This window comes from Hahella sp. CCB-MM4 (genome assembly GCF_002260525.1).
Taxonomy (GTDB): domain Bacteria; phylum Pseudomonadota; class Gammaproteobacteria; order Pseudomonadales; family Oleiphilaceae; genus Hahella.
In genome coordinates this window covers 1-57,671 of the sequence record NZ_MRYI01000016.1, presented here as the reverse complement: position 1 = coordinate 57,671, position 57,671 = coordinate 1, and the positions used below count along the sequence as shown (strand labels likewise).

Below are 57,671 nucleotides of genomic sequence, written 5' to 3'. Positions count from 1 at the left end.
GTCCGCGAAAGATAATGGGTGCTCCTCATGTAGGTTTTCTGGAGATAGCTGGTAACGGCTTCCAGCCGCCCCCGATCATATTCATCCATCGCCAACGTTAATTGCTTATACCGCTCCATCGTCCGCGAGTCTGAGAAACCGCTATCCAAAGTGGTCAGATAATTATCCATGGTCTGTTGCTGCTGCAGCCAACGTTCCTGCACTCCGGCCAGATCTGCCCGAATCAGATTCACACCGAGGTATAGCAGAACCATGTCCAGCACTAAAACCAGACCGACCAGATAGACAATCAACCGGTGCAGCTGAACCGCCAACGTCAGCAGATAGAACGCCAGGCACAATAAAGCCAGTCCCCCGGCCACCCAGAGCAGACCACCTTTGCCGATATCACGAATCACTTCTGAGGGCGAGGCTCGGGAAACAATAGGACGATACTGTCCGGACTCCTGAAAGCTAAGCGTTCCCTGTCCTGCTTTCCGTTGCAGCCAGCCGATGACGGTAAGGCTCTGCTCGGGATAGACTGCCCATTCCGTATAGCGGTGATCTCCCTGGCTCCGGCGGGTCGCCACATCCACATCCCAGTCAATCATGTTGAGCCCGCTGCGGGCATTGACCGCGACGGTTTCGATGCCGTCAGTCAGATTAAAATCAACGGCTCTACGGGTGTCTTCTATTGTCACCCAATGCCGGTCGTCACCAGAGCCTCTTTCTTCCTCATGCAAGTATCGAAAGTACAGCGCTCCCTCCCTGCTGAGACGAGGCTTGAGAGTTTTTCCCGAGGATTGAGTCATCCCGGTCAGTATGGCCTCGCCACCCAATACCGCCATCATCGGGGCTTTAGCGATACGCTCCAATTGCCAGACGGCACGGATATCCGCCAATCCAGAGCGCAATACTACAACCGCGATAACTGCCGCAACCACGGCACCTAGCGCGAAAGCTAACCGTTTTACAATTCCATGCATGTAATTCTATCCACTGCTGAGCTTTTGCAGCATTGTAACGGGCTAAAACTATAACAGGCTAATTTTGTAACGGGCTAAAACTGAAACAGACGAGACAGCTTAGGGCAGACCATCACAACCATTTACAGAGAATTCAGAAAGAGAATAAGGAAAATTAAGAAGAATAAGGAGAATAAGGAGAATAAGGAGAATTAAAGCAAAGCAGCATCCTTGCCGCTATGGGGATGAGGATGGAGATGGGGTCACAGATGATCCAGGCCCTGACAGTCCTTACATTCCTGCAACATCACTTTTTTATAGAATGCCGGTTGGGCACCGCTGTTGAATGTATCGCTTTCACTGACCCGGTTGTACACGGGTACTGAGTACATCAGGGGGTACTGCTCCTGAGTCGCGGCATAGCGGCCGCAATCCCCATCAGTTCGGAAGGTACAGTATTCAAACGTGTAATCTGCCGGACGTACAAGTTCCACCGTTTCAGTGGCCAGACACCTACGGTCAGAGTCGCTCAGGCTGCCTGTCACAGTATATTGACGACACACCTTGGTGGTGCCGCCATACAAGTGGGTTTTACCGTCGGCCCCGGCAAAGAATTTCACCTCATTCACATTCACCATCATCAACCTGGAATCAGCGCCACTGCTGGATTTGGCATGAAAAGGTATCACCGGCATATTGGGCTGATAAAAACGGTTCTGGTAGATATCCCCCCAACTTGAGTCAGGGCCAATCTGGGCCTGGGCCAAGCCAGAGACCAGGAGCGGCACGATAAGACTGATCAACTTCAGATATTTCATGAGTTTCCTCCTTAGCCCTAGGATCCATTTAACATACGAATCCATTTGAGATACGAATCCGTTTGAGTTCCGCGCTAGCCATTTAAGCTCCGCACATTCCGACTATGCTTTACACATTCCATTAAAACTCAGCATTGTCCATACAACTCCACAACCCCTGAGACTCCATCAAGAACAGGACAATAACCAGGCGTTGCTCTCCCTGAAGGATCACAATTTCAGGTTTAACACTGGTTAGACGCAACAAAGTGCCGGATTGATCAACAGAGAGGACGTTAAATTCATTAATTTTTGTTCATAAAAGAGAGCATCAGAGAAAGCTGCGCCGAGAGAATCTAAAGGGCTTCCAGCAACTCAGGGTTAAGCTCAAACCCGTAACGGAGATAGATCGCCGCAAGGGAGCCATCCTTTTTCATGTCACTCAGGGCTCGGTCGTATTTCTCTGCCAGGGCCGGAATATCATCCCGGGGAGAGCGACGCACAAAAGTATTAAAGTAGTATCCGGATTTCAGAGGTTTGGGAAGGTAATCAATCTGATCTGCGTATCCCTCCGTTCTGGCCCGATACAACGTTCCCAAAGTGCCATTCGGCCACAAGTCGATCCTTCCCAGTAAAAGCTTATTGAGATTCAACTTATTCACCGTGACTTCATCAAGGCTATACCACCCTTCCCGTCCCCTCTTCCAAAACTCTGAGGTGTAGGAAAAACTTTTGGTGACGCCGATGCGCAATCCCTTCAAATCCTCCAGGGTGTCATACTGGAATCGTCCTTTATTCTCCTTGCGCATGAAAAAGTGCCACTCCAGAAACAGGTGTGACTGCTTCGGATACAGGAGGTACTTGGCCCGCTCCGGATTATAGGAATGACTGAACACCATATCATAGCGTCCATCCTGCCAGCTTCTCTCCAGACGGGCGGTCGATTTGAACAGGTGCACAGTAAAGTCGAAGTTCATCCTTCGCATTATTTCGCGAAAGATATCCACATCCATACCCTGGATTTCACCAGCAGAGTCGACATACCGAAGCAGCGAGTCTTCGGTACCGCCGATACTCAAGTATCCATCGTATGCTTCAGCTGTATGACTCCGTCCGAGGAATGAACAAAGGATCAAAATCCCTGTCAACAGACGGCACTGAACAGAGACCCCATAAATCCGCACAAACACTCCCCTATATCATTCGAGATGACTAAGTTTGGTACGGATTTATGGATACCACAACCGCAAATTATTCAGGATATCGACGATCAATCGTAATAACGGTGATAGCGATCCCGGGAATACTTCTTGGCCTCGTCCTGGTTTTCATAATTCTGATCATAACGGGAGTGGTAATCTCCCTCCAGACTGAGCTGTGATGTCAATTCTGCTTCAGCATTCTGCAAATGATCGGCCTTATTCCAACCGCCGCTACCTTCGGATGGCGGGGTGGCTTCACTCTTCGGAGGATTGACTCCCTCCAACGGATAATCGTTCCGTGGAGACTTCAGTGTCAGCACGGGACCAATATCCGGGGCAGCCGCATCACGCGTCGTCAGACTGGACAGGCCGAACCGCTTCTCCACTGTGGCAAGAATCGACGTATGATCAAACGGGGTAGTCGATGGGGAATTCCCAGTCAGATCCTTATCCGGCTCCGGAACCCGGAAAACCGTTCCGGCTTCGATCAGTGGAGACACCAGCACCGTTGGCACCCTGACACCGAAGCGCTGGAAGTTGAAACCCTCATTATCAGGACAGTCCGCCGGCTGGGCAGCATTTTCCGGCGGTGCCACATGATCATAGGTTCCGCCATGTTCATCATAGGTAATGATCAACAGCGTCTTGCTCCAAAGCGGCGAGTTTCTCAGTGCCTGGTATATGTCATAGAGGTACTGCTCGCCTTTTGCCACATCATAATTGGGGTGCTGACTGTTGCCTTTGGAGCCCCATTCAGGAGTCAGGAAAGAATAGCTCGCCAGCTTGCCACTACTGGCAGCTTGCTTGAAGGCATCAAAATTGCCAAAAGTACCGTACACCGGATTAGCCGGTAACGCCTGCAGTGATTCACGGGTCAATATCGGATCATCCTCATACCCATAGATACTCCAGGGCTGCTTCGCGTCCTCCAGCAAATTGAAAATGGTAGTGGCATTGTATTTCTTGTCATGATCATTCAGCCGTCCAAGGCTTGTGGCCATGTGCACAAAAGCCCGGTTTGGCAACGTCTCCGTGGGTACAGAGCAATACCAGTGATCACAAACGGCATAGGACTTGGCCAGTCCGGACAACACAGGAAGCAGTTCCGGGGTGTACATCCCCATAATATCGCCGGGTTCGGTTCCCTCCACAATGGGCCAACTGTTGGGCTTTTTCTCGTTATCTCGGCGCTGCCACCCCAGGGTATAGGCAAAATCAGTGATAAAGCCCTGATTAGTCGCCTCAGTTCCGGCTTTAGGTGTCTTGTAATAGCCGAACAGCTGACTATTGGTGTTGTAGTAACCTTCCCCCGGATCAGTACCCGGCCAATAGTACGGATGTTGGTCGGAAGGGATCTTGAATACTTTCACATTGTATCCCTTGCCATCCGGGTTGGATTCCTCCCCAGTCAGTCCTTCATAGGGATGTCCCAGCGGAGAAACGTTGTTTTGATCCGCATATAAAAATCCCAACATATGATCGAAGGAGCGATTTTCCAGCATCACTACGACGATATGATCCACTTGATCCAGCATATTGTTTTCAGAAGTCATCCTCTTACTCCTTGTTTTTCAGGTAAGCGCCGGGGCATGCCCAGATACGCTCGTTTGTCAGGGGTTGATATAGAAGCCAGAGCGTGCCGTTCAGATTCGCCGCAGCCAGCGGCGTGTCGGAATTGCGGAAAACGCCACTGACAGCACCGGTCAAACTCCAGCCGGCTTCTGCCAGAGTTCCATATCCGTTGCTGGTCGTATCATTTTCCGCAGGGTTATAAGAGACAGGATTAGCAGGCGTTAATGTGCCGCTGATAGAGAACGTTTCATAGAGAAGTTGACCATTACCGGCTCCATCCGAAAACCGGTTATGCATAAGATATATGACCCCGTCGAGTGTCACCGAGGCCAGTTCACCGGATGCCCTGATTCCCTCGCTGACAGGTTCATCTTCCAGGGGAGTAATGGGATTCGGCGCTTCACTATAGTGATTCAGGGAAAATGCACTGGCGGACCATTGATTGACTGTTGTGTCGTCATAAGGACCGGCATACTGACTGTTCTCCACCGTGACTTTATTGAATTCACCGGTGTTATAACTCAAACAGGACAGCTGCCCGGTCTTGATGACCCGATAAATCAACAGGATCGAAGCCCCGAGAGCCGCCAGCGTGAACGATCCGTCACTATGGGTACAGATGGCGTCGGACGGACCTTGCCATTGGCTGCCCGTGTAGATGAGACTACGCAGTTGATTTCCGCAGTCTCTGTACACCAGCATAAAGGCGGGTTGATGGGGTATTGCCACCAGAGAGATCTCTTCCACCTCTCCAACATCCGGAATTTCGGCTAAACGCCATCCCTGCTCCAGATCATAGAGCTTCACGGCCAGATGCTTCTGCGAATCACGATAGGCCAGCACCAGCTTCTCACCATTGGCGGCCAGATGCAGGTATCCATCACCGTCCTCCGCTACCGTGACCTCAGGAGACCATTCATGTCCATCAAAAATACAGTACCTCAGTGTTCCTTCAATATCGGCGCTGACGACATACAGCTCTCCGGCGTAGGACGCAGCACTCAGGTTCTGTTTGCACTTCATCGGCGTTTCCCTGGGCCGCTGCCACTGGAATGATTTTCCCCACAGAAACTGATACCAGTTGGCATCCCTGTCGTTCTTCTGCAGGTCTCCCAGATTGAAGTTTTTCTCGATGGTTCTCAGCAGGCTGTAATGGTTATAACCTTCACCTTGCTGTCCCGGTGCAATCATGTCTCCGAGCAGAACGGTATAAATCTGGTTGGGACCATCATAAGTGTACTTTTTACCCTTATCGTAAAAAGCTTCGAAGTCGGCCTCATCATAGGTCACCACCACCAGGGTTCTCGGCGGTAATTTGCTGCGGGGCCCGGGGAAATTAAGGCCTTCGAAAAATGACTGCAGCCACTTCGCCTGCTGGTCAACCAGCACAGGTGCCCGTTCGCCGTGTAAACTGTCATTCAGAGTGCCGACAAGATAATGCCCGTCATTCCACATATTAGGTGTAAACCAGGCATACTCCGGCAAGTCATGGTTGAGCAGGTCACGCCAGAAACCAGCCTCATTATCAATTTTTTCCCATCTCTCATGATCTTCAAGAATATTCTTGAAGGAAGAAAACGGATTGTGCTTGATAACATAGGGATAGTGGTCCCGGGGCGTAAATCCCTGCGGAACCCAGGGGGTGTCATCAGGGACGTAGCTGTCCATGTACGCCTTCCAGCGAAGGTTTTGCGGCGAAGCCTCGATCAGGTCGACAATGGTTTTCTGAGGCAGGGGTTGAGGTCTGTCATCATCACTCACATTACAGAGTTCACCGGCAATGGAAGTAATGTAGTTGGTCTGCGAGGGGTGCATGACCCCAAAGCAGTTGGTCAGTTCAATACCCTGGGCAGCGAGGTTACGCATGTATTCATTTTCCATGACGTAACCACGATATTCATTTTCAAACATAATGATCAGCACATGATCAAATACCCGACCTTCCATAGGACCTCCCTTTTCACGTATGGCCTACGTGTTCAGATGAAACCTCAACAGATCCTGATGGGGTAGTGCCGGATCACCACCCCGAAGCAGAAATGTATTCCCAGGTCGGCCCGGCGTAAAACTCCTGAGGCGAATCAGGAATAGGATTACGCATCAGTTCCTGGGCAGCGTATTTCAACCGGAACATCGTGCCCACTGCCGGTTCAAGTGTTTCCGGTTTACCGTTAAATGCCTGATGCAACTGATTCAGCAGTTCGGTAAATATCCGATTGAATTCATGATTCAATTCGCGCAGTTCGGAGAAGTTTTCATAATCCTTGCTGCAGGGATTCGTAATCATGTTATACACAGCACTGTAATCAATGGGGATTTCAGGGCCGGTGGGGCCGGAGTTATGAGTATCACCACAGATATATCGACGCCCTTTGGCCAGTTCATCAAACCGATAGTAATGAGCCAGCTCCCGGGGTTGCATGAAGAGTGGATGATCACCGCTCCAGATTCCGGTCATCTCCTCCAGAGGCAAAGGTTTGTCAGGGTCCCAATCAGATGTCGGCATCCCTTCGCCTTGTACCACAATGGCATTCAAAGCAAACGTGGCGGAATCCAGGTCGGTCACCTTCGAGATGATACCGCCACCGCCATAGTAATATTTATGCTCTATCTGAGGGCAAGTACCGGAAGGGAACAAATCCACACAAGAATCACTGTTCAGGTGTACCAGTCCGTGAATGATATTTTCATAAAACTCGCCGATGGTAATCAGGCCATGAGCCAGTTCGGCCGGCTCCTCAATATATTTGAAGGTAGCCAGCGCTTCAGGTGAAAACTTTCTCAGGTTCACCGTAAACCATTCTTCTTTGTCCGGCAGTTTGGTGGGAAATGAAGGAATAAACTCGGGATTGTTCAAGGCCGGCTTTCCACCGGTGGCGATCAGGACATTGGCCGCATTGGTCAGGTGAAACATTTCCTCCATCACCACACTGCGGATAACGTTATAGGCACAAACGTTGGTATTTTCCTTGATCGTGTACAACGCACTCAGATAAGTCGGCAAAGTGGCAAATTCAAGTTCGATGGCCAATTGCAGGTTATGGTGCAGCTCCTGAACCGTGGTGATTGGGGTCAACTTGTTGTTGGCGACTTTGATAGGCTTGCATTCTTCATTGATATACATAATCCGTCTCCTTGGTCACATATCCGCAAGTGCTTTGTACACATTGTCTGCCGCCCAATATGTCAAAGCCGCCATGGTCAGGGTTGGATTGGAGGTGGAGATCGTTGGCATGTTGCCACACCCGACCAGATACAGATTGGGATGGTCCCAGCTACGCTGCTCTCTGTTAACCACCGACGTTTTGCTGTCAGCCCCCATAATGTGAGTCCCCACCAGATGGCCGGCCCCGTTATAGGTGTACCCCTGGCCCTGATATGTGACATAGCCGGGATCAGACGGATTGTATTCGGTATAACCTTCTACCCCCAGGCGTTGGAAGATCATGTCTGACACATGCTTGGCCGCAGCCATGCCTGCCCGCGAGTAATCGCTGACATCATAGTCAATGACCGGACGGTAATTCCCCAACTGATCACGATAGTTGGGATCAATGGTGACCCGATTATTCGGATCCGGTAACTGTTCCACCAGAAAGCCAAAACGGAACATTCTGGGATACACGGAAGCAATCGTGTCCTTCAATTGCTTACCGAACAGATTTTTCTGGTCGATCAGGTCCGGCACCGTGCCGATGGGCGCTCCCTCCGGCCAGGACCATCCCCAGTTACCTATTTCAATGCGAAATGCCGCCCGGTTCTTACGGAAATCTCCCCCTCGCAATGAGGGAATTCCCGAGGTCGAACCCGGCCCTCTGAAGGCACCGATGGGAGACGGCATTAATCCCCAGGTCAGCATGGTCGGGTGATCCATCAGATTACGTCCGACTTGATCACTGGAGTTGCCGACACCGGAAGCCAGCATCAGTTTCGCGTTTTCCACCGCGTGGGCAGCAAGTACAACCACTTTGCCTCTCACAGCTTTGCATACATGATCAGAAGAATTGGGGTCGGAATACTGCTTGTAGTGAACTTTGGAAATATGGTTGGTAACCGGGTCGACTTCCAGATCATAGGCCACACATTGGGTGCGTATTTCCACATGATGCGTTTTCTGTGCCTGCATCAGAGTCTTCAGAGCATTGTACTTGGCTTGAATCGGACAAATGGGAACGCAGTTGGAATTGCCCGCACAACGTTGTCCCAAATCAGGATCACCCACAGCGCCCACAGGACGATAAGACCCCCTCGGCATCCCATTACGTCCCTGTGGCGTACTGACCACATCAATCGGATAGGTTTTACCGTCAAAGTTTACGGTCATCCCCTGGAGACCTTTGGCCATGTGCCTGTCCAGATAGCTTTGGGGGATCTTTTCCATCGGATAGTCGTAACCATCCTGATAAGGAATCTGGACGGATGGATTGTCAATCTGATGATAATTTTGTTCGTCCGCGTTGGCGGAAACACCGATATTTTTCTCAGCAACCTGATACCATTTTTCCAGGTCGTGATAGTTGATGGGCCAATCCAGGCCCCGGCCGAATTCCGTTTTGATATGGAAGTCCTCCGGAAGCATCCTCAGACAGGTACCAAGCCAATGCAGGGTTGTTCCCCCCTCTGCGCGGGTGTAGGTGCTGGCAAACGGCAAGGGACCTTTCTGGACAAAATATCCATTGGTTAAAGGCTGGTTGGGGGTAATGGGTTCCAGATCCGTCACCAGCGGCTGAGGGGCATTGGGATTATCGGGATAGGGAGCATTGGGTATTTTGGCGAGGGCCGTGAAAAAAGTGTCCATATAGGATTCGTAACCGTCCCGCTTGCTGTTCGCCCCTCCACTACTCCAGAAACGGTCGCCGGTTCCACTGCCGGCTTCCAGCACCAGCACTCGTTTACCTTTAGCGCCAAGCTGCTCAGCCATGATAGCGCCGCTGATTCCCGCTCCCACTATGACAACATCAAACTCATCAACAGTATTCATGTCCACCTCCATATGTGTATGTATTCTTATCGTGGGGTGTTGCTTGCTTGTATTTTTTAGTACTTCTGATCCGGTGTTTCTTTAATTCGTACCTTCAGTTCGTGCCATCAGGATACAGTTCGAGCCATCAGGATGCGGTACTGATCACGGAGCCCTTGTCTGTCGGTTTATCCGACCAGGTACCATAACCAGGTTGCTTGGCTCCCATTGGATGTGAACCAAGAGCCTCCCAAACCAATCCCTGAATATAGGCATTGCGGGATACCACAAACTGGACATCCTGATATTTGGGCGATCCCTGGTTGGGTTTACCGAATTGTTGACGCCAGTCATCGGGCATCTGATACCAGATAGACAGGTACCACATTTTGATGATGTTTCTCGCCACCGGGCCCAGTTTCGCGTCACATAGAATGGCGTCCCGAATCAGTTGTTCTTTTGGTTTGGAGGAGTTTTGAACCTTCAGGCTTCGATAACAATCGAAGAGTTCGGATAAGATGTCTTGGGGGATGATTGTGCTTAATACGTCGAGGTATTCTTCACCAACTCCTGTTCCCTTGAGTTGTACAACCTTGTAGTCAGTCAGGGCAGAACTTAGGTGATAGAATTCGTCTAACCAGTCCATGAAATGTCTCCCTACGCTTTGTTTTCCACTCGCCACGTGCCTGTGGAAATTGCTAAACGAACGAAACTACGTCGCTTACTGAGGCCTAGTATAGACCATTTTTTAACCATTCAAGAAAATCATCCCAAAAAGTGTCATCCCGTTTCATCTAAAGAAAAATTCTTATTATTCAAACAATAATGTAATTATTTTACTTCTTGTCACTCAGCTTAAACTTTAAAAAGGTTAATTTTTAACCACACCCTCTGATTTCGACTATATTCATTTTGGGACTCTATCAGATAGCTGAAAGGGAGCTGATAGAGCACGGGATCAACAGCACATAAAGGGACTCATTATGACGACGACAGCCCCCAATCTAAGCGAACCCCTTCTTCAGGAACCAGCCCAGGCGGAACCACCAGAACCGACCACCGCACTAGGCCCACTGGAGTTTCTTGTCGGCACCTGGACCAACCAGAACATCCAAAATGGCAACCAGGGTGGACCAACGTCTCCGTTTTCCTATAATTTGATGCCACTGCCCCAGGAAGATGGTTATATCCTCAAGAATTTCTCCTACTATGAGGAAATCACCTTCTCGGCCATTCACGGAACAGCTCCCAACCGGGGAGGATACGGCACCCAGGTTGCGAACACCCTGTTCTACGAACAAAGAATTTACTTTGCAGACGGCCCTGCCAAGGACCAACTGGTGCATGCGGAGAACGGCTCCTGGCTGTTCCTGACCGACACCAAACAATTACTGGGCCCCTATGGCAACGGCGAGCAGCCTGGAATTGGCAGCCAAACCGTTCCTAACAGCACACCTCCTTCCCAGAAATTCAACATCATCAAACAGATGTCAGTCCCTCACGGAAACTCTATTCTGGCTTCCGGCTCTTATGAGGAAAAACAGGGAACCCCTATTATCGAACCCCCTCCCCTGGTCCTTCCCATGGGGGTCAACACGGAACAGTACAAAATCAAGAATGTCGGCAATCTGAATCCGGCGTTTACGGAAAACCCCAACCTGCCATTGTCCCAGGCAATCCAACAGTATCCGGCCAGCAGCTACATCCAGTTTGATGTGGATTCAAACAACGGCAGTCATCCGGTCACCAATATCGGGTTTGAACAGCAACACGCCAAAGTTTCCAGATATTTCGCAAGATACTGGCTGGAATCTTTCGGTGGGGCTTCCAACTACACCCAATTGCAATACAGTCAGACCATTCTGATGGATATTCCAATCAAGGGAACCGTGATCACCTTCCCTCATGTGACTTCTAACACTTTGACCAAGAAGAACTAATGCATCTGTTTAGGGATTGAATGAACGTCCTGTTCATTGTCAGCTCACCGGGAGACCATTCCAACGGACTCCCGGTTTCTCTTTTCCATTCCGATTGTTTTGGACTAGTCTTTAAGGAGTAGAGGTATAACAACCTCTCGCGTGCTTACGCTCAGGCATGACGTAGATATACCGCATACAGCACACATGGAAGCACACGGATCGATATCGCTACCCTTAAGGATCAGGACATGGCGGAACTACATAGCAAGCTCTATTATCAGCACCCCAACCCAACGGTCCATTCACGTTTGAAGGCTTTTATTGAAGCCCTTGGCGAGGAGAACGAATCCATTCTCCTGGCAGCACAATCGCTGAATTTCGAGGTAGGAGAAATCCAGACCCAAAACTTTCTGAACGAATTGAATAATCGCTATCAGGAGAACCTTCATGCTGAATCCACTCTAGGCAACGAAGACTTCTGGATCAGTCAGTTTCTCACCAGCTCTTGTGGGGATTACCTGATCGGCAAACTGGTAAAACTCCTCTACGACCTCTGCCCCGGAGTCCGGGCCCAGGCTTGGGGTTATGGAGATCATGACACCTGGGAGTTCTGGTACAAATACGATAACGGCCGCCTGCTCAGATGCGAAGACGAGCTGTCTGGAGAAAGTGACAACGAGCGGACCTACAACACCATTTACCGCTGGTGGCATGAACAACTGCCTGCCTACCTGCAGGCGGGCCTGCTGAATGAAGGCAGGTCAGAGCGCTTCGGGCATGAATACAGCGACGACAGTTATTTTCTATGGCTGGAAAAACAAAAGTCCAAAGCAAGTCAAAACATAACGGAATTTGTCACCGGAAATGGGATGGACTATCTCACAGGCAACTCTGACGCCGAGGATGCCATGTCAGCTTTCGGACATCTGTTTTCCGCCTACCGGGAAACTTCCGGGCTCAAGAAAAATCCACAGGAAGATGCTTTTGACGCCACCCAGGTCACCAGGGAGAAAGTACTGACAGCTTTCAGGGACATCGAAGTTGCCTATCGTACCTGCGACATCAACGGTGTGCTCAAACACTTTTCCCCCCGACTGACCGGCACCCTTATCTTCCAGGAAGACGGCAACCGGACTGAACTGGAAGCCAACTACACCACCTATAAGTTTGATTTGGGAATCATGTTGAAACCCCAAACAAAATATCAGTCCACTGCTAAGATCCATACCTACATCCTCAATCGAGACGGCACCGCATCCCTGGGTTTTACCACCGTTTCTCAGTATATCGATCCACAGACCCGGAAACTGACCCGGAGTACTTCGGAGGACGAATATAAATGGGCCATCATTGACAGCAAGCTACAGATAGTGGAAATGAACTCGAAACAGGTGGAGTGCGAAGAGGTTTAGCTTAGATATCCGTCTGAACCGAACGCTGGAAATAATCTTACACGCACCGGTGCATATCACAGCGTGGGGTCAGTCTATAATGACGTTATAGTCTTCACTTTCGAGGCAGTTTCAGCAAAAGGCTTACCACCATGTCTAAAAGTACGGAAGAGCTTGCTAAGCTTCTGATAGATCTGCGTGAACGTTTTGTGGCGGAACTAGACGAACGCTGCGATTTCATGGAAAGCCTGGTCCTTTCCATGGAAAAAAATCCCTATTCAAAAAACCAGTACAACGAGCTATACAGAAGGGTCCACAGTCTCAAAGGATCCGGAGGTACTTACGGTTTTTCTTCCATTACCGCCGGTTGTCATCAGTTGGAAAACCTGCTGACTGAATGCCCCCCCGAAGGCAAACTGCCTTCAACCACGGCAAACAATATTCTGGCCTATGTCGATCTTTTCCGCCGGGTAAAAGAATTTCCTCATGACGACAAAGGACAAATAGAGATCTGCAATGAATTGGAATCTCTCTCCAAAAGAGTCATGAAAAAGCGCTGGCTGGTCATGGTTGCAGAGGAGTCTCCAATGCTAAGGTCTCTTTATCACCAGGCTCTGGAGCACATGCCGGTTAAGATTGTTCAGGAAACCAATGGACTGTCTGCATTAACCAGACTGATCCAGGAGCCTTTTGAACTGGCGATAGTGGGTAGAGAGCTATATGCGCTCAACGGCATTGCTATCCTGTCCGCTCTGCGTGTCTCAAACTCTAATCGAAGACACATACCCGCAATTCTGGTGACCAGCAGGGATGTTACGAGTGCAGAACGAAATCTTTTCCACAACGTTTTGAAGAAAGACGAACACCTGGCGGGAAACATCTGCCAGGAAGTGGAAAAGGTTATTTCACGCTAATCCAACTTTAGTCTTGTACAACAAGTAGCTACATAGCCGCCATGTGTAAACGGCATACCCATTGTAGCAACGACAAGCAAAAGCCAGTGGAATTTTAGAGAGCTTGAAGCCTTTCAACGATATTTGACCTATGGAATGGGACCTTTGGAATTGGACCTTCGGAGCCTTTTTGAGCACCACCCTAACGCTGTATCTTTGTGTCAATTGACCAAGGCCAGAGAAATTCTTATCCCATGAAAGTAGCCATACTCGGTGCAGGTGTCGCCGGAGTCAGTACTGCCATTGCTCTCAGGCAGAAAGGATTTCATGTCAGTATCTACGAACGTCATGAAAAGCAATCCTCGATTGGTGCCGGAGTTGTACTCTGGCCAAATGCATCCTTTGTCCTCGGCAGGCTCGGGGTCTTGGATGAAGTCAAGGCTGTTGCAGGAAGGCCTACCAAAATGCAACGGCTGTCCGTACAGAATGACGACCTGGGAGCGCTTGATATTGGATTAATCAACCATCATATGGCCCATCCAAGCCTTTCAATTCTCAGGCGTGATCTTCAGAGCATCCTGATTGCAAAACTCAATACCCTGAACGTATCCATACAATATGGACACACCGTTGAAGATATAAAAGCCATCACTTCGGAACAGACAGAAGTTTATTTCCAAAACGGATTGAGAGTGTCCGCAGATGTCATCATTGGCGCTGATGGCCGTATGGCCTCCACGGCCCGTCACTTTGTATGCGGAGAACATGCTCCCGTCTTTCAAGGAATGATTAATTGGATTGGTGTTTTTGAATCGGAGAACGATATATTTAGCGAAATAGTTGTTTCGGACTACTGGGGCATTGGAGAACGATTCGGAATTGTGCCTGTTGCAGCGAATAAAGCCTATTGGGCGGGTGGTGTCGCCTGCGATCAAATAGGAACTAGGGAACCGGCGAATTATAAAACGGAGCTGACCGGAATCTTCTCAGACTGGCCGGAACCTGTCAGACAAATGATAGAGCACACTCCCGTCCACCAGATCAATAAGATATACCTGCACGACCACGATCCAACCCCGATTTGGCATCGAAACAATCTGATCATGATTGGTGATGCCGCCCATGCTCCCCTGCCAACGTCAGGACAAGGTGCTTGCCAAGCTCTTGAGGATGCCTGGCACATTGCAAATTGTCTGGAAACCTTCCCGGACAATCTTTATCAGGCATTCGAAAAGTTCACGGCACTACGGTTGGCCAAAACCACCAGTATCACCATGGCCGGAAGGGGTTTAGCAGCATCATTATTCAATAGGGATAAAGAGTTCTGCAGGTTGAGAAATGAAAACAGCAAGCAGACTGACTTCGAAAAAGCGGCCGTCGGTATGGCACACCTATGGGGACAACACTTGCCCATACTAATGACTTGATTTATCGGTTAACGGGATGATTTGATTTACCGATTTAAAAGATTTGATCAGGCAGATGAATATCTGCCTGATCCCTGTCAGAAACAGAAGCATTCGCTTCCTAAGAAAGTATACAATCTTCGGTATTTATGGGTTCCTGCTGGCCTAGCTTTGTACCATTTTCATAGCCCCGGCAGAACGAACAGAAAATTGTCTCATAGTTATATCCAGCCCCCTGCAACAGAAGAATAGCCTCACTGAACGTCGGCGCGGTACCGCTTTTACGGTTCCGAATAGTGATAACGTCCATTTGGATTTGCCCTTTGTGCTGGCTCAAAAACTGCCTGACCGTAGTCTCATCAAGATTTAACACATCACGGTAGTATGTACGGAGATCATGCATATGCTTGCTGATATAACCGTAGGTTTCACCACTTTGATGAGTTGAGTTTTCACTTTGATGACGCCCCTGGTACTTGGACAGCGTATATTCATAGGCAAGATCATTCAGTGTTGTGGCCTCTCTTGGCCTTACGTAGCCGGATACTGCTTTACGTATGTCCGTCGCGCCTCCCTGAGTATAGCCACGCTCCACAAAAAACTTCAGATTTACGTTAGTTTTGGATCTCTTTGGAGTGCCGGATTTTTCAGCGCCATGTGCGCTTATCAGTGCATACTTACTAGTCGCCTTACCAGCTTGTTTTGTCCAGGCATAAATATGGCTACCGACAGTGTTTGCTAAAAATACACTGTTCTCTGGTACCGTCATCGGCATAATTTGTCCCTCTGTTGACATCGATATTATTGGGGGGCTTAAACCATCATCAATTTTGGTTCACATCCTGTGCCACCACCCTGAATTCCATGTTACGAGCTTATGCGTTAAAAAAAGGAAAAAGCCTTAACACAGGCTTAGTTCCATTTGGATAGTCCTGATACGATTTAGAAAAAACCGATGTGATTTGGACAGACTTGCTGCGACCTGAATAGATCCATCGCAAATTACTTCTGGGATAGGATGTGAGAGCAGACAAAAGAGAATACGGCGGTGCACACCGCCGACGCTTGTCATTCAGACGGGCTATTCAGACTTGCTACACAGATAAAACCAGTAATGATTGACTCTCTATTGAGAATCCCTTCTTGAGAGTCCTTGAATGTCAGGCGGGTATTTTCAGCCATGACATGGCTGACCAATCAGCCATGTCATTATTGAGTTTACAATGCCAAATCACAGGCCATTATTTCCGATAGGCCCCACTACGTGATTCCTGCAAATATTTGTCATAGCGTCCATCATCAATGATTTTTTTCAGCCCGCGGTTAAACGCTTCCATCAACTCTTGGGCCTTGGGGTACTTCTTACTGAAAATGACAGAATACTTGCGGGGTTCAAGTGTTTGGGGATGTGGCATCAGTTTATCGGACAAACCGTATCCCGCAATACTCTCCAGGCCCACTTCAGTATCTTCCAAAACGATATCGAGGCGGCCGGCGGCAAGTTTACGGTAGTTACCTTCTACGTTGTCTATGCGATCGATTTTAACCGTTCCCGATTTTTCCAGATCTTCAATGCCATACGCATAGCCAATCATACCGCCGATCTTATATTTGCCCAGATCCTTTGGCTCTTTCCAGTCGACAGGCTTGTCTTTGTTGTAAAACAGGGAGGTTCCCAGGGTGGCAACAGTATCTGAGTACAAAAAGTCTTTGGCCCGTTCATCGTTATATCCCCAGATCAGAGAGCCGGCATAAACGCCTTTCTTGGCCTCTTCATAACCTCGCTTCCAAGGTAGAAAAACATACTCCACCTCAATCCCTTCTTCGGCAAAAGCCTCTTTTACAATTCGGGACATATAACCATAGTGTTGAAGCTTTTCCGAAAGATATGGGGCCCATTCTCCATTGGCGAGTGTAATTTTTTCTGCATTAGCCCAGAAAGATGCCATCGTAGTAATGGCCAGCAACAGCAGTGTTCTGATAATCATCTGCACAGTACCTCTTAATTTTTATCGTTAGCGCTTGCAAATTACAGATTGATGCAACGTCGCACCGAACCTTTCTAGGAGTATAGACGGAATACAGAAAGGCTAAAGAAAGAGGTGACAATTTCTAAATTTACAGGGGTAATATCTTGTCTTTCATCAAAAAGTCATCAGGTTCTTCCCTGTCACAACCCCCATCGGTTAATAATCTCCTGGTAATCTTGTGTAAGTCTGAACACTTCAAGGCTTGCCTGGAGTCTGACCACAACGTCCTCGGAGGTCGCTCTCCCGGCGGCAAGATAGTAGCCCCCCCGGGAAATTTCAGATAGTTCATACACCTTTCGCACCACCGTTTCAGGGTCATCCCCTGTTTTACGCACGATGTAGCTCATCACAGCATCCGGCATGGGCCAGAGATCAATTCGCCCTTTCATCAGCTTCAGATAATTCATGATATATGCTGACTCACCACCTATTCGCTGCAGGCTACGGACGTCAAATCCGCGGCTGACAAGGTAGCTTTCCCTGACATCATTGATGGTGGTACCAATGGTATAGTGACTGAGATCATTGAGAGAGTTAATGACGATATCTGAGCGCTCCTTGAGCGCAAAAACGGAATGCACACTGGGCACCAGGATACCGATCCATTTGAAGTCCTCCTCTCGCTTGGGTGTCCGCCCGATGGAATAAATCAGGGTGTTTTTTCCGCTTTTTGCCAACTCATAGGCTCGAGCCCAGGGATGACTTTCAAGATGGTACTCATATCCGGAGCTTCTCATAATGGCTTCCACAATTTCTGTGGAAGCCCCGACAATACGTCCATTCTCCGTGTAGTTAAATGGTGGAAACTCCTCAGTATGTACGCTGAACACCTCAGCGCGCGCTTCCAGTGCTGCACACCCCAAAGGCAATACTGATAAACAGACTAGTACTGGTATACAAAGTAGTACTGATAAAAAATGCTGACAACGCATAACCTTACCTCGTACCACAACCGGTTCGTTTATCAAACCGAGCCATTAACCATGTGAGTCCAGTCTAAAAAAAACAGATAAGTCCGTTCTCGTGTTACCGATATCTGGCAAGAATTGCATCGTAACTGCCGTCAACGACGATGGCGTCCAATGCCTTTTGGAAGCGATCTGCTTTTTCCGTCAGATCTTTTGGAAATGCCACATATCGCTGTGCCACTTTAACCGCTTTGGGTAGGAACTTTATCTGATCCCTGACGCCCAAAATCTTGGCTTCCTCTGACAGAACATTCTCGTCACCGATAATCAGGTCCACACGTCCTGCCAGCAGTTTTTTGATATTGCTGGTGTTATCGGAAGCCTTGTCATCCCTGATGAAGAAATCCGCCTGATCAAAACGGTCTTCATAAGCGTATCCTCTGACAGTTCCAATTTTTTTCCCCTTGAGGTCTTCAAGCGATTCAAATACCAGTTCATTATCATCAGATCTGACAGCAAACACTGTACGTCCCGTATGAATCGGGCCGACCATCAGATATTTTTCAAACCTCTCGGGCTTACCCACCCAAGGGAAACTGAAATCCACCCCGGCACTATCCGTCACTGCCACAACCCGAGCCCATGGGTACCCTGTAAGGTTGAAGTCCACGCCCATTTTACGCATCACGGCTTCCACGATATCCACATGAATTCCATGGACATTTCCTCCTTCGCTTATGACATAGGGAGGAAAATTCCGATCTGTTGCAACATTCCATGTTTCCGCTTGAATGACAGGAGTCAGAATAACAAAACAAAAGAATGTCAGAGTCTGGATAATTTTCATGGACAAACCTCTTTCTGGTTTAGGGGGCGCCCCAAATGAGTTGCGCCCCTGATGGGAACCCGCCCGAGCGACAGGTGGTTTTACGCTACTCGGCCGCACTCATCGGTACGCCGCCTCTCACACCTTCCCTGTTGTAAACCGTCTCATCCAGCTCGTTTTCACTCTTGGCCACGAGTACAGAAACCATCAGATCTCCGCAAACATTAACCGTGGTTCGGGCCATATCCAGAATCCGATCGATACCAGCGACGATAGCCAGGCCTTCCATCGGCAACCCAACCGTGCTCAACACGAGTGACAACATGATTAATCCGGCACCAGGAACACCAGCCGTACCGATAGAGGCCAGGGTGGAAGTCATGATGATCGCCAGATAATCCATAAACGAAAGATCCACACCGAAAGCCTGCGCAATAAATAACGCGCATACTCCCTGGTACAACGCCGTGCCATCCATATTGATGGTGGCCCCCAATGGCAGAACAAAACTGGAAATACCTTTGGAAACCCCCAGTTCTTCACGGGAGGCTTTAATGGTAGCCGGCAGGGTTCCAGAGCTGCTGGTCGTGGTAAAGGCTACCGAAGCCGGGTTAACCAATCCTTTGAGGTAGCGGATAGGATTCAGACTTCCCAGGAAAGAGATCATCCCCGTGTAGAACACCAGAACATGGATGAGGCAGCCGATGTATACCACGGCAATAACTTTGATCAATGGCAACAGGATGTCGGCCCCATATTTGCCGGCGACCCAGGCCATCAATCCAAAGACGCCGAAGGGCGCAAGCTTCATCACAAATTCAGTCAGCTTGTACATCCCCTCTGCCAGCCCTTCAAACACCTGAATAACAGGCTTGGCCGGATCACCACAGCGGGAAAGTGCTATTCCAAGGCACAGAGCAAAGACAATAATCTGCAGAATGTTACCCGATGCCAGCGCTGCCACAGGGTTCTTTGGAATTAGATTCAGCAGGGTATCGATCAACGTAGGCGCTTCTTTGGCAACAGGGGCCGCTTCCACCGCCACCATGCTGATGCCATCCCCTGGGCTGAACAGCGTTCCCAGCCCCAGGCCGATACTGATAGCAACCGCTGTGGTGCCCAGATACAGAACCAGACTCTTGAGCCCGATTCGTCCCATCTTCCGGGAGTCCTTCATTGAGGTCACCCCGACGATCAGGGAAAAGAAGATTAAAGGAACAATCAACATTTTGATCGCATTGATAAAGAGAGTGCCGATGGGTTTCAGGACTTCAGCGTCAGGCCCCATGATGACGCCGACAATGACACCCAGCACCATGCCAAGCAGAATTTTCTTCCATAGGGCAAGGTTCCGCCAAAAGCCGCTCTGGCTGTCGTCAATCATTGAGTGTTGCATCTTTTATCACCTGTTATTGTTGAATGGGTTTAACACCCGCAAACGCGGGATGACTGAACGACCTCACCGTTGGCTGCGGCGCGGTCTAATCATGTTCTCCGGTTTCAGGATTTCATCGAGTTCCTGCTGTTCCATGAGTCCTTCCTCCAGAATCAGGTCCAATACACTCCGGCCATTGACCAATGCACTTTTCGCTATCCTGGAGGCGTTTTCATATCCGATATAGGGACTGACGGCCGTGACAATGCCGATGCTCTGATCCACCATGTCTTTGCAGCGGCTGACGTTGGCCGTTATGCCCTCAACGCATTTCACCCGGAACATCTCCATGGCCTTATTGAGCAGACGGATCGATCCGTGAATGTTGTAGGCAATCAGGGGTTCCATGGCATTCAACTGCAGCTGCCCTGCTTCTGCCGCCATAGTGACAGCCAGATCATTACCAATGACCTGATAAGCTACCTGGTTGACAGCTTCTGGAATGACCGGGTTAATCTTGCCCGGCATGATGGAACTTCCGGGTTGTTGAGGAGGAAGGTTAATTTCATTGAGTCCGCAACGGGGGCCCATGCTCAGCAGGCGGAGATCATTGGCTATTTTGGAAAGCTTGATGGCCACTCGTTTAAGCATGCTGGAGAACATCACGAAAGCCCCCATGTCGGAACTGGCCTCTACCAGGTCGGATGCCTGTTTAAATTCAATTCCACTGACTTCAGCGAGATAGGAAACGGCATATCCGGAATACTCAGGATCAGTATTAATGCCGGTCCCAATGGCCGTCCCTCCCAGATTAACTTCGGTCAATAGTTCTGCCAGACCGGCAATTCTCTGAATATCCTCTCCCAGGGTTGTGGCAAACGACTGAAACTCCTGGCCCAGCGTCATGGGTACCGCATCCTGCAATTGGGTGCGCCCCATTTTGATGACCCCGGAAAATTCCGCCGCCTTGGCTTCAAAAGCGCCACACAATGCCCTGAGTGCGGTTACCAGCTCTTCGTGTTTCAGGAGAATGGACAGGCGAATGGCAGTGGGATACACATCATTCGTTGACTGGGACTTATTGATATCGTTGTTGGGATGGAGAAGCTTGTATTGGCCCCTGGCATGGCCCATCAATTCCAGCCCGATATTGGCGATAACCTCGTTTGCGTTCATATTGCTTGAGGTACCGGCACCACCCTGAATCATGTCAACGATAAACTGATCGTGGTATTGCCCCTCCAATATCTTTGCCACGGCCCCCTCGATCGCGACCAGCTTGTCTTCGCTCAAACCACCCAGCCGATGATTGGCTTTAGCGCAGGCAAGCTTGACCATGGCAAAGGCATTCACCAGTTCGGGGAAATGACTTAACGGGACGCCTGTCAGATCAAAATTATCCCTGGCTCTCTGGGTCTGGATGCCAAAGTAGGCATCATGAGGTACTGCTGCGTCTCCCAATAAGTCCTGTTCGAGCCTGACACTGTGTATCTGATCAATCTGAGGGGTATTGCCCATATAGTTACCTTCAATTGGAAATTATTGTTCATCCGGTAATTGCGCTTGTTTAGCAGCGCTTTCCAATCCATAGGGCAAAAATGGGGCCATACGCTAAAAACGTTCATAACCCACTGTTATATAATAATTAAATATCAGTCGCCGAAGTTCACTCCAACGTCATCAGGAATATAACCAAACAAAACATTTCTTTTTAAAAGGCAAAAAAGCTCATTAAAAACAGGGAGATAAAACACTTATAACCAGAGTTATAAATATGCGTTTGGTTATAGGGGTTTAAGACTTGATGCCCATTAAAGACTGAAAATATTGAGAGGCTGAACTATTGGAAGGAGAAAGTGAGACAGACCCGCTTCATTTCATGAAGCAAGCTAATACCGATCACCGGCATACACACGGCATTGATTTCGCACCTGACACTAATCGTTAGGATGACTGATCATCCACCGAATATTCGCTCTCAAGCACTTTCCAAAGTGCTTCAGCTTCTGGGGATAGCGTTCTCATGCACCGGTATATACAGATTTGCAAAGGAATGTGCCACGTCTCCTCGCCACAGCAGACGAGAAACCCCTGCCGGACTTCTTCTCGAATGGAAAAGGAAGGTACCCAGGCAATTCCCATTCCCTGCATGGCCATGACCTTAAGACTGTCCGCCATAGACGACTCTGACACCAGTTGTAAATCGACCTTCCTTGGTGGATGACGTAATAATCCGGCGACCATACGGCCGAGATAAATGTCTTTTGGATATCCAAGATAAGGCAGGCTCATCCGGGTCTCCTCATCCAGGCTGTACTGGGGTTTTCCTTCATCTCCGCCGCGACAGACCGGCAACAGTCTCTCAGTACGTAAATAAAGCTTGGCAAATTGAGTTGAATCCAGTGTGTGATTCTCGAATGCCAGAAGAAAGTCACAGATACCATTTTTCAGTGCTTGTACGCTGTCATCCACATTCGCAATCAACTGGCGGGAACGGAAGCTGGCCTCTGTGGTGTTCAGTGACTTTAAAAACTCGGGGAAAAACGACAACGCGAGGGTATGGGATACCGCAAAATCAATAACACTTTCTTCTCCGCGCCCCAGCGATCTGATATGGGTTACACAATCATCCAACTGTGAAACCAGATTTCGAGCCGTGATTTGAAACAGGCGCCCTTCCCTGGTGAGCTGTACCGGCATACTGGTTCGATCGACCAGCTCACATCCAAGGGATGCTTCCAGTGCTTTGATACGACGGCTAAATGCGGGCTGGGTCAGGTGGCGCTCCTCCGCCGAACGGGAAAAGCTCTGGGTCCGGGCCAGGGATAAAAAATCCTCCAGCCACTTGGTTTCAATATTCACGAGTTCCTGGCCCCCGGTAATTTTTTTAATGGTTGACAGATTTTCTATGGTTCACAGATTTTCTATGGTTGACAGATTTTCTGAGGTCGGCTGTTTGCTTGAGGTCGACAATTTGTCTGCACAGAACAAATTCTAAAGACTGAAAAAGCGGATATCCCGCATCCATTAAAAATTATGCCGAATCCGTCTACCCCATACCAAATCAGCATAGCTCATCCAGGTTGCTGATATTCAATTAACAATCGATATCCCATACAGATTCTGCATAGGGCATGAACATTTCGCATTGGCCCCCTGCATCCAACAGCCTCTAGGGTTCGCGGTAAACCACTCTGGAGTATGCAGCTTTGGAAAAAAACACCATTGGAATTCTCGGCGGTATGGGGCCGTTGGCCACCGTCGATTTCATGCAGAAAATCATCAACAGTACACCCGCCCAAAAAGATCAGGATCATCTGCCGTTAATGGCCTATTCAATCCCCCAGATTCCAGATCGTTCCGCCTGTCTGCTCAAGCATCAGGCATCTCCGCTGCCAGCCCTTATCAAGGGCGTTAACACCCTGACCACAGCCGGTGTCGGATGTATTGCCATCCCCTGTAATACCGCTCATTACTGGTATCCTGCTCTGGTTGAATCAACGTCCACTCCGATCCTGCATATTGCCCGAGCCTGCGCAGAGGCTCTACACGCCGAGCAGATTCGCACCGTCGCTCTTTTAGCCACTGACGGTACCCTGAAAGCGGGCATCTATTCCGAATATCTGGCGCACTATGGTATCGCTCTGGAGATACCCTCACCCACCGTACAGAATCGAGTCATGGAAGGCATCTATCGGGTGAAGGCCGGGCATATTCAAAAGGGCGGAGAGATATTGGAGTCCTGTATGGCAGAGATGCTGAACGGACCGGCGGAGAAAGTGATACTCGGATGCACGGAAATCCCCCTGGCACTGGATCGCATTCATTCAGAACTTCGTCCTTTCAGCATGGATGCCACAAACGCCCTGGCCACTGCCTGCATCCAGTGGTATCAATCCCTGGCTGGATCAACTGAGGGTAATATCAACCTCAGCCGGGTCGGTTAATTCAGGTCCTATTCTCACTCATTTGATCAGGTTTTTTTGATAGCTAATAAGAAAGAATAGAGAGTAGAAAGTGTTAACCGCCTACTCCTGCTCCCCCTGGGATTTCTTCAGACGCTTACTCAAAGCCGGCTGGGAAATCCCCAACATACGTGAAGCAATCGATTGATTCCCCTGAGCCCTTTTCATCGCTTCCCTAACCAGCATGTCGTTAGCTTCCTGCAGCGTGGGAAGTGAGTGTTCAGGATGAAACAACATTCTGCCGGAAGCCGTTTCCGGTATTTCTTCCTGTTCCACTAACGGACTGTCCAACAGGCGCTTAAATACATCCATGGACAACACATGAGAACGATGTCGGCTCATGGCTTCAAAAGCCAACGCACGCAGTTCCCTGACATTGCCAGGAAATCCATAGGTCATCAGGAGTACCGGCAACTCCCGGGGAATTGCGGGCTTGTTTTTACCAAGCTCTCCCGCTGCTTCCTCCAGGAAATGATCCAATAGCAATGCAATATCCCCCGGCCGCCGACGCAGTGGCGGTATATCCACTTGATGTATGCGAATCCGATAATAGAGATCTTTACGGAACTCCCCAGCCTGTTGTTTTTTTGCCAGGTCCTGGTGAGTGGCCAGGATGATTCGGGCCTGTATCCGTTTTGGTCGATCGCTGCCCAGGGGATAGTATTCACCTTCCTGCAACAAGCGTAATAGTTTGACCTGAGAAGCCAAACTCAGATCACCGATTTCATCGAGGAACAAAGTACCGTTTGCAGCCTCTTCGATATAACCGGCCCTGGTATTGTCAGCCCCGGTAAAAGCACCACGGCGATGGCCGAACAGGGCATCGGCAAATATGTTATCGTCCAGACCGGCGACATTGACGCTCACCAATGGCCCGCGCCGCCGGCTCAATCTGTGCACCGCCTGGGCAATCAATTCTTTACCGACACCACTTTCACCACAGATCAGGACCGGCTGGGTACTCGCTTTAATTGACTCCAGATACTGGAACACCGATCGCATTGCCTTGTCCTGAGTGATAATCCCTGCAAAAGCCTCCGGATCCTCAAGCGTGTCCGTCAGAAGCCTTCGACGTATCTCCTGGTTTTCCTGGTGAATCTCCTGTATTCGAATCGCCCGCCGAATCCCCTCAATGATTCGGTTTTCTTCCGTGGTTTTGACAAAGTAGTCATGAGCCCCCAGGCGAATACAGTTCACAGCGGTTTCCAGCTGATTCAAACCACTGAGGACGATGACCGTAATCTCAGGATATTTCTCCACAATCTGCTGAAGCAAATCAGTCCCCGACAGATGGGGCATGGTCAAGTCCAGCAGGACAAGGCCCACCGGTTCCCGGCTCAACATATCCATCACCTGGCGGCTGTCCTGACAGGTGTATATGTGGTTAATCCCCGCATTGCGCTCCAGAACAATGCTGAAACTTCTCAAGAAAGACGGCTCGTCATCCACCAGGAGAACGCCGAAGGCAGGATATCGGTTTCCGCTCATATAACTGTATTACCCTGATATGCGGGCAGGGTCAGAGTTACCTTGGTCCCCTGTCCCGGCTTGGAAATGAATTCCAGAACGCCTCCATGTTCCTTCACGATACTATCGGAGACCGAGAGTCCCAATCCGGTTCCCCCGACCTCCCGTTTGGTTGTATAAAATGGATCACAGAGTCGGGCCAGATGCTCTTCCTCAATCCCCATGCCTTCATCCTCCACCAGCAGCGCGAGCCTGCGGCTGCTCTGCAGAAACCGGGTGGTAATCCGAATACCCTTTTCACGAGACTCCAGGGAATGACAGGCATTCACGATAAGGTTAATCACCACCTGCTCAATCCTTTGGGCATTACCTCGAAACGGTGGCAGATTCTCACCGTATCTGACTTCGAATTTGTCAGTGGATTCGCTAATGGTGTTATTCACCAGCCGAATGGAGGTCGCCACCACCTGATTGAGATCCACTTCCTCACTGATATCTGCCGGCTCCTGGCGGGCGAAATCACGCAGGTCATCTACAATCCGCCGGATCCGTTGAACGCCGTTGACCATATCGTCCAACAACAAAGGGACTTCGTTGCGCATACGGCTGTAGCTCAGTCCGCCCATATTAAAATCGCCGTGCTCCTCATAATAAGCCTCCAGAATGCCTTCTATTTCTTCAAAGGCATCCTTCATCACCGGAAGGTTCAGCAATAAAAGACTACTCGGATTATTGATCTCATGGGCAATGCCCGAGACCAATACCCCCAGGCTGGTCATCTTGTCGGCCTGAATAAGTTGCTGCTGCCGTAACTGTAATTCCTGGGTTCTACGGGTAACCTCCCGACTGAGCATTCGGTTCCAGACGACAGTTCCCCCTAATATGGCCAGCATTACCGCAGACAGTATGGCGGCTGCCAGTCCGATTTTCTTCCAGGGTGGTCCCTTGGCTTCCAGGGGACCGAGCCACTTGTCATAGATTTCCTGATACCGCCCGGTGTTCTTGAGGATAGCCAGCCCCTCGCTGAACCTGGCCAGAAGTTGTTCATTACCCTTCTTAACGGCGTATCCATAGCGCTGGGCACCAAACGGCTCACCCACCGCCTTGATATTCGACAGTTCCAATTCTTTGCCCAGATACAACCCGGGCAGGTTAGCCACCAGGGCATAGTCATGCCGGCCGGATGCCAAAAGTCGCAAGGCCTCTGCATGGGTATCCACCAGAATCAGGTGCGCATTCACGTGGTTCTGCAGCAGATAGTCATGCATGATGCCACCTTTTTGCACGATGACTTCCTTGCCCTTAAGTTCTGATATCCCGTCAACGGCAGGCTCACCGACACGGGTAAAAATGGATTGGTTGATAATGGCGTGGGGAGGTGAGAATGAGAAATTCCTGGCGCGCACTTCAGAATAGACCATGCCCTGGAGCGCATCCACCTGACCGGCAGATAAACGAGCGCGCATGTCGTCCCAGCGGGATAATTGAACGTTTACGTCCATCCCCATGACATCGGCAATCGCCCTGGTCAGCTCCGTATTAAACCCGTCTGGCTCGCCACTCTCATTCAAAAATTCATAGGGAGGGTAATTCCAGTCACCTCCAACAATGACAAGGTCCTGGTTACCGGCTTCCCTTGCCAGCACATCCACGCTTACTATCAGGCAAAGGAGGCTGATCAACGTATACAAATGAAATCGGTTCACACAATTCATTCCGGACTACTTTCATTGTCATTATTTTCAGTTGGCCATTGATGGTACATAAGCCGGCTATACCTGACTATTATTATGGAAATACCGAGTACAGCAAGTAAGGGGATTCAACAGTTTGTCTTATCGCCAGTACAGACAACCACGAATAGTGTATTCAGAGAATACTCCGGATATGATTCTTATCCCCCACCAAAATGACATTTCTTGCATTGATTGAAACCACTTCCGAGATTACAGAGGAGAGTTACCCATGAACCCAGACCAGGAAATCGTCACTGTCAGACCGACAGAAACTATTCGTACCATTCAAAGGCTGCCCAACTATGTCGGTATTTCAGAAAAAACGGCAGGCTCAACCGGCATATCCATGAACATCGTGGTAATCCCTCCACTAGCAAAGGCAGAGCCTCACTATCACGATGGTTTTGAAACAGCGATATATCTGCTGAAGGGGGAAGTTAAAACACTCTATGGAGAAAACCTGTCCAAGTCTGTCATCAACAAGGAAGGGGACTTCATCTTCATCCCCAACGGCGTCCCTCACCAACCCATCAATTTGAGCGATACCGAGGAAGCCATTGCATTGGTGGCAAGAAATGATCCGAATGAACAGGAAAGTGTGCAGGTTTATCGGCCAGAGTCCCAGTCTTAGATGTTTATATTAGAAGCCCAAAGACATGCCGACGTTGTCGGGTCATTTAAAAAATATAGGGAATACCTGGAGGCTAACCGGGAGCAGTTTCCACACAACGCGTTTTCACTGGCCAATTCATCCTGGTACTTCGATTTCTCACACCATCAGTGCCCACACGACAGTTGGCTGGAAAACATCAGCATTTTTGAAAATGCCTCCGGAGCCCGTAGCGAAGTTCGACAAACAGCTATTCGACTAAGGCTCCTGGCAGCATATCACGATGGATTTATAGAGCTGTCATATCCCTGTGTATTTTCGTATAAATTGGAATCTCACGGAGATGGTAATGGGCATAGCGATTGGCTATATGACGAAATACGCTTAAGTGAAAATGGCCATGTTCTTCATGAGATCGAATGGGCTGGGATGAGTCACACCTCGCACTGGCTAATTGAATCCAACGACATTGAATTCAGTTGGATTCCTCATGTCAGAAAATAGGATCATAATGAGTACAAAAGACCCTGCAAATATGCGATCCCCCTATATTGATAAGGTCAGTATCGCTTCTATCTTGATTGCGGTCTTACTGTTGTTCTATTTGTATTACGCGTATCAGCAATATGATGGAACAAGCTATCATTATTCGAGCAATATTGCGGAATTTTTCAGGCTATTTAATCCCCATAAAGGCGCTGCTGGAGCCGAAATGAAGCCAACCAGTTGGCTCTATATCAGCGAAGAGCGGGTATTTTTCGCTTTCTTCACCGTGGCTTTTTTACTTAGCATCGTCGCCATCACCCGACTTCTCATTGCAAAGCTTAAGGGTCGGAGAATTCTCGCATTCGCCAGCAGCTTTTCGATCGCAGTGACAACCCTTGTTTGTGAAGTCTATGTCTTTATATCTTCCGGGCTGATAAGTGCCTGCGGCTGAGTTTTCTAACGTTTTTTCAGGCTCAAACAGTATGAAAAAACAAGCTACCAAGCCAATCGAAATGTTAGAAAATTCACCTTAAACAACTTAGTATAGCGTTCTAAAAACATGAGATTCTTTAATGGAAAGTATGATTACTAAAGATGGAAAAGATGAGTAACGACATTTACCAACCTCCCACTTCTGACGTCACCCTGGATACCCCTCTCAAAGGCTCGGCTGTAAAAGGCATCTTATTCGGAGCTTTAATTGATATTCTGGGCTCGCTCTTACTGAGCATCATCGTCAGCTTTGTTTTGGGCATTTATCTTGCCATGCAAAAAATTCCAGCTGAGGAAATCGTGAATCGATTGCAACATGTTGGAACAACTTCGTTTACAGGGATTACCACCACTGGTCTTGGTCTTTTAATATCCGCGCTTGCCGGTTATGTATGCGCCCGAAAATCCATTACCAATATCTATCGAAACACCACCATTCTTAGTGTCATTTCCTGCTCATTCGGGCTCATCATCAGCTATGGGGCTTACTCACCGATTGAGTTTGTCGTTCTGTCGATCCTTACGATTGGAGCCATGTTCCTGGGGACTTACCTTTGGCATAGGAAAAGCCGGAACGCATAAAACGATAATCTATAAGAAAAGCGATTCAGGCAAACTTAGAAGCAGGAAACTGACAATGGAAATCAGTAGGACGGGACACCCTAAACACATCGGCATCGTTGCCTGCTCCGCAGAAGGGGCAGCGCTCTGTTATCGCACCATATGCGCGGAAGGGGCAAAGTTACTAGGGCCTCATGCTCACCCGGAAGTTTCACTTCATACCCACTCATTGGCCGATTACGTAAAATGCCTGGATGCCGGAGACCTGCAGGGTGTGGGGGAATTGATGCTGTCATCTGCGGAAAAACTGGCCAATGCCGGAGCAGATTTCCTGATTTGCCCTGACAATACCATTCATTAGGCGCTACCCTATATTCAGGAGCGTCTTCCATTACCCTGGCTGCATATCGCTGAGGTCGTTGCCCAAACCGCGCTGTCCCGAGGATTCAAATGCCTTGGTTTGACAGGCACCCAATGGCTGGTAGACAGTGAAGTATATCCTCAAAAACTTAGCGCCCAAGGGCTCGAATTTGTTCGCCCAGAGAAGACACAGCGGGAGGAAATCGGCAGAATCATCATGGATGAATTGGTTTATGGTGATTTCAAACCGGATTCCGTAAATTATTTCAGAGAAGTGATCGACGGGCTCAAGAACTCTGGTTGTGATGCGGTGGTCCTTGGATGCACAGAAATACCACTGATCATCAACGATACCAACTCTTCACTGCCCACACTGGATTCCACCCGTCTGCTGGCGCAAGCAGCACTGGAGCACGCGATACAGCGTTAACCACAGCTGATTAAGGACACTGAAGTAACGGACTGAGAAGTAATGGACTAAGAGTTAACGGAACGACGAATTAAGGGAACTAACAGCAGGGACAATATCATGAGCAATCTGCCATGGATCGTCGCCGGACCAATACTCCGGCGAACGACTGAAAACCGGGTTTGTGTATGGATAGCGCTCAGTGAACAGGTCAATATCGAGCTGAAGGTCATTGACCCGAATGATCATCTGCTGGGAATAAGCTCTTCTGCCTCCCAGACCCTGCACAAGATCGGTCGACACTTCTACGTGGCTCTCCTGGAAGCCAGACCTCTTAGGGAATCTGACAAATTCCCGAAAGATCAGCTTCTGTACTACTACCTAAATGAAGTGTCCTCAAAGAGTTCCCCCAACCCGTTTAACCTCAGTGATTGTTGCCTTCCCGGACACGAACATCCCAGCTTCTTCATACCTTCCAAATTACGGAAACTGGTGCATGGCTCTTGCCGCAAGCCCCAGGGAAAAACATTGGATGACGAGGGCAACGAACATTATCAGGATGCATTCTCTGAGGTTGCGAAACTATTGGAAAACACAGCCGACAACCTCGAAGAACGTCCTCCAATCCTCTGTCTGACAGGGGATCAGATATACGCTGACGACGTATCAGACAGCCTGATTACCCCACTCAACCAGCTCAGTCAAAAACTCATGGGGGAGGATATCGGCGTACCGATGATTGAGCGGCCGGGAACCCTGAAACATCGATGGAGAGAAAGGCTGGAAAAACATTCAGGACTTTCAACCGATCGGGGGAAAAATCATCTGATCAGTTTTGGCGAATACGCTGCCGCCTATGTGATCGCGTTTGGGAATCGTGTTGGAATTCATGTAAGCCCCGAGGATAAGCGGGTTACAGCCTATCTCGATTGCGCTAAAGCCGTCAGGAAAGCCTTGGCCAACATACAAGTCTATACGCTCTTTGATGACCATGAAGTCACCGATGACTGGAATATCAGCGGGGCCTGGTATGACAGAGTACGTTTCAGTCCTATGGGTCGTCGCATCATTTCCAATGCTCTGGCAGCCTATTGGCTGTTCCAGGGGTGGGGTAATAATCCAGACAATTTCGATGACGAGTTTATCCGAATCGTAAAAGACCACTTGGCAGAGCCTCAATACACGAACAAAGGGGAATTGTTTGACCTGGTCATGTGGAAACACCGGAAATGGACCTATACCCTCCCCACCTCACCACCGATTATCGCCCTGGATACAAGAACCCAACGCTACTTTGACCGCCCCAACAGTACTGCCCGCCTGATGGACCGCTACAGTCTCGATGAATTACGAATCAATTGGTGGCGCCTGAAAGAACGCGGGGTAGAAGGTCCACCGGTATTTCTCTCAGCAACACCGGTGTTTGGATTTGATCCCGCGGAATCAGGCCAGAGTTTATTGTCCCGGTTTTGGGTCAATCCCGAAACCATTGATGCCGAAGCCTGGATCTTGAATAGAAAGGGATACTCCGCACTGTTGGACACGTTGCTGCTCCGACTGAACATAACAAACGCCACCTTTCTATCCGGCGATGTGCACTACTCCTTCGTCAACAAAGGGGTGTATTGTTCCGGTGGCAAGCAGTTCACCGGCTATCAACTGACCAGCAGTGCCATAAAGAACTCGCCGGTCAGCGGTCCTTACCTGGATTGGCTGAACAGAGCATTCGGTGTGGTTAAACATTATCGGGGCCTAAGATCTCTGGTATATATTCCGGCGTACAAGAAGCCGTTCTTTGCCATTTCCAACGATGATGCGAAATATCCGGTTTGGAGAGCCTGTATTACCCAGGTGAAAGATGAAAGATGGAATCGCTATGTCACCAACGTCCCGAATATCGGGCTGATCCATATAAACCACCTAAAGGTCACCAGGCAGGAGTTGATTTCCCCATTACTGGAGCAGCCTTTGGTCTTTCATATTCAGCCCACCGACGTTGAAGGCACAAAAGAGTTGATTGAACGCCATATTCCCGCCACCTCATGATTGAGGCTGAGATTCACGGCTACAGACGAATGAGATTCACGATTACAGACTAAATAGAGGCCCTTTTTAAAAATTTCACAAAAGCTTTTTAGAACAGATTCTGTTGCCCCATTTTGGAGCCAGGTGTTATTTCCCTTTGGTTTACAACAGGCTATATCACCTCTTTCCATATCGCTTCGCCGATTTACAAACCAGAATGTACAAATTTCTGTCATCACTCCATCGGCAGTGGATATTTAGCCGCGCCAGTTGGAGCGGCTGTACTATACTTAGTTGAGACTATTTTAGTTGTCGCTATCTTAGTTCAGGCTATGCTTGATGATGAAATGAGCCAGCTAAGACACTACTTAGCGATAGCACAACATATTGGCAACAGTAGATACTGACAACAGTACATACCGACAACAGTAAGTAGTGGCAACAGAATAGTTAGACAATATTGATGAGTTTCCAACTTTCCTAATATCACTGTAAGCCGTTACAAGGACGGTTACCTGTGGCAGGATGTTGTGCGACGGCATAACATGTGATTGGAGTCAGTAGTTATGACCGCCAGTCCTAGCATCCGCAGAGCACACACCCGCCTTCAAGACCCGGTTCAGGCCGTTCAGGCATTTCACGCAGAAGTCGCTCAGGAAGACATGGCCCTGGTCCTGTTCTTTTGCTCAAGTCACTACGATCTTGATCTCCTGGCCACGGAAATGTACCGGCAATTTATGGGAGTTCAGGTCGTCGGCTGCACCACCGCGGGAGAAATCGGTCCGCAGGGGTATATGGATCACAGCCTGAGCGGAGTCAGTTTCTCCGCCAGACACTTCTCGGTCGTGTCGGGCCTGATTGAATCACTGCATACATTTGAAATCCGGCAAGGCGTAGAGTTTGCCAAATCCCTGATCAGCGAACTGGAAAGTTGCTCTCCGGAGGCCAACGCAAAGAACAGCTTTGCCTTTTTAATGATCGACGGCATGTCTCAGCATGAAGAACCGGTCACTCGCTCCCTCAGCACCGCACTGGGCAATATCCCCATATTTGGAGGCTCAGCAGGCGATGACATGATATTTGATAAGACCTGGATTTACTGCAACGGGGCATTTCATACCGACTGCGCGGCACTGGTCCTGGCCTCCACCGATTGTCCATTTAAAACATTCAAAACCCAGCATTTTACCGCGACGGATCAGCGTCTTGTCGTCACAGAAGCCGATGCCTCCCGTCGCCTGGTAACGGAAATCAACGGACTACCGGCAGCAGAGGAATATGCCCGGTTGGTAGGAGTGGATGTCGATGACCTGAATCCGTTCCGCTTTGCCACCTCCCCTGTTGTCGTGCTGATCGATGGAATGGAATACGTCCGCTCGATCCAGAAAGCGAATCCAGATGGAAGCCTGACTCTCTACTGCGCCATAGAGGAAGGAATTGTCCTGCGTGTCGCACGCGGTGTGGATCTGATGGAAAACCTTCGCAGCACCTTTGCACAAGTAGATCAGGAGATAGGTGAACCACAACTCATCCTGGCCTGCGACTGCATTTTGAGAAACCTGGAAATCACCCAGGACGGCAGCAAGGAGAATGTTGCCCAATTGCTGACGGACCACAAGGTGGTGGGATTCAGTACTTACGGAGAACAATTTGCAGGAGTGCACGTTAATCAAACCTTTACCGCATTGGCTATCGGCTCAACTCCGGATCAACAGCCATGAACGACAACCTGACCAAGGCCAGTGTTACACCATTGAATACCGAACAGTCTGAAATTGCCCGGCTCAACAAAATCATTGAAGCCCTGATGAACCGTGCCGAACGCAGTATGAGTCGGCAGGGGTCGGATTTCAGTTTGTTCCAGACGGCTCTAACCCTGGAGGAAACCGTCAAAGAACGAACCCAGGCTCTGGAAGAAGCCTTACGGGAGAACGAAAAAATCAATCGGGACCTGTATCGGACCACCCAGGCGATGGAACAGGAAATCATCGAACGGATCAAAACCCAGCAGGCCCTGGAAGAAAGTGAATCCCGGTATAGAAGTGTGACGGAAGCTGCGCTGGATGCCATCGTCACTTTTGATGAGAACAACCTCATTACTTACGTCAATCCAACCGTCCACACCATATTTGGCTATGAGCAGTCCGACCTGTTGGGATTTCCCATGGAAAAACTGCTGCCATCCCTGGAAGACAGCCAACTCGATCTGGCGGTTTATCTGTCACAACACAAAGACCGGCACTATCGCGAGCATTTTGAATTGACCGGCCGGCATCAGAACGGCTTTGAGATTGAACTAGAATTGTCCTTCGGTGAATTCCATACCACAACCCGACGTCTGTTTACGGCCATTGCCCGTGATATTTCCGAGCGCAAGAAGGCAGAGCGCCTTCGCCAGGGAGAGTATGAAGTCCTGGAAATGATTGCGTCTGGCAGCCCCCTTGAAGAAGTGCTGTCAGCTTTGAGTGGTCTGATTGATCATCACCTTCCTGACTGCCGGACTTCCATCCTGCTCCTGGACAATGCGGGAGAACACATTGCCAAAGCGATCACCCCCAATATGCCTAACGATTACAACCGGGCGCTTATCGGCTTGCAAATCGGTCCATCAGCCGGCTCCTGTGGCACAGCCATGTACCGAAAGGCGCCGGTCATCGTCCCCGACATTAATGCCAGTCCACTATGGGAAAATATCCGTGATGTGGCCCGGCAATACAACTTTGCCGCCTGCTGGTCGACCCCGATACTCACTCCTTCGGGAAAGGTATTAGGATCGTTCGCGGTATATCACAGCAAGGTCCATGAACCCAGTCTTCGGGAGCGGGAAGTCGTGGCCAGTGCGGTGCATCTGGCGGGTATCGTCATCCAAAGGGGTCAAGCCGAAGAACGCATCAGTTACATGGCCCATCATGATGCCCTGACAGGCTTGCCAAATCGAACACTGCTGGAAGATCGTATCAAGCAAGCCATTACCCTGGCTCACCGCAAGCAGTCCCAAACCGCCGTCATGTTGATCGACCTAGACCGCTTCAAAACCGTGAATGACTCCCTGGGTCATCACATGGGCGATAAACTGCTTCAGCAGGTGGCTGTCAGCCTGCAGCATTGTATACGTCGCAGTGACATTCTCGCCCGTCTGGGGGGAGACGAATTTGTGATCTGCCTGCCCGATGTGGACAGCAATGACGGTGTGGTTCAGGTCGCAGAGAAGATCATTGCGGAGCTGAACCTGCCATTTCTACTGGACAATGTGGAACTGCGCACCGGCACCAGCATCGGCATCAGTCTGTATCCCGCCGATGGAGATTCCCCCTACGAACTGCTGAGGGCCGCCGATACCGCCATGTATGCGGCCAAGCAGAAAGGCCGGGGGAACTTCCAGTTCTTCACCAGTGCACTGAACCAGGCCGCACATAACCACCTGGAACTGATTACCGAGTTGCGCAAAGCCATCGAACTGGACGAGTTTGAATTGTACTTCCAGCCCATCGTGCACCTGGCCAGCGGGCAGATCATTGCAGCAGAAAGCCTGTTGCGCTGGAATCATTCAAAGAAAGGCGTCGTCACCCCGGGCTATTTCATTTCCACGCTAGAGGAAACCGGCCTGGTGGTTACCGCCGGAGAGTGGGTATTGGATGCCGCCTGCCATCAGCTCAACACCTGGTTGCAGCTCGGCAGACCGGCGGTTCCGTTGTCAGTCAATCTGTCCGCCATGCAGTTTTATCAGGGCAATATTGTACAGACAGTCCGCAAGACCCTGGAAAGGCATCGTCTGGATCCAAAGCTATTGTCGCTGGAGTTTACTGAAGCCGTATTTTTTGATGAAACAGAGGATGTCATTCAGGCCATGCACGGCCTGAAAGATTTAGGGATAAAGTTGGCTCTGGATGATTTCGGGACGGGATATTCATCCCTCTCCTACCTGCAGAGGTTTCCCGTTGACCGCCTGAAGATCGACCGGCGATTTCTGCCTGATGCCAAAGAGGGAACAGGAAACACCAGCATCATAAAAAGTATCATTCAATTGGCCCAAAGCCTCGACCTGATCAGCGTCGCTGAAGGGGTCGAGACCATGGATCAACTGCATCTGGTACATGAAATGGGCTGCAATGAAGTTCAGGGCTTCCTATTCAGCCGACCGTTACCGGCAGAGGGATTCATGCGTCTGCTGGAAGCCGGCCCGCAATTGATCTGATGCTCTTCACCTGAGCAATGCAGACTTATAGGGCCGGTACTTCTACCAGTTCTTCCGTCCGGTCACGAATTCCTTTGCTCCGCCATTTACCGGTACTCCACCGCCATAGGTTAATGGATGCCCGTACCGTTTCATCCACAGTAAAGCAGAGCCAGACGCCCAACATGCCATAACCAAAATCTATTCCCACCCAGAATACGAAAGGAATAACGGCCCACATAAAAATCATACTGCTGACGGCAGAGAACCTCGCATCCCCCACTCCCTTCAGGGCCATCCCGGCAATAATGTTAACGGCACGGGCAGGTTCCATCAGAATGCCGGCAACCAACATCCATTTTGAGAGTTCCAGGATCTCAGGATTATCGGTGAACAGGGACAGCATCTGTTCATATATCCCCACATACAACAGCAGATTGACCAGGGCAAAGCCGGTGGCACAGGCAATGGATTTCCAGAAAACCCGATTCACTTCCCGGAAGTTATCCGCTCCCATGAAGTGGGCCATCAATATCTGACTCCCGGCTCCCAATGCAAAGGCGAAAGTGATTTCCATCACCAGAATGCGCAATACATAGGTGTTGGCCCCCATAGCCACCAGCCCCAGTTGAATGACAACCATGGACACCACAATCTGTTGAACCGTGTAACTCAGCGGCTCAACTGCTGAGGGAATCCCGATCTTCAGAATCGGACGCAGAACCTTACGAATAGGCGCTCCCATTCCCTTGAAACGAAAACGTATCTTCAAAGGAACATGTACGACCCAGATCAGTAACAATGCGCCGATAAAAAATGACACGGACGTGGCCATGGCGATGCCGAGCAGACCCAGCTTCGGCAATCCAAACCATCCCTGAAAGAACGCCGCGTTCAACACCACATTCAAAACATTGGTCACCAGCGCTGTCGCCATATTCCAATGTGTCATCCCCTGGGAGGCCAGTATCGACGCATAGGAAAAACGAATCGCCACAAACAGGAAACTGAACGAGATCGCCATCAAATAGGTGGTGGAATATTCATTCAGATCCGGCGTCATCCCGAGCCACAGGCCAATGTCGCCCGCATAAACATAACCGCCAAGAAACATCCCCAGCCCAAGCAAACTGCTGACGATGATATTGGCCATATAGGTCGGAATGACATGCTGTTGCTGTCCGGCCCCAATGTACTGAGAAGCCACACTGGTGCCCGCGGTTGTGAACATCGGAATGATAAAGAACCCCAGCAGCAGTACCGGTAGCAGCACACCAACCGTGGCTGCCACTTCATCGGAGATGCGGCTGAGGAACCACGCATCCGCAAGAAACACCAGACCGCCGGTGATTTCTTCAATAAAAATAGGCCATGAAAGTACCCACAGGTTGTGGGACCTTAACTTATGAGTCATTACTTGGTTACCCTGGCTATAAAGCCCTTACAGGTCTTCAATGCACAACGAGCTGTGCCCGGTAAAATCCGGAAAGAAGACAACGTTTAGTCGAATTTTAAATTAAATGACTGTGCCGCCGGCACGCGTAAAAATCGTAACGGACCAGCGCAACGCTGAGACCGTCAGGCGGTGTATGGGGAGACTTGAATGTCCATTTTACCAGGCTCCTTTTGACCAGAGTTGATAGGAGATCGGAGTTGCAGGAGATCTGCATTAATAGGAACGCACGAATATATCCTTTCCCAAATTCTTAGCCAATTGTGCAAAATACGTATACCACTAGATGCGGGCGTTATATTTTACTTGAATAGTCGATATCTTGTCGCGGCAAGAACCGACATCCTGTCACAGAAAAAAGCTTAGTTCATAGGACCTAAGTCATTATTCCTAAAGAACTTTACTGACTTGAGATGGCGCTATTTTTGCCTTAGGGTTACTCTGTACAGGACCCGTAGCTGCATTCACAACAAGCAATAAAATTCTGCACTTCTCCCTGGTTAAATCATCTTTCAAAACAAACTCAATTCGCACCGACTTAATCCGGACAGGCCAAGTGTATCCTGCTGCCGGATTGTTGGTTTTCGGGAGGTCAATTGAAAACTTACACCGCCGCATTTGCCACACTCATATTCTGTAGTCAGTTATTATTCAGTCAGTTCGCCTTAGCACTGAATACCGAATACACCTATGAGAAATTCGTCTATCCGAATGTTCATACCTATTTTGTGTCCCCCAAGGGTAATGACCGCCATCCGGGAAGCCGGTCAGAGCCGTTTAAAACCATTAACGCGGCTTTGGAATATGCCCAGCCGGGAGACCGGGTTTACCTGCTGGAAGGCAAGTACTACCAGGATGTCAAAACTGTGCGTTCAGGTCTGAGAAGCAAACCTATTCTGATTCAGGGCACAAAGTCTGCTGTACTGAAAGGTGAAAACGGTGGCCGGGTGCTACAGATCAATCACGACTACATCCACCTGAGAAACTTCACGATCGACGGTTTGGTAGGCAAAGGAAACGGTCCCGAAGATTACCGTAAAAGCCTGATATTCGTGCAAGGTACAGAGCACAAGCAAGGGCCGGAAGGGTTTGTGATGCGGTCCATGCGCATCCGCAATGCCGGCGGGGAATGTGTTCGCCTGCGTTACCACGTCACCAGAGCGGAAATCTTTGGGAATACCTTCTATAACTGCGGCGCTTACGACTTCCAGTTCGACGGCCGGGGCAAGAATGGGGAAGCCATTTACATCGGCACCTCATCCGAGCAATGGGATGACGGCAAGAACCCCTCTGCAGATCCGGATCACAGCAACTATAACTGGGTCCATCACAACTACTTCCTGACCAGAGGCAACGAATGCGTCGATATCAAAGAAGGCGCTGCCCACAATCTGGTGGAAAACAATATCTGCGCAGGCCAACAGGACCCGGCATCCGGGGGCTTTGATGCCCGCGGCGATTACAACATCATCCGCTATAACGTAAGTTACTCAAACAAAGGGGCGGGTATCCGCGTCGGCGGCAATATGGTGAATGGAAGACAGTACGGCGTCTTCAACGAGGTCTACGGTAACAAGATCTTCGACAATGATAACTCTGGCATAAAGATCATGACCTACCCTCAGCGATATGTCTGCGGCAACTCCATGACAGACAACTCCAAAGGGAACATTACCGGTGAATCCGCAACCTTCTACGACCCAGCCACAGGGTGCCAGCAGTCTGAATGACCAAGGAATCCCCCTGTCACATCCTGGTTTCCGGGGATTCAGACAACACGAATCCAGAGCTGGCGATAGTGGAGGCATCCGGAAGATTATGAGAGTTTGGAAAGCCTGGAGAGATAAGGAGACAGCTCCGGCCGACTCCACTTCCAGGGAAGACTCTCAGCCGCTCTCACTGCCTTCCTAACCTCCATTTTCAGCAATCGTTGGGCACCTTCAAAGGTGTCCAACTCTGCCCCCTCCCAGATAATTTTCACATCAACGGCGAGATATAGAAGATCGCCCGTATCAAAGTCCAAAAACAGCAATCCTGCCCTGGGATTCAGCAACAGATTCCCCAACGTATTGAAAAAGAAATTGCCGGTGTAATCGGGAACCGTCAGCACTCTTCGGGATTGGTCAATTTTGACAAATCCCCGCATCCCTCCACGGTGGGAAACATCAACTCCCTGCATTGGCTTCAACCCATTCGGAGTCGGGTGTGAAGAAGCGATGAAAAAAGTATCTGCCTTGCTGATCATCTCAACCATGCTTGCATCCAGAGACTCAGAACAGATTACTTCCGGATGACGATTGGCCTCACATTGTTCAGGAAAGGAACTTCTGGCCTGAATATACTTGGGACAGTTTCCAAAACTCTGACTGACATCAAGCTTGAGACCGGAGCTAGTGATATCACTCACCACACCATTAAGCCGGTTACGTCTACGGGTATGAAACTGAATCCCTAATAATCCAATAGAATCACCCACCTGCAAATTGTCCCCGACAGGATCCCCTCGCATAGGAGAAGATCTCACGATCAATTGTTGAGCATCCGGGGAACTCACAAAACCGGGATGACCAACCCTCATGGAAGCCCATGGCTGCCCTTCTCGATCGAGGCTTCCCACAATCAGGAAAGGCAGTTGGGAGAAAAATTCCCGGTGTTGATCAGGCATATAACTCCGGATTCCCCGGCGCGCCGGCATATCCATTTGGCTGCGGACACCCAGGCGCTCCTGTATATGCAACTCTCCTTCATGAAAAGGTGAACCTTGATCATCGCTACCAGAGAACGTACTGGCATTATCTTTACCGGGAACCATCATCAATCTCCTTGGTGGACATTCCAATGTTAATCCGCGAACAGACCGACTCTTGAGCGCTCCATGGGTACAAATCCCTGAAGACCCTCGACCCTCGCCAGCCATGCCCGGACATGGGGGTATGGCTCTAAAGAGACATTTCCTTCAGGTGCATGGGCGGTATAGGTATACATGGCAATATCTGCAATGGTTGGCTCGTCGCCGGTCAAGAACCGGCGCTGGCTGAGCTCCTTATCCATTACCGAGAATAGAACCTCCGACGTTTTCATGGCTTCCGCGACGTTAACGGGTGCGTTGAACAAAATCTGGCGCCGGGCACTGGCCGGCCCGGCCGCAAGTGATCCTGCCGCCATAGACAACCAACGCTGGGTATGGGCGGCACGCTCTGGTTCTTCGGGCAACCATTGACCACTGTCATAACGTTTCGCCAGATAAACAAGAATCGCATTGGAATCCGCCAAAACAGTCCCGTTGTCATTAATGACCGGAACCTGTCCAAAACGGTTCATTGACAGGTACTCCGCCAATTTATGCTCCCCCTTCGACAAATCCACCAGAATCAGTTCATAGGGAATTTCCAACAGTGACATAAATAACTGCACCCGGTGACAATGTCCGGAAAGAGGATACTGATACAGCTTGATAGGCTGTTGAGGTCTTACATTGGTATTGGCATTGATACTGGCCATAGTAGAGCTCCCTGGCTGATTAATTGAATCGGGTTGATAAGCGTTAAAGCAAGCATTAAAAGATCATGTAAGAAACTGCCGGATCAGTATCAGCACTCTGAATTTCGAAATAAATATCAAAAATCTTATATGACTACTCCATTTTTCGGAGTAATCTTTTTCCATGGATAAGCTCAAAGCCATTCGCACCTTTGTTCAGATCGCCGCAGACGGAAGTCTGACGGGGGCTGCCCGTTCGCTAGGCAGTTCACTTCCGGCAGTCGTCCGACAACTGGCCGAGCTGGAGGCTTCCCTGGGAGTTCGTTTATTCAACCGAACCACCCGGCGAATATCCCTGACCGAGGAAGGGCATCGCTATTTGCAAAGCTGCACGGATATTTTGTCCTCTCTGGAGGAAGCCGAAGCGTCTCTCGCGGCAGACTCAGTCGAACCCAGCGGTTCTTTGCTCATCACAGCCCCAGTCATGTTCGGACAGATTTATGTTGCCCCTGCCACCACCCGTTTTGTACAACGCTATGACAAGGTTCGCTGTCAGCTCCACCTGAATGACCGCAACATAGACCTGCTGGAAAATGGGATTGATGTGGGGATTCGGATAGGAAAACTACCGGACTCCTCCCTCATCGCACGCCAGATTTCCACCGTCCGCCGGGTGGTCGTTGCCTCTCCCGAATATCTTGCTCAACAGGGAATTCCAAAGCACCCCAAGGACTTGCTTCAGGGCAACGCCGTGAGGATATTCAGCCGCTGGCAACCCTGGACGTTTCAGGAGGGGGAGAAACAATTTACAGTCCCTGTCACCGGTAATCTGGAATTCAACCAGATCTCCCCTGCCATTGATGCCTGTCTGGCCGGCATGGGATTTGGGCTATTCATGTCCTATCAGGTGGCCCCTTATATTCAACAGGGCCTGCTAAAAGTCGTGCTTGAAAACTTTGAACAATCTCCTCGACCGATCAGTGTTGTGTACCCCCATGCCCAACTGCTCCCTGCCAGAACACGGGCATTTATTGATTGGATCATTCAGGAACTGGACGGCGTTGTTCCCGTGCTCTGAGCCCACTGGAGCCGTGACATGGGGTGTACATTTCCGTATATCCTGAATCATTCTATCCACAATCTTTTTGCGCCCAATTAGTCTAACCATATCCCATTGAATTCTATCCATTTCCAAGAACCAGACCTGGTGTTTTCACTCGACTGTTTCTGGCCGGTGATATACTTATTTTTACTTTCCTGCGGAATAAACCGGTGGAAAGTAAGGGGGTGTTATATGGCTATTCAAGACACGTTTCAGGAGATTGAACAAACTCTGGGACTGGTACCTGAATGGATAAGACAAATGCCCGAAGGTGGGGTCAATGGTTTCTGGACGCTAGCACGGGACTTCTGGCTGGCCGAAACCCAAGTACCCAACAAATACAAGGAATTAATCGGCTTGGCCGTATCAGGCGCAACCCGTTGTAAATATTGCGCTTTATTCCACACTGAAGCCGCACGTCTGTTTGGCGCTACAGATGAGGAAATCGCCGAAGCCAGTCTGATGGGATCACTCAGCATGATGGGAAGCACCTTCATAAATGCTCAACAAATCGACTTTGAACAGTTCAAGCAGGAAACGCTTGCTATAGTCCGTTATGTCAAAGAGCACGAAGCCAGTCAGGCAGCCTGACCTATGCATGAAAATACCCTTCGCCAATTGAAGAAGGAAAAGCTGATTGCTGATACCGGCGGTGGTCTCAAGACTACCGCTCGGTGGCAGGCCGCCGTACTAAGGGCGGTCACGGAGCTCATGGGCAACCCCATTACTGCCAGTGAAGACAGCCAGGATCTTCGCATCGCCTTCGCCAAAGCCCTCCATGGCATTTACGGCGATCGCGTCAGCGAAGAAGAAATGACCGACATGCTGCTGGCAATGTTGCAACTGGAAACAGAAAGCCTTCAACCGACTCATTAAAGACTGGCGAGAGACTTCCTTAATCTCAGGTGAGCGCCGGCAAAAAAAGCTATCCCGATCACGGTTACCGCCAGGAATTGAGGCCACACCACCGCTATCCCCGCCCCGCGGTATAGAATCGCCTGTGCAAAGGCCACGAAATGGGTCGTCGGTGCAATCAGCATAATGTTCTGTACAATCTCCGGCATACTCTCTCGGGGAGTAATCCCTCCGGAGAGCATTTGCAGTGGCAATAACGTAAGGATTAACAGAAGACCCAGCTGGGGCATCGATCTGGCAATGGTTCCCAGAAATATCCCCATGGAACAGGTGGAAAACAGATGCAATAAAGCCCCCAGTAAAAACAGGGAAACGGAACCGGCAATCGGCACCTGGAGCGCTGTATGCACCACTGCCCATAGAGAAAAGGATGCCGCCGCCAGCACCACCAGAGCACTGGCCCATACCTTGGCCGCCATGATTTCAAACGGTGTCAGCGGCATCACCAGCAAATGCTCAATGGTTCCGTGTTCCCGTTCCCGGATAAGGGCGGCTCCCGTGAGTATGATCGACAGCATGGTAATGTTGTTGATGATCTCCATCACACTGCCAAACCAGGCACTCTCCCCATTGGGGTTAAACTTCAGGTGTACCACCTGGTTGACCGGCAGGTCCATCACCATTTCACTGCGATGAACCAGCGTATTGATCTCGCGCACCAGAATATTCTGAATATAGTTCGAACCGATGAATGCCTGGGACATCCGGGTAGCATCGATATTAACCTGAATTTCAGGGCGGCGACCGGCCCGTATGTCATTCTCCAACCCTGAAGGGAAAACCAGAACAAAGGTGTATACCCCTGCATCCAGAAGGGCATCCACCTCCTCCAGGGAGATCTCCTCGGGGGTTTTGAAATAAGGAGGCTGAAAGGCCTCTTTCAGCCGGTTGGAAAGGATAGACTGATCCAGGTCCACAATCGCAATCGGGGCATTATTGAGCTCCAGTGAGGTTCCGGTCGCCGCCGCGTATATGCCTCCAGTGAAAGCCCACAGGATGAACAGGACCAGCACCTTGTCATGCCACAGGCTACGAAGCTCTTTCAATCCAAGTTGGAATATCTTGTCCAGGCGTTCCATCGCTATTTCTCCTGTTTGGGCAGAGCCAGATAGCTCAACAGCGTCAACGCCGGGACAAACAGCCCCAAATACAACATGGGACGAAGCACATCGGTCAGCCCCAGCGCTTTGGTAAAGACTCCCCGGCTGATGGTCAGAAAATACGTGGTGGGGAACAGTTGCCCCACTAGACGGCCGGCTCCTTCAAGGGAGCTGACAGGGTTTGTCAAACCGGAAAAACTCACCGCGATCAGGATAGTAATCAGCGCCGTGGCGGCCAGCGCGGCAATCTGGGTTCGGGTGAAGGCGGATATAAACAGCCCCAATCCGGTTGTGGCCGTAATATAGATCAGGGCCGCCAACGTCAACGTGAGAAAGCTGCCTTTCAGGGGCACCTGGAATACAGACACAGCCAGTGCCACCAGCCCCAGAAAGCTGACCATTCCCACACCGATATAGGGCAACTGTTTGCCGATCAGAAATTCAATACGGTTCACCGGAGTGACATAAAGATTGGTAATGGATCCCAGTTCTTTTTCCCTGACCACACCCAACGCCATCAGAATGGCGGGGATGAATACCAACAACAAAGGAATCACCGCAGGAACCATCGCGTAAATACTGCGAAACTCCTGGTTGTACAGAAACCGGATCTGAATATCGGCAGGAACAGCATTGAGGTCCAGGCCATATAACCGTAACGCCGATTCCTGCAGAAACTGATAATGCGCTCCCTGAACATAACCTAAAACAGTTTCGGCTCTGAAAGGCATGGCTCCATCAATCCAGAGTCCAACCTCGGCCGTTTTTCCCTGCTTGACCAACCGCCCGAAGCCCGCCGGTATTTCCACAGCCAGGGCCAATTCTCCTGAACGCAGACGTTGATCGAGCTCCTGCATATTGCTGATTGGCGCCTGTTCAACGAAGTAGCGGGAACCAGCCATATTGGCGACATAATCCCGGCTGGCGGGTGTCTGGTCTCTGTCCAGAACGGCGAACGACAGATCCTCCACATCTAGGGTAATGCCGTAACCCAGGATAAACATCAGCAAGACCGAGCCCAGCAACGCAATACTGAGACGAATAGGGTCCCGCAGTAGCTCGGTCTGCTCCCGCTTGGCGTACGCCCACAGTCGACGGAAATCAAAACTGCGGGGCAGCTTTGGCTGGGTGGTGGTTTCAGGTGCCGACTCTTCAACCTGGGCATTTTGCTGGCCGGTCGCCTCCTCCAGGTATTGGATAAAAGCTTCCTCCAGCGTGGCACTGCCTTTGTTTTCCGTGAGTGCAGCAGGCGATCCGGTCGCCAGTATTTTCCCTGCATGCATCAGGGAAATCCGGTCACAACGTTCGGCCTCGTTCATGAAATGGGTGGAGATAAAAATGGTTACGCCCTGATTCCGCGATAGATCGATCAACTGCTCCCAGAAGCCGTCCCGGGCGACGGGATCAACCCCGGAGGTGGGTTCATCCAGTATCAGGATATCCGGCTCATGAACGATGGCGACCGCCAGTGACAGACGCTGGCGGATACCCAACGGCAGATCATCCGCCTTCTGATGCCGGTGTGATTCCAGGCCATAGCGTTGAATCATCGACTCGACGCGGTCCGTTTTTACCGGTTCCTCAAGCCCGAACAATCTGGCATGCAGTGTCAGGTTCTGCTCCACCGTCAGTTCGCTGTATAACGAAAATGACTGGGACATATACCCCACACGCCGACGAAGCGCCATATCGTTGTTGGCAAGCAACTGACCGAATAGGCGACTCTCCCCTTCTGAGGGCGCTAACAATCCCGTCAGCATTTTCATGGTCGTGGTTTTGCCGCAGCCGTTGGATCCCAGAAAACCAAATATTTCCCCCTGGCCAATGGCAAGATCCACCTGATCAACCGCCGTAAAACTGCCAAAACGACGGGTCAAACCATGGGCTTCAATGGCATTGGGTCCTTCGGAATCCGAACGGACAGGAATGATCAATTCATGATGTCCCTGCCGACGATCTTCCGGAAGCAACTGAATAAACGCACTATCCAGATTATCGGTGCCGGTCTTTTCCAACAGCTCTGCGGGAGACCCGGTTGCCAGAACCTGGCCGTTGTCCATCGCTGCCAGCCAGTCAAATCCGGCCGCTTCATCCATGTAAGCAGTGGAGACCAGAACACTCATGGCCGGCCGCCGCTGACGAATCCTGTTAATCAGCATCCAGAACTGGCGGCGTGAAAGAGGATCAACCCCGGTGGTTGGTTCATCCAGAATCAAGAGATCCGGATCATGAATCAGAGCACAACATAATCCCAGCTTCTGTTTCATTCCCCCGGAGAGTTTACCGGCCGGACGTTCGCGAAATGGCCCAAGACCGGTTGCTTCGAGTAGCTCATTGGTTTTCCGCTGGCGTTCATCCGCGGTCAGTCCAAACAGGTCGGCAAAAAAACCGATGTTCTCCTCGACGGAAAGAGCAAAATAGAGATTACGCCCCAACCCCTGCGGCATGTAGGCGATTCTGGGTGCCACGGATGTGCGAAAGACCCGGCTGTGCATGTTACCGCCCAGTACGGTCAGACTTCCTTCCTGCATCTTGCGGGCACCGGAAATCAAAGCCAGCAGTGTCGATTTCCCCACTCCGTCAGGACCGATAATCCCAGCCAAACACCCAGTGGGAATATCCAGAGAAGTACCGTTCAGTGCATAGATTTTTCCATATCGATGGCTGAGTGACTGCACCGACGCCACACAGCCGACAGGTTCCAAAGGGCTCATTGCGGGAGTTTCACCTGCAGTTTTTCCGGCCATGACTGACGGCTGTCCGCCCTGACATAGGCTTCACCCGGTACTCCCACTTTCACCTTTTCTTCATATTGCTGCAGCAGATCAGGTGCTATCCGCACCTTCACCCGAAACATGAGCTTTTCCCGCTCATCCTGGGTCTCCACCATTTTGGGCGTGAACTGCGCTTGAGGAGATACATAGGAAACTTCTGCCGGTATGACATATTGCGGCCAGGCATCCAGAATAATGCGGGCTTCATCTCCAATTCCCAGCTGCGACGCCATCTGAGTTGGCAGGAAGATCGTCATATACACATCCTGGAGGTCCAGCATGGTCAACACCTTGCCTCCGGCCGGAATCACTTCGCCCGGTTCCGCTAGCCGATAGAGAACGCGTCCAGCAATGGGGGCAGTCAATTGACTGTCTTCCAGATTCACCGTGATGCCCTCCACCTGGGCCTTGGCGGCCTCGATGGCAGCCTCCGCTTCTGTGACACCGATTTCAGCCGCTTTTAGTGCAGCCCCGGCGCTGGTCAGGGCGTTACGATCCCGATCAATCTGTTCCTTGGATACATGGCCCTGTTGCATCAGCTGTCCGGTTCTGTCCAGATGTTTCTGTGCCAGGCTGAGCTCGCTTTGCCGCTGTACCACCATCGCTTTGGCATATTCCCGGTTCTGCTCGGCTCGTTCCAATTCTGCCCGGGCAACCTTCAGCTGAGCGTCGATTGTCCGGGTATCCAATTGCGCCAGCACATCATTGCCTGCCACATAATCGCCTTCACGCACTTTAACCGTGGCCAGACGGCCGGGCAGTTTCGTGGCCACATCCACTTCCGTGGCTTCAATCCGGCCATTGGCAAAGGCAAACCCTTCCGGCAGCTCACCTCGTTGGGGCCACCATGTGTAGGCAGCAATAACAACAACGCTCAGTAAAGCCACGAATGTAAGTCCATATTTGGCCCGGTTTGACGACGGCTGATTCATTTTGTCTCCCTGATTGAATGGCGATAGTGAGATTTGGTTGAACGCATTATCCCTGCGTCACTTGAAGAAATTTTTGCGCTGAATCAGATTGTTTTTAGAAATGCCGGGAGCGAAAGTTTTGATAGTCGATCAGAAATAGACTTCTCCCCGGATAAACCACTGCCTCTGCTGCCCCAGAAACATCTCGGTTTCCGGCGCTAATTCCAGCCCTCCCAATTCTGTTCCCTGATCTCCCGCAGGCATGCGCCCGCCTGCTTTGATCGTTATTTCATCGGAAAGGGACCAACTGATCTGGGCATCAAACAATGCACTTTGATCATGCAGATTGAATATCATGGTCGGGGTCAGTTGAATCAGAGGCGTCCAATCCCAGGTGGCACCGACAGAGAGATAATCCCGACCTGTCACAAACTGCTGGCCGCGTTCCAATCGATTAGCCAGGGCACCATTCAGTTCTGCCAGGGTGTAACTGCCCGACTCACCAAAGCCGTTGTGGTAAAGCTCGACATAAGCCGATAGGTTTCTCTGCAGCCAAAAACCGGCATAAGTGAGGTTCATTAGTGCAGACGTCTTGGTACCGCCTCCGTCAAGGTGAGTCGGTATGACTTCCAGATTCCATAACGCCTCCCCTACAGGCCCTGTCACCCCCAGGCCGAAAACCGTATCCGCCCTATCATTCGCTAACAAAAGATTCCATTGCAGGGTGTCCCCTGGAATACTGCCAAATACTGCCTGGGTTGCCTTACCGGCATTAGCATCTTCACTCCCTCGGCGTTTGTGCGGAACCACCACCAGCTGAACATCAGCACCGCTGTCGAACAACCACTGCAGATAGGCCATATCCGTTCCCCGCTTATAGGCCGTGTCCGTAGCCACAGGCTGGAACGGATTCACCAGATCCATCGGATGAAACACCTGCCCACTTCCCCAGGTCAATGCCTGTCGCCCCAGCCTTACCACCAGGTTATTTTCGGTGAAGGTCAGGCTTAACCGGTCGATTCGCTGCTCCAGCTCATCACGTTGGTCGTTGACTAAAGAACCATCCAGATCCCAGTAGCTGAAATCGGATCCGGCCGTTGTCAAAGCGGGATAACTCTCCTGCAATGCGCGGTCCTTTTCCACGACACTTCCGTGACGGCCATCCAGTTGCCAGGCCGCATCAAACATCCATGTATCCAGAGTCTGTGATGCTTCCAATCGGAGCTGGGCGATCGTTTGTGAAGTGACTTTATGTCCAAGCATGGCTTCAGGGGTATCTGCTCCCGCGTTATTGCCCTGCTCTTCAAACTTTACTCTGCCGCCGATTTCCAGCGCCTGGGCTGAAAGCGCCGTCAACCAGCCAGAAAGCAGAATCGCCAGCAGAATCAGAATACGCATCAGGCCGCCCGTGTTTCGTCGGTCTCAATGTTTCCATCGGTCAGGACAATATGCCTGCGCGTATGGGCGATCACCTTGGGGTCATGGGTCGCAACAATGATGGTGACATTAGATTCCTGGTTAAGCTTTGACATCAGCGCCAGCAACTCGTCCGAGTTCTTGGAATCCAGATTCGCGGTCGGCTCGTCCGCCAGCACAATTGCCGGATGACTGGCCAGCGCCCGAGCCACGGCCACCCTTTGCTGCTGGCCACCGGAAAGCTGACCGGGACGACGATTTTCCAGCCCCTCGAGACCAACCTGTTTCAACAATTCCCCTGATCGCGCACGTCTGGCCTGACGATCCACACCTTGCAATTGCAGGATAAACTCCACGTTCTCCGCCGCCGTCAAAACAGGAATCAGGTTATACGCCTGAAACACAAAACCAATCCGATTCAAGCGGATGTCCGCCAGTTCACGACGGGATTCATTGCGCAGCGAAATGCCATCCAGGATGACATCTCCATCGGTCGGTTGCTCCAAACTGCCGATGATATGAAGCAAGGTACTTTTCCCCGACCCGGAGGGGCCGGATATAGAAACAAACTCACCTTTATTGAAGCTGACATCCACACCCTGCAGGGCATTAACCGTGGTGTCTCCCTGGTGGTATTGCTTGGTGAGATGCTTACATTCGAGAATGGTGCTCATATGTTTTCCCTCAGGTAGAGCGCATAGCTTCAATAACGTTGAATTTTACTGCCCGACGGGCGGGCCATAAGGCGGTCAGCACGCCCAATCCCCACACAACGATGACGGTTGTGAAAAACTCCCTGGCCTCAAGTCGCGGATACAACACCCGCTCGATTCCCAGAAAATCAGCACCGGCCGACAATCCCTCCAGGGAAATGCCATCCTGCAGGAAATAGACCGACGCATAAGCCGCAAGAGACCCCACCAGAACCCCGAAACCGATAATCTGGAGCGCTTCAAGCAACACCTCCAGTATCACCCAGTTAGGCCGAAACCCAAGTGCCTGCAGCAGCCCGAACTCCTGGGTACGCTCGAACACGGCCATTAACTGGGTATTCACCACACCAATGGCAATCAGCACAAACATCACCCAGAGCCAGACATAGATAAATCCTTCTGTCAGGTCGTGTATGCCCTTGGTCATGGGCTGCAGCTCATCCCAACTTTGTATGTCCAGTCCCGGTGCGGCTTGTCGTGTCATAGTCACCAGCTGAGGCAACGGGGTCTGTGCCGATGACATCATGGCAATCTCAGAAAGACGACCATCCGCATGCAGTAACTTCTGGGCAGGCCTCAAACCGGTGAACATAAAACTGTCTTCCATGGTGGGAGACGAGGAAAATATGCCAATCACTTTTGCCCCCCGTTCCTCTAACCGACCATTGATATCATTCGCCATAAGGACAATTCTTTTACCGATTCGGGTATTCAGGCGTTTAGCCAGATGTCGTCCCAGAATCACACCCTCATCTTTAGCGTCCTTTAGCTGCACTCCCTGTTTCACACTATCTGCAATAAATGAGACACCCGCTTCCCGATCAGGATCAATACCGACCAGGGTCACCGGCAGGGTTTCATACTCACTCTGGATAATGGCGGGTGTTCGTACCCTTGGCGCCCAGTTGGCCACAGAAGGCGAATTCAACAATTGCAGTAGCTCCCCGGTTGGCTCCGGAAAGCTATGTGCCATGTCCGGGTCGTCCAGATAGTCTTGGGCGTGTATCTGGGCCTCCGCCGTCATATTTTTAAGACTGCCCGCCAGGGAACTGTCGGACCACGCCCGAATCACAGCGTTAAACGTCAGGATCGACCACACTCCAACACTTACAACAAGCAGCGTGATGAGCGTCCGTCGCTGGTTTCGCCACAGGTTACGCCAGGCAAATGGAATCAGGATCAATAACACACGCATCAGGCAGCCCTCATCGCGTCAACCGGTTGCAATCGGCGCACCCGTCGATATGGCAGAATACCTGCCAGGAATATACACAGGGCCATGGCACCCGGCCCGGCGGAAATGCTTAACAGACTAAGGCGCGGGTACAGGCGGCCCGGCAGTCCCCATTGGGAAAAGATGGCCTCTGCCCCCGGCAGCTCCAATCCATAGTGCCCGATCAGCAGAGTCACCACACAGCCCAACCCGATTCCAACCAACAGGCCTAACAGTGCAAGCAGACTTAACTCCATCCAGATCATGACCCCGAGTTTGCCGGGTCTCATGCCGATGGACAGCAGCACCCCAAACTCCCTGGTCCTTTCCAATACAGACATTAAGAGCGTATTGAGAATGATAAACACCACCACAATGACCATGCTGGCGTACCACATAAGGGAAGTGTTCAAGTCCAGATTAATTGCCGCATCCAGACCTGGTTGCAGCTGCTTCCAGGACTTGAGTTCGACTTCGCGATCATTCAGGAGAGGCTCTAAGTCTGGTAAAGCATCGAGAACTCCGGCCAGCGTGGGACCGGTCACCACGATCAGGTTAACCGCCGCATCCATGGCAAAATCCTCCTGAAACCGGGCCAGCGGCATTTCTGACAATTGCCGGTCCAGCTCCGGAGTCCCGGATTCGAAGATGCCTTTTACGGTCAATACGTCCGCCGCAATGCTTCCGTCCAGGCCCTCTCCCAACAGTGTCAGAGAATCTCCCACTTCCACGCCGAGACTGCGTGCCAGTGCAGCTCCCAGAACAATTGCATTGCTGTCTTCGCGATCGAGATAATTTCCGTGAATGATACTGCGGTTCAGACGTGATACCCGAACTTCGCGTTCAGGATCAACACCCAAAACAGCCGCCCCCACACTTTTTTCCCCATTGGAAAGTATCGCGAATGTCGTGGTACGGGGCGCTGTCGTGGCCACTCCGGTCACCGTCTCGATCTGCTTCATGATCGCGTCAGAATCAGCAATCGTTTTCTTCAGGTCCGGACTGTCCTGATAGCCTGTCGGCTGTACCTGGGCATAGCCGTCAATCACCTGCAGAACGTTTTCCTTCATCGTGGCATAGGTTCCCATTTGAAAAGACAACAGAAACACCATGATCAACGCGGCAAAGGCGATACTAATCACATTCAACAGAGTGCGACGAGGCTGCCTCCATAAGTTTCGCCACGCCAATCCAGCCAGCATCATTCAGCTCCTTTGGGGGTAAATGGTCGTGGGTTACGCAGATTGGATTTTGTAAACATGGACTGGGGAATGTCGATATTGAACTGCCCATTCAGATATTCGATTGTTGTCCAGGCATCACCAACATCCGCCTTCTGCATGGTCATGGCCACCGGATAAGGGCGGCCGCCAAGCGTATCCACTTTCACTGTCTGCATCCGTTTCAGCAGCTTCATATCCTGATCGTAGTAATCCTCTCCCAGCATGACACCGTCATCCCTGATATGAATGACCAGCTTTCCCCAGACCGTCGCAGAATCCGGCTTCGGCATGGCTTCAACCTCATACACGGTATGGCCGTCCTGCTGAATATGACTGATCAGTTTGTGGGTGTATTCCGTCAGCACATCATTGGCTTTGGCCAGATCGTTATAGGAAAAGTCAGAGCCCATCCAGGACTGCGCCATCATACTCGCGGGCAGTTTGAGAATCTGATTCAGGCGGGGATTGAAGATCCACATGTCATCTTCCAGCTTGAGCGTCGCATTACCGGCGTCCTTCGCCGGCGCGGTAAACCGAACCAGCGAATCCTCCTCTCCGAGGGTCAGGGCTAACATGCTCATGGAGCGTTCCCAGTCCGGACGATGAACCGTCATGGTGACTTCCGTATAAGAAGATTCACCTCGCCAGTTATCGAAGGTCTCCTTGATCAATTGAGTTGGGTCCGGTTGAGCCGCCCATACGCTATGACATAGGCACATCCCGATAACCCCGATAGCCAGTTGCCCTGCTCCCGACATTCCCCACAACCGTTTAGACATCAATGATTCCCTCCAGATCAGTGCGTGTAGCAATGCCGCGCAGCACCATCTCCAGAAAGTTTTCCGTCAGGTGCCGCACATCAAGTGTCTGATCGAACCAATACTGCAGCATCAGTCCGTCCAATCCCCCCACAAGCCAGGCGGCCACAGCCTCCGGTTCAACATCCTCACGAAACTCACCGATCGCCTTGCCCAACTCGATCAGGCCTGCGGTGATCCCCCGAAACTCCCTATAGAGGGATTCCATCACCGAGCCAAAACGCTCCCTGGCCGGCCCGGAACTGGCCGCCGCCCAAAGCTCCAGAGTTAAGGGAAACATTTCGATGTGATCGTGCAGAGAAGTGACCGTCACCATCAGGAAGGCCGTGAGCTTGTCACTCGCCGTCCCCTCCGACTCCATGGCCTGCATGCACTCCTGCACCAACTCCGCCTGATAGGCCTGAAAAGTCGCGTAGAAGATCTCCTCTTTACTCTTGAAGTACCCATAAAGTGAGCCCTTGCTGACACCCGCCGCTTCCGCAATATCATCCACAGAAGCCCCTTGAAATCCCTTCAGAGAAAACACCTCCGCAGCAGCACGAGTAATCTCCAAACGCCTGGCATCTTTATCAACAATTTTGGGTGCCATTGAATCAAACCTTTTATGACTGACCGGTCAGTCATTATAAACATGGCATTTTGAACGGATCAAGGAGTTGGTTAAATTTGGGTCTGTTTTTGGCTGGATAGGAAAGGTTAAAGATGAGGTTCAATCTATTTTCATATCCCCGCCCGTGTATCCAATTGCTCGCTGATCGCCTGCAGCAGACACGGGTGGAACTGCTATATTTGTATTCAAGAGCGCTTGTGTCAGGAGCGGACATTAGCTTGTAGGTATGAATAAGCCTCAGCGATCACTGACAGATTTATTGCTGTCATAGGTTGGCTGCAGCCTGCTCCCCACCTTCCAGTCGTGGACATGTTTGTTTGCTGGGAAACTACACAGCCAAAAGCAAAGTGAAGAAAATCAAATGCCGCTGGATTAACTTTTCCGGGTGAGGAGATATGGTCGATTTAATCAGATCTTCTATGTTGCTATTCGTACTACTAAACCCGTTCCTATTGATAATTTACCTGATCAATATCGTTCAAAAACTTGAGCGTGGGCTTTTCATACGAATCCTTATACGCGCTGGACTGATCGCCACAGCGGTGTTCTGGGTCTTTACAGCCTTTGGCGACGCGATATTCTCCGATGTTTTCCAGACGGAATTTGCCTCATTTCAAATTTTCGGCGGGGTTGTGTTTCTCATTATCGGATTGCAGTTTGTCTTCCGCGGACCGACGGCAATTGAGATGCTTCAAGGTGAATCAGAGCATCTCGTCGGCGCAATCGCCATGCCCATTCTTATTGGACCGGGCACAATTAGCGCGAGCATCATCATCGGAAAACGACACGATGCAATCCCGGCAGCCGTAATGATCTTTGCCACCGTGTTCATCTCAATTTTAATCATGATCGGCCTTAAGTCATTGCATGATTATGTGCGAAAAAAGCATGAAACCTTGATTCAGAGATACATAGAAATCATAGGACGCATCATGGCGCTTTATGTTGGTACAGTGGCCATCGACATGATCATGCAGGGTACCAGAACATGGATCGGAAAATTCTGAAGCAATCGTTGAAGTGGCTGTAGATAATTTGAGGCTAGGTTCACTTTGGAAGCCTGCCTCACTGAGTTGTAACTGCTAATTACATAGTGGACATTTTAGAACTGGATTCCCTCTCTGATCCACTAAGTCAAACTCAGCCAGAAGCGAGCATTCCTGACATGAATTCACTCGCGGTTTGGGGTCCGCGGTTTGGGGTCAGACCTTACATTTGACATATTTTTGTGAGATGTAAGGCCTGACCCCGGATATTTTGCGCAGGTGATTTAACGATGGAAAACATAGAAAGTTGGGCCTGTTCATTTTCAGGCTGTGATGGCGGTTATCTTAGCGCGAATACATGGTTGTGCGGTATTGAATGGGGTGGTGGTAGCAAAAAACCAGACTACTATGAGAAGACCCTTCCTGAAGAAATTAAAAAGGGATCTGCCGAAGTTAATTTAGAGTGGCACGACTGGGCTGATAGCCTCACTTATCCCTATGGCATTAGCTTTGCCAAATTGTATCAAGCAATAAAGGGGCGAAATGTTGAAGATTATCAGTATGTCCTCAAACTTACGGGCAAAGAACTATTCAAGATGAATCTTTATCCAATAGCATTCGATTCGACAGACCACAATTTGTGGCATCAATATGGGCTAGATAAAATTACAGGGTTTAAGTCTAAATTTCTCTTCAATACATGGTGCTTTTTTAATCGCTTTCCTTTTTTCGCTGAATTAAGGCGTAAGCACAACCCTAAATTGATCATATGTACTGGTATTGACTATTTAAGAGACTTCTTGATGTTTTTCGGCGGCAATACTTCCATCGAAAGACTTAACATTGACCATGTTTCCCCAATATCAGTTGCTAACAGCTACGATCGTCAATTTTTTTGGGTGAAACTGCCTCCCAACACACTATTAGTGGTAGTACCATTTTTCAGTGGCAGATACGGCTTGAACAGCAATTATCTGCTTCAGGAGATAGGCGCAAAAATTAAGAGTCTATTAGATCAATCCATTTGATCTGAGGCAAAAATGGCAGAACGACTTTTGAATCACCTTCTTTCACGCAAATCGCCAAAGGCAGACATCGGTGGAACTGCTATATTTGTATTCAAGCTAAGCAATATAAGAGAGCTTGTGTCAGGAGCGGACACTAGCTTGCATGTATGAATGAGCCTCAATGATCACTGCATAGGTTTATTGCTGTCATAGGTTGGCTGCAACCTGCTCCCTACCCTTCAATCGTGGACATGCTTGCTTGCCGGGAAGCTACGCAGCCAAAAGCAAAGCTAATCCACGCGGTTTGGGGTCATCTCATTAGGCCTGACCCCGGATATTCTTGAGTAAAGCTATGGATCAAATTGAGCTATCTAAGAAAATAGAAGAAATCCTTTATCCATTATTGAAGGGGCTTGGGTACGAGTATCTTGGCGTAGAAGATATTTCGACACAGGCCATACCTAAATGGCTGAAGGGAACATTTAGAAACTCATCGGCAGCCAGAACCGTCGAAGTTGGGTATATCCCTCGGGGAGTTGGGCCAAGTGAAGTATTGAAATGCCATATAGCAGATTTGAATTTCAAGCCGGATGATTTTGATTACACATCTACTAATCAAATATCAGTACCAACTCAAAAGATATCAGAGCTACATAAAGATCTAGATGATAGAGTCTGTATTATATTGGGTGAAATAGCTGCAGAGCTCAAAGAGAATTTCAACGAAGTTCTTTCGGGCGAGGTGTTTGAGACGGAGCATATAGATTGGCAAGGCTTAAAATAGTCAATAGACATAACAAGTCAAAGCACTCGGACATGGTAAAGCCGTCACCTTTTTTGTTCCAAAAAATCCGCCAACTTCACCTGCTGGTGTTTGAGGCGTTATATGCAAAACACTGGATAGGGATATGGCCGAATTATCGCAACGAGATATTGATAACCGCATAAAATATTTAGAGGAAGCAAAGTCGCTTGATTTCCTAAACGCAGTGTTTTGTATTCATTTCTACAATACAGACGTAAAGAGGTGGGGCCCTAGACCCAAGCCTGAAAATATCTCTCCAGATGAGGTTTTTGATAGCTTTACACAGGAAGAGTTCGAGCAAGCAATTGAGAAATGTAAGAAGCTAATTAATCATGGTCGCAAGCTGGGTGATTTAGCGTTTGATCGAACAGAAGCTGGTGAACAAAAGTTCCAAAAAGAGAACGCTATCTACGATCAAGTTAATGGTTGTTTTAACGAAAAGAACTTAGGTAGGGCATTTAACTCAGGTATGCGAGATATGAGGTAAATGCAGCAAACGGGGTCATGGACCCTGTAAATAATTCTGTGTATCTGCCTGGTTATTAAAGATGCTCCGTTAAGCGATCTTCGAACTCGATCATAAATCGGTTCAGCGCTGACTTCCAATTCCTGATCGGCATCGTCCATTTCTTCG

The 57,671-nt window shown here is 50.1% G+C and carries 51 protein-coding genes (1 of these 51 running past the window's edge); 22 read left to right on the top strand and 29 right to left on the bottom strand.

The window, feature by feature from the left end:
* The 8 genes from BTA51_RS22305 to BTA51_RS22270 form a co-directional block, all read right to left on the bottom strand.
* Positions 1-965 carry the 5' portion of a LemA family protein gene (locus BTA51_RS22305; protein ID WP_094711300.1) on the bottom strand. Its footprint begins 1,288 nt before the window's first position, so 965 of the gene's 2,253 nt are visible here — the first part of the coding sequence; the start codon lies at positions 963-965; the stop codon falls past the left edge of the window.
* Positions 966-1,207: 242 nt separating this feature from the next.
* The gene (locus BTA51_RS22300; protein ID WP_094711299.1) at positions 1,208-1,762 is read right to left on the bottom strand and encodes a hypothetical protein; all 555 of its coding nucleotides are present in this window, start codon (positions 1,760-1,762) and stop codon (positions 1,208-1,210) included.
* A 335-nt stretch (positions 1,763-2,097) separates the two neighbouring features.
* A complete protein-coding gene (locus BTA51_RS22295) occupies positions 2,098-2,820 on the bottom strand; it encodes an ABC transporter substrate-binding protein (RefSeq protein ID WP_168188259.1) in 723 nt (240 codons plus the stop codon).
* 191 nt (positions 2,821-3,011) lie between these two features.
* Positions 3,012-4,496 carry an alkaline phosphatase family protein gene (locus BTA51_RS22290; RefSeq protein WP_094711297.1) on the bottom strand — a complete coding sequence of 495 codons (1,485 nt, stop codon included), beginning with the start codon at positions 4,494-4,496 and terminating at the stop codon, positions 3,012-3,014.
* Positions 4,497-4,500: 4 nt separating this feature from the next.
* Complete coding sequence (locus tag BTA51_RS22285) at positions 4,501-6,462, bottom strand: alkaline phosphatase family protein (RefSeq protein ID WP_094711296.1); 1,962 nt, start codon at positions 6,460-6,462, stop codon at positions 4,501-4,503.
* A 73-nt stretch (positions 6,463-6,535) separates the two neighbouring features.
* Entirely contained in the window at positions 6,536-7,639 is a 1,104-nt protein-coding gene (locus BTA51_RS22280; protein WP_094711295.1) for a ferritin-like protein, read from the bottom strand.
* A 15-nt stretch (positions 7,640-7,654) separates the two neighbouring features.
* Entirely contained in the window at positions 7,655-9,496 is a 1,842-nt protein-coding gene (locus BTA51_RS22275) for a GMC family oxidoreductase (RefSeq protein WP_094711294.1), read from the bottom strand.
* A gap of 127 nt (positions 9,497-9,623) precedes the next feature.
* The gene (locus BTA51_RS22270; RefSeq protein ID WP_094711293.1) at positions 9,624-10,121 is read right to left on the bottom strand and encodes a hypothetical protein; all 498 of its coding nucleotides are present in this window, start codon (positions 10,119-10,121) and stop codon (positions 9,624-9,626) included.
* A gap of 337 nt (positions 10,122-10,458) precedes the next feature.
* On the opposite strand from BTA51_RS22270, the gene BTA51_RS22265 reads away from it, so the two are divergent.
* The 4 genes from BTA51_RS22265 (at position 10,459) to BTA51_RS22250 (ending at position 15,108) form a co-directional block, all read left to right on the top strand.
* Positions 10,459-11,415 (top strand): heme-binding protein, encoded by a 957-nt coding sequence (locus tag BTA51_RS22265; protein WP_246841135.1) that lies wholly within the window; start codon positions 10,459-10,461, stop codon positions 11,413-11,415.
* 230 nt (positions 11,416-11,645) lie between these two features.
* Entirely contained in the window at positions 11,646-12,809 is a 1,164-nt protein-coding gene (locus tag BTA51_RS22260; RefSeq protein WP_094711291.1) for a hypothetical protein, read from the top strand.
* Between the two features lie 131 nt (positions 12,810-12,940).
* The gene (locus BTA51_RS22255; RefSeq protein ID WP_094711290.1) at positions 12,941-13,702 is read left to right on the top strand and encodes an Hpt domain-containing protein; all 762 of its coding nucleotides are present in this window, start codon (positions 12,941-12,943) and stop codon (positions 13,700-13,702) included.
* A 233-nt stretch (positions 13,703-13,935) separates the two neighbouring features.
* Entirely contained in the window at positions 13,936-15,108 is a 1,173-nt protein-coding gene (locus tag BTA51_RS22250) for an FAD-dependent monooxygenase (RefSeq protein ID WP_094711289.1), read from the top strand.
* Positions 15,109-15,208: 100 nt separating this feature from the next.
* Here BTA51_RS22250 and BTA51_RS22245 read toward each other — a convergent pair whose 3' ends face one another.
* From BTA51_RS22245 to BTA51_RS22215, 7 genes are all read right to left on the bottom strand, one after another.
* On the bottom strand, positions 15,209-15,862 hold the full coding sequence (locus BTA51_RS22245) for a putative adhesin (protein ID WP_094711288.1): 654 nt from the start codon (positions 15,860-15,862) through the stop codon (positions 15,209-15,211).
* Between the two features lie 466 nt (positions 15,863-16,328).
* Positions 16,329-17,075 carry an ABC transporter substrate-binding protein gene (locus BTA51_RS22240; RefSeq protein ID WP_094711287.1) on the bottom strand — a complete coding sequence of 249 codons (747 nt, stop codon included), beginning with the start codon at positions 17,073-17,075 and terminating at the stop codon, positions 16,329-16,331.
* A gap of 182 nt (positions 17,076-17,257) precedes the next feature.
* Positions 17,258-17,947: an ABC transporter substrate-binding protein gene (locus BTA51_RS22235; RefSeq protein ID WP_168188258.1), complete on the bottom strand. Its 690-nt coding sequence runs from the start codon at positions 17,945-17,947 to the stop codon at positions 17,258-17,260.
* 196 nt (positions 17,948-18,143) lie between these two features.
* A complete protein-coding gene (locus tag BTA51_RS22230; protein ID WP_094711285.1) occupies positions 18,144-18,872 on the bottom strand; it encodes an ABC transporter substrate-binding protein in 729 nt (242 codons plus the stop codon).
* 85 nt (positions 18,873-18,957) lie between these two features.
* Entirely contained in the window at positions 18,958-20,247 is a 1,290-nt protein-coding gene (locus BTA51_RS22225; RefSeq protein ID WP_094711284.1) for a dicarboxylate/amino acid:cation symporter, read from the bottom strand.
* A gap of 63 nt (positions 20,248-20,310) precedes the next feature.
* On the bottom strand, positions 20,311-21,744 hold the full coding sequence (locus tag BTA51_RS22220; protein ID WP_094711283.1) for an aspartate ammonia-lyase: 1,434 nt from the start codon (positions 21,742-21,744) through the stop codon (positions 20,311-20,313).
* Positions 21,745-22,170: 426 nt separating this feature from the next.
* On the bottom strand, positions 22,171-23,088 hold the full coding sequence (locus tag BTA51_RS22215) for a LysR family transcriptional regulator (RefSeq protein ID WP_094711282.1): 918 nt from the start codon (positions 23,086-23,088) through the stop codon (positions 22,171-22,173).
* A 347-nt stretch (positions 23,089-23,435) separates the two neighbouring features.
* Between BTA51_RS22215 and BTA51_RS22210 the strand changes: the two genes are divergently transcribed.
* A complete protein-coding gene (locus BTA51_RS22210; RefSeq protein ID WP_246841134.1) occupies positions 23,436-24,173 on the top strand; it encodes an aspartate/glutamate racemase family protein in 738 nt (245 codons plus the stop codon).
* Between the two features lie 81 nt (positions 24,174-24,254).
* Here the strand turns inward: BTA51_RS22210 and BTA51_RS22205 are convergent, their stop codons facing one another.
* Both BTA51_RS22205 and BTA51_RS22200 read right to left on the bottom strand, forming a co-directional pair.
* On the bottom strand, positions 24,255-25,679 hold the full coding sequence (locus BTA51_RS22205; protein ID WP_094711281.1) for a sigma-54 dependent transcriptional regulator: 1,425 nt from the start codon (positions 25,677-25,679) through the stop codon (positions 24,255-24,257).
* The gene (locus tag BTA51_RS22200) at positions 25,676-27,364 is read right to left on the bottom strand and encodes a transporter substrate-binding domain-containing protein (RefSeq protein ID WP_246841133.1); all 1,689 of its coding nucleotides are present in this window, start codon (positions 27,362-27,364) and stop codon (positions 25,676-25,678) included. The genes BTA51_RS22205 and BTA51_RS22200 overlap by 4 nt, the downstream gene beginning before the upstream one ends.
* 259 nt (positions 27,365-27,623) lie before the next feature.
* Between BTA51_RS22200 and BTA51_RS22195 the strand changes: the two genes are divergently transcribed.
* The 9 genes from BTA51_RS22195 to BTA51_RS22160 all read left to right on the top strand — a co-directional run bounded on the left by BTA51_RS22195 (position 27,624) and on the right by BTA51_RS22160 (position 36,532).
* Entirely contained in the window at positions 27,624-28,025 is a 402-nt protein-coding gene (locus tag BTA51_RS22195) for a cupin domain-containing protein (RefSeq protein WP_094711279.1), read from the top strand.
* The gene (locus BTA51_RS22190; protein ID WP_094711278.1) at positions 28,026-28,508 is read left to right on the top strand and encodes a hypothetical protein; all 483 of its coding nucleotides are present in this window, start codon (positions 28,026-28,028) and stop codon (positions 28,506-28,508) included.
* A gap of 7 nt (positions 28,509-28,515) precedes the next feature.
* On the top strand, positions 28,516-28,941 hold the full coding sequence (locus BTA51_RS22185; RefSeq protein ID WP_094711277.1) for a hypothetical protein: 426 nt from the start codon (positions 28,516-28,518) through the stop codon (positions 28,939-28,941).
* Positions 28,942-29,093: 152 nt separating this feature from the next.
* Positions 29,094-29,564 (top strand): hypothetical protein, encoded by a 471-nt coding sequence (locus BTA51_RS22180; protein WP_141215648.1) that lies wholly within the window; start codon positions 29,094-29,096, stop codon positions 29,562-29,564.
* A gap of 55 nt (positions 29,565-29,619) precedes the next feature.
* Entirely contained in the window at positions 29,620-29,904 is a 285-nt protein-coding gene (locus BTA51_RS30530; RefSeq protein WP_210404895.1) for a hypothetical protein, read from the top strand.
* A gap of 12 nt (positions 29,905-29,916) precedes the next feature.
* Positions 29,917-30,333 (top strand): aspartate/glutamate racemase family protein, encoded by a 417-nt coding sequence (locus BTA51_RS30525; RefSeq protein ID WP_210404899.1) that lies wholly within the window; start codon positions 29,917-29,919, stop codon positions 30,331-30,333.
* A gap of 99 nt (positions 30,334-30,432) precedes the next feature.
* Complete coding sequence (locus BTA51_RS22170; protein ID WP_094711275.1) at positions 30,433-32,358, top strand: hypothetical protein; 1,926 nt, start codon at positions 30,433-30,435, stop codon at positions 32,356-32,358.
* A gap of 545 nt (positions 32,359-32,903) precedes the next feature.
* Positions 32,904-34,058, top strand: a complete 1,155-nt coding sequence (gene nosP / locus BTA51_RS22165) for a nitric oxide-sensing protein NosP (protein ID WP_094711274.1) — start codon at positions 32,904-32,906, stop codon at positions 34,056-34,058.
* Positions 34,055-36,532: an EAL domain-containing protein gene (locus BTA51_RS22160; protein WP_094711273.1), complete on the top strand. Its 2,478-nt coding sequence runs from the start codon at positions 34,055-34,057 to the stop codon at positions 36,530-36,532. Before nosP ends, BTA51_RS22160 begins: the two co-directional genes overlap by 4 nt.
* Positions 36,533-36,557: 25 nt before the next feature.
* On the opposite strand, the gene BTA51_RS22155 is transcribed toward BTA51_RS22160, so the two are convergent.
* On the bottom strand, positions 36,558-37,925 hold the full coding sequence (locus BTA51_RS22155) for an MATE family efflux transporter (protein WP_094711272.1): 1,368 nt from the start codon (positions 37,923-37,925) through the stop codon (positions 36,558-36,560).
* 635 nt (positions 37,926-38,560) lie between these two features.
* On the opposite strand from BTA51_RS22155, the gene BTA51_RS22150 reads away from it, so the two are divergent.
* Positions 38,561-39,694: a DUF1565 domain-containing protein gene (locus BTA51_RS22150; protein ID WP_246841132.1), complete on the top strand. Its 1,134-nt coding sequence runs from the start codon at positions 38,561-38,563 to the stop codon at positions 39,692-39,694.
* A gap of 86 nt (positions 39,695-39,780) precedes the next feature.
* On the opposite strand, the gene BTA51_RS22145 is transcribed toward BTA51_RS22150, so the two are convergent.
* Together BTA51_RS22145 and BTA51_RS22140 are read right to left on the bottom strand one after the other, a co-directional pair.
* Positions 39,781-40,779 (bottom strand): pyridoxamine 5'-phosphate oxidase family protein, encoded by a 999-nt coding sequence (locus tag BTA51_RS22145; RefSeq protein WP_210404894.1) that lies wholly within the window; start codon positions 40,777-40,779, stop codon positions 39,781-39,783.
* 26 nt (positions 40,780-40,805) lie between these two features.
* Positions 40,806-41,465 (bottom strand): glutathione S-transferase family protein, encoded by a 660-nt coding sequence (locus BTA51_RS22140; protein WP_094711270.1) that lies wholly within the window; start codon positions 41,463-41,465, stop codon positions 40,806-40,808.
* 163 nt (positions 41,466-41,628) lie between these two features.
* Here BTA51_RS22140 and BTA51_RS22135 point away from each other — a divergent pair, with 163 nt between their 5' ends.
* The 3 genes from BTA51_RS22135 to BTA51_RS22125 all read left to right on the top strand — a co-directional run bounded on the left by BTA51_RS22135 (position 41,629) and on the right by BTA51_RS22125 (position 43,422).
* Positions 41,629-42,522: a LysR family transcriptional regulator gene (locus tag BTA51_RS22135; protein WP_094711269.1), complete on the top strand. Its 894-nt coding sequence runs from the start codon at positions 41,629-41,631 to the stop codon at positions 42,520-42,522.
* 216 nt (positions 42,523-42,738) lie between these two features.
* Positions 42,739-43,137 carry a carboxymuconolactone decarboxylase family protein gene (locus BTA51_RS22130; RefSeq protein ID WP_094711268.1) on the top strand — a complete coding sequence of 133 codons (399 nt, stop codon included), beginning with the start codon at positions 42,739-42,741 and terminating at the stop codon, positions 43,135-43,137.
* Positions 43,138-43,140: 3 nt separating this feature from the next.
* Positions 43,141-43,422, top strand: coding sequence for a hypothetical protein (locus BTA51_RS22125; protein ID WP_094711267.1), 282 nt, complete (start codon positions 43,141-43,143; stop codon positions 43,420-43,422).
* Here the strand turns inward: BTA51_RS22125 and BTA51_RS22120 are convergent.
* From BTA51_RS22120 to BTA51_RS22080, 9 genes are all read right to left on the bottom strand, one after another.
* Complete coding sequence (locus BTA51_RS22120; RefSeq protein ID WP_094711266.1) at positions 43,419-44,540, bottom strand: ABC transporter permease; 1,122 nt, start codon at positions 44,538-44,540, stop codon at positions 43,419-43,421. The two genes, BTA51_RS22125 and BTA51_RS22120, sit on opposite strands and share 4 nt — an antisense overlap.
* Positions 44,541-44,542: 2 nt before the next feature.
* Positions 44,543-47,275, bottom strand: coding sequence for a ribosome-associated ATPase/putative transporter RbbA (rbbA, locus tag BTA51_RS22115; RefSeq protein ID WP_094711265.1), 2,733 nt, complete (start codon positions 47,273-47,275; stop codon positions 44,543-44,545).
* On the bottom strand, positions 47,272-48,267 hold the full coding sequence (locus tag BTA51_RS22110) for an HlyD family secretion protein (protein WP_094711264.1): 996 nt from the start codon (positions 48,265-48,267) through the stop codon (positions 47,272-47,274). Before BTA51_RS22110 ends, rbbA begins: the two co-directional genes overlap by 4 nt.
* A gap of 129 nt (positions 48,268-48,396) precedes the next feature.
* Positions 48,397-49,644, bottom strand: a complete 1,248-nt coding sequence (locus BTA51_RS22105) for a hypothetical protein (RefSeq protein ID WP_094711263.1) — start codon at positions 49,642-49,644, stop codon at positions 48,397-48,399.
* Positions 49,644-50,336: an ABC transporter ATP-binding protein gene (locus BTA51_RS22100; protein WP_094711262.1), complete on the bottom strand. Its 693-nt coding sequence runs from the start codon at positions 50,334-50,336 to the stop codon at positions 49,644-49,646. The genes BTA51_RS22105 and BTA51_RS22100 overlap by 1 nt, the downstream gene beginning before the upstream one ends.
* A gap of 10 nt (positions 50,337-50,346) precedes the next feature.
* Positions 50,347-51,570: an FtsX-like permease family protein gene (locus tag BTA51_RS22095; RefSeq protein ID WP_094711261.1), complete on the bottom strand. Its 1,224-nt coding sequence runs from the start codon at positions 51,568-51,570 to the stop codon at positions 50,347-50,349.
* Positions 51,570-52,793, bottom strand: coding sequence for an FtsX-like permease family protein (locus tag BTA51_RS22090; RefSeq protein ID WP_094711260.1), 1,224 nt, complete (start codon positions 52,791-52,793; stop codon positions 51,570-51,572). Before BTA51_RS22090 ends, BTA51_RS22095 begins: the two co-directional genes overlap by 1 nt.
* Positions 52,790-53,590 carry an outer membrane lipoprotein-sorting protein gene (locus tag BTA51_RS22085; RefSeq protein WP_094711259.1) on the bottom strand — a complete coding sequence of 267 codons (801 nt, stop codon included), beginning with the start codon at positions 53,588-53,590 and terminating at the stop codon, positions 52,790-52,792. Before BTA51_RS22085 ends, BTA51_RS22090 begins: the two co-directional genes overlap by 4 nt.
* Positions 53,583-54,218, bottom strand: coding sequence for a TetR/AcrR family transcriptional regulator (locus BTA51_RS22080; protein ID WP_094711258.1), 636 nt, complete (start codon positions 54,216-54,218; stop codon positions 53,583-53,585). The genes BTA51_RS22085 and BTA51_RS22080 overlap by 8 nt, the downstream gene beginning before the upstream one ends.
* Positions 54,219-54,634: 416 nt before the next feature.
* Between BTA51_RS22080 and BTA51_RS22075 the strand changes: the two genes are divergently transcribed.
* The 4 genes from BTA51_RS22075 to BTA51_RS22060 all read left to right on the top strand — a co-directional run bounded on the left by BTA51_RS22075 (position 54,635) and on the right by BTA51_RS22060 (position 57,524).
* Positions 54,635-55,246 carry a MarC family protein gene (locus BTA51_RS22075; RefSeq protein ID WP_094711257.1) on the top strand — a complete coding sequence of 204 codons (612 nt, stop codon included), beginning with the start codon at positions 54,635-54,637 and terminating at the stop codon, positions 55,244-55,246.
* A gap of 269 nt (positions 55,247-55,515) precedes the next feature.
* Positions 55,516-56,253: a hypothetical protein gene (locus BTA51_RS22070; protein WP_094711256.1), complete on the top strand. Its 738-nt coding sequence runs from the start codon at positions 55,516-55,518 to the stop codon at positions 56,251-56,253.
* Between the two features lie 331 nt (positions 56,254-56,584).
* Positions 56,585-57,016: a hypothetical protein gene (locus tag BTA51_RS22065; RefSeq protein ID WP_094711255.1), complete on the top strand. Its 432-nt coding sequence runs from the start codon at positions 56,585-56,587 to the stop codon at positions 57,014-57,016.
* A 124-nt stretch (positions 57,017-57,140) separates the two neighbouring features.
* Positions 57,141-57,524, top strand: coding sequence for a hypothetical protein (locus tag BTA51_RS22060; protein ID WP_094711254.1), 384 nt, complete (start codon positions 57,141-57,143; stop codon positions 57,522-57,524).
* Positions 57,525-57,671: the final 147 nt, after the last annotated feature.

Excerpts from the sequence above, each read along its gene's own strand:
- BTA51_RS22205 (WP_094711281.1), bottom strand. The coding sequence starts at position 25,679 with ATGAGCGGAAACCGATATCCTGCCTTCGGCGTTCTCCTGGTGGATGAC.
- BTA51_RS22180 (WP_141215648.1), top strand. The coding sequence starts at position 29,094 with ATGAGTAACGACATTTACCAACCTCCCACTTCTGACGTCACCCTGGAT.
- BTA51_RS22110 (WP_094711264.1), bottom strand. The coding sequence starts at position 48,267 with ATGAATCAGCCGTCGTCAAACCGGGCCAAATATGGACTTACATTCGTG.
- BTA51_RS22120 (WP_094711266.1), bottom strand. The coding sequence starts at position 44,540 with ATGGAACGCCTGGACAAGATATTCCAACTTGGATTGAAAGAGCTTCGT.
- BTA51_RS22090 (WP_094711260.1), bottom strand. The coding sequence starts at position 52,793 with ATGATGCTGGCTGGATTGGCGTGGCGAAACTTATGGAGGCAGCCTCGT.
- BTA51_RS22275 (WP_094711294.1), bottom strand. The coding sequence starts at position 9,496 with ATGAATACTGTTGATGAGTTTGATGTTGTCATAGTGGGAGCGGGAATC.
- BTA51_RS22300 (WP_094711299.1), bottom strand. The coding sequence starts at position 1,762 with ATGAAATATCTGAAGTTGATCAGTCTTATCGTGCCGCTCCTGGTCTCT.
- BTA51_RS22220 (WP_094711283.1), bottom strand. The coding sequence starts at position 21,744 with ATGGGCAATACCCCTCAGATTGATCAGATACACAGTGTCAGGCTCGAA.
- nosP (WP_094711274.1), top strand. The coding sequence starts at position 32,904 with ATGACCGCCAGTCCTAGCATCCGCAGAGCACACACCCGCCTTCAAGAC.
- BTA51_RS22125 (WP_094711267.1), top strand. The coding sequence starts at position 43,141 with ATGCATGAAAATACCCTTCGCCAATTGAAGAAGGAAAAGCTGATTGCT.
- BTA51_RS22170 (WP_094711275.1), top strand. The coding sequence starts at position 30,433 with ATGAGCAATCTGCCATGGATCGTCGCCGGACCAATACTCCGGCGAACG.
- BTA51_RS22135 (WP_094711269.1), top strand. The coding sequence starts at position 41,629 with ATGGATAAGCTCAAAGCCATTCGCACCTTTGTTCAGATCGCCGCAGAC.
- BTA51_RS22250 (WP_094711289.1), top strand. The coding sequence starts at position 13,936 with ATGAAAGTAGCCATACTCGGTGCAGGTGTCGCCGGAGTCAGTACTGCC.
- BTA51_RS22230 (WP_094711285.1), bottom strand. The coding sequence starts at position 18,872 with ATGAAAATTATCCAGACTCTGACATTCTTTTGTTTTGTTATTCTGACT.
- BTA51_RS22065 (WP_094711255.1), top strand. The coding sequence starts at position 56,585 with ATGGATCAAATTGAGCTATCTAAGAAAATAGAAGAAATCCTTTATCCA.
- rbbA (WP_094711265.1), bottom strand. The coding sequence starts at position 47,275 with ATGAGCCCTTTGGAACCTGTCGGCTGTGTGGCGTCGGTGCAGTCACTC.
- BTA51_RS22075 (WP_094711257.1), top strand. The coding sequence starts at position 54,635 with ATGGTCGATTTAATCAGATCTTCTATGTTGCTATTCGTACTACTAAAC.
- BTA51_RS22260 (WP_094711291.1), top strand. The coding sequence starts at position 11,646 with ATGGCGGAACTACATAGCAAGCTCTATTATCAGCACCCCAACCCAACG.
- BTA51_RS22290 (WP_094711297.1), bottom strand. The coding sequence starts at position 4,496 with ATGACTTCTGAAAACAATATGCTGGATCAAGTGGATCATATCGTCGTA.
- BTA51_RS22145 (WP_210404894.1), bottom strand. The coding sequence starts at position 40,779 with ATGATGGTTCCCGGTAAAGATAATGCCAGTACGTTCTCTGGTAGCGAT.
- BTA51_RS22085 (WP_094711259.1), bottom strand. The coding sequence starts at position 53,590 with ATGTCTAAACGGTTGTGGGGAATGTCGGGAGCAGGGCAACTGGCTATC.
- BTA51_RS22245 (WP_094711288.1), bottom strand. The coding sequence starts at position 15,862 with ATGCCGATGACGGTACCAGAGAACAGTGTATTTTTAGCAAACACTGTC.
- BTA51_RS30530 (WP_210404895.1), top strand. The coding sequence starts at position 29,620 with ATGGAAATCAGTAGGACGGGACACCCTAAACACATCGGCATCGTTGCC.
- BTA51_RS22185 (WP_094711277.1), top strand. The coding sequence starts at position 28,516 with ATGAGTACAAAAGACCCTGCAAATATGCGATCCCCCTATATTGATAAG.
- BTA51_RS22225 (WP_094711284.1), bottom strand. The coding sequence starts at position 20,247 with ATGCAACACTCAATGATTGACGACAGCCAGAGCGGCTTTTGGCGGAAC.
- BTA51_RS22255 (WP_094711290.1), top strand. The coding sequence starts at position 12,941 with ATGTCTAAAAGTACGGAAGAGCTTGCTAAGCTTCTGATAGATCTGCGT.
- BTA51_RS22070 (WP_094711256.1), top strand. The coding sequence starts at position 55,516 with ATGGAAAACATAGAAAGTTGGGCCTGTTCATTTTCAGGCTGTGATGGC.
- BTA51_RS22160 (WP_094711273.1), top strand. The coding sequence starts at position 34,055 with ATGAACGACAACCTGACCAAGGCCAGTGTTACACCATTGAATACCGAA.
- BTA51_RS22195 (WP_094711279.1), top strand. The coding sequence starts at position 27,624 with ATGAACCCAGACCAGGAAATCGTCACTGTCAGACCGACAGAAACTATT.
- BTA51_RS22280 (WP_094711295.1), bottom strand. The coding sequence starts at position 7,639 with ATGTATATCAATGAAGAATGCAAGCCTATCAAAGTCGCCAACAACAAG.
- BTA51_RS22240 (WP_094711287.1), bottom strand. The coding sequence starts at position 17,075 with ATGATTATCAGAACACTGCTGTTGCTGGCCATTACTACGATGGCATCT.
- BTA51_RS22285 (WP_094711296.1), bottom strand. The coding sequence starts at position 6,462 with ATGGAAGGTCGGGTATTTGATCATGTGCTGATCATTATGTTTGAAAAT.
- BTA51_RS22155 (WP_094711272.1), bottom strand. The coding sequence starts at position 37,925 with ATGACTCATAAGTTAAGGTCCCACAACCTGTGGGTACTTTCATGGCCT.
- BTA51_RS22105 (WP_094711263.1), bottom strand. The coding sequence starts at position 49,644 with ATGCGTATTCTGATTCTGCTGGCGATTCTGCTTTCTGGCTGGTTGACG.
- BTA51_RS22080 (WP_094711258.1), bottom strand. The coding sequence starts at position 54,218 with ATGGCACCCAAAATTGTTGATAAAGATGCCAGGCGTTTGGAGATTACT.
- BTA51_RS22270 (WP_094711293.1), bottom strand. The coding sequence starts at position 10,121 with ATGGACTGGTTAGACGAATTCTATCACCTAAGTTCTGCCCTGACTGAC.
- BTA51_RS22265 (WP_246841135.1), top strand. The coding sequence starts at position 10,459 with ATGACGACGACAGCCCCCAATCTAAGCGAACCCCTTCTTCAGGAACCA.
- BTA51_RS22095 (WP_094711261.1), bottom strand. The coding sequence starts at position 51,570 with ATGCGTGTGTTATTGATCCTGATTCCATTTGCCTGGCGTAACCTGTGG.
- BTA51_RS22100 (WP_094711262.1), bottom strand. The coding sequence starts at position 50,336 with ATGAGCACCATTCTCGAATGTAAGCATCTCACCAAGCAATACCACCAG.
- BTA51_RS22060 (WP_094711254.1), top strand. The coding sequence starts at position 57,141 with ATGGCCGAATTATCGCAACGAGATATTGATAACCGCATAAAATATTTA.
- BTA51_RS22190 (WP_094711278.1), top strand. The coding sequence starts at position 28,026 with ATGTTTATATTAGAAGCCCAAAGACATGCCGACGTTGTCGGGTCATTT.
- BTA51_RS22130 (WP_094711268.1), top strand. The coding sequence starts at position 42,739 with ATGGCTATTCAAGACACGTTTCAGGAGATTGAACAAACTCTGGGACTG.
- BTA51_RS22140 (WP_094711270.1), bottom strand. The coding sequence starts at position 41,465 with ATGGCCAGTATCAATGCCAATACCAATGTAAGACCTCAACAGCCTATC.